Genomic DNA, 55,745 nt, shown 5'->3' with positions numbered 1-55,745 from the left:
GAAAGTAGCTACGGTAGCAAACGACAACGCCCCGGCTGCATCTGCAGCCGGGGCGTTGTCGTTTCAGCCTGTAAGCTTTCTAGGCCTGCGGATTGGTCAGCACCGGCGTGTCGAAGCCGGGGTTTTCCATCACGGCGGCTACGTGGGTGTCGTCGTCGTCGCGCACGCGCAGGGTGAGCAGACCAGCCAACACCATGCTGGCCCCGCCGAGCACCAGCGTGTTCAGGGTGTTGCCCTGGAAGATGTGCACCGTGAAGTAGCCCAGGATGGTGGCCGCCACAATCTGCGGAATCACGATGAAGAAGTTGAACACGCCCATGTAGTAGCCCATCTTGTTGGCGGGCAGGGAGCCGGCCAGGATGGCGTAGGGCATCGACAGGATGCTGGCCCAGGCAATGCCCACCAGGCCCATCGATACGATGATGAAGTCCGGATTGGAAATGAACTTCAGCGACACCAGCCCCAGACCACCGAGCAGCAGGCAGAGCATGTGGGTGCGGCGGCGGCTGGTGCGGGCCGCAATCAGCGGAATGATAAAGGCGAAGACGGCCGCTACGCCGTTGCGCACCGAGGAGCAGAGGCTCAGCCAGTCGGCGCCGTCGTTGTACTGCTGCTGCACGCGCTTGGTCGTGGCCTTTTCCGCGTCGCTCAGCTGGCCTTTGTCCACGGCGTAGTTAGCCATGTTCAGAGTGATGACCTTGTCGGCTTTATCGGCCTGAAACTGGTCGATTTCGGCCACGTCGCGCTGCAGGCCGTCCAACTCCTTAGCACCTGCGGCAGCAGCTGGGGCACCGGTAATCTGCGCCTTCAGCTTCTGGTACAGCGGCGCGTCCACGCGCATGTTGTAGATGTTGCTGGTCACGGCGTTGGTGGCGTAAATCCACATCGAAAACAACGCAAACCAGGTGAAGAACTGCACCACGGCCAGCTGGCGCATGGCCGGCGGCATGTGGAAGATACCGGCGAAAGACTCGCGCAGCCCGTCCCACATGCCCACTTTGGCGTTTTCGGCCCGAAATGCTTCCATGTCCTCGGGCGGCGTTTCGCTGCTGGTCAGCACCGTGTAGAGCACCGAGAGCAGGAAAGCCGCCGCGCCCACGTAGAAAGCCCACTTCACCGAGGGCGGAATCTCACCGGCCGGGGCGGTATTGCTCAGACCCAGCCAGTTGGTGAATATCCAGGGCAGCAGCGCCGCCACCACCGAGCCCACCCCGATAAAGAACGACTGCATGGCAAAGCCCGAGGTGCGCTGCTCCGAGGGCAGCTTGTCGCCCACGAAAGCGCGGAAGGGCTCCATCGACACGTTGATGCTGGCATCCATGATCCACAGCATGCCGCCGGCCATCCACAGGGCCGAAGAATTGGGCATCACCAGCAGCGCCAGCGACGCCAGAATGGCCCCGATCAGGAAAAATGGCCGCCGCCGGCCCAGCCGGGGGCTCCAGGTGCGGTCGGAGAGGTAGCCGATGATGGGCTGCACCAGCAGGCCCGTGACCGGCGCGGCAATCCACAGAATCGGAATGTCGTCCTTGTTGGCCCCCAGCGTCTCGAAGATGCGGCTGACGTTGGAGTTCTGCAGCTCGAAGCCGAACTGAATGCCCAGGAAGCCGAAGCTCATGTTCCAGATTTGCCAGAACGAGAGCCGCGGCTTGCGCGTGGTAGCGGAGGAGGTGACGGCGGCGCCGGAAGCCATAGGATACGGAGTGTGGGAATGCGTGGGGCTGGTCGGGGAGAGCAAAGCCGCTCCAGACCGTCATGTCGAGCGCCGCCGAGACATCTCGCGTGCTGATGCCCAATAGTAACTGTGTCGTGCAACGAGTAAGATTACTATCGGGCGAGATTCCTCGACTTCGCTCGGAACGACGTGCTGGAATGACTTGAAAACCACCGCTACTGCAGCGGCGTGATATCGAGGATGGCGGCCGAGTAGGGCGGCAGCGTGATGCGCGGGGTGTTGTTGACCGCGCGGCCGTTCAGCACGTCGGTGTAGGTAAACTGGGCGCGCAGCGGGTCCAGGCCCATCAGCTTCCAGGCCCCGTCCGGAATCTTGAGCGTGGGCACGTAGGTCTGCGTCGGGCTGAAGTTGGCCACAATGAGCATGCGCTGCTTGTCGGTGAAGCGCAGGTAGCTGTAGAGCTTCTTGTCGTCGTATTCCTTGCTGAGGTTGTTGGCGTCCTGCAGCTCGTAGAAGCGGCCTTTGCGCAGGGCTTCGTTGTTGGCGCAGAGCGTGAGCAGGCGCTGGTAGAAGTCGCGCAGCTGCTTCTGCTGCAGGCTGAGCTTGCCGCCGTCGAACTTGCCGCCGTTCATCCATTTCTGGTGCTCGGGCACGCCCCAGTAGTCGAAAATGGTGGTGCGGCCGTCTTCGGAGCTGAAGCCCTCGGCGCCGCGGCCCGGCTCGCCCACTTCCTGCCCGCAGTACACCATCACCGGGCCCGAGCCCAGGGTGGCCGTCACCGTCATGGCCGGAATGGCCGGCTTGGTGTCACCGGCAAAGTCCTTGGAGGCAATACGCTGCTCGTCGTGGTTTTCGAGGAAGCGCAGCATGCGCGAGGAGTAGCCGCGGCTTTCCCGGCTCCACACGTAGTTGATGTCGTCGGTTTTGCCGTTGCCCGTCATCAGGCGGCGCAGCCCGTCGTAGAGGCCCACCTTGTCGTAGAGGTAATCGAACTGGCCTTTTTCGAGGTAGGTGCGGTACTCCTTGGCGTTGTAGGCTTCGCCCATAAAGATGATGCCCGGCTTCACTTTTTTCACCTCCGGAATTACCCAGGCCCAGAACTCCACCGGCACCATTTCGGCCATGTCGCAGCGGAAGCCGTCCACGTCCTTCTGGGCCCAGAACACGAGGATGTCGCGCATCTTCAGCCAGGTGTCGGGCACGGGGTTCAGGTGCAGCTGGCGGCTGTTCTGGTAGTCCACGCCGTAGTTGAGCTTCACCGTTTCGTACCAGTCGTCAATCTTAGGCGTCTCCGAAAACACGTCGTTGCCGGTGGCTTTGGCGGGCGTTTCGAGGTACTTGCTGTCTTCCTTCGGGCCTTTGGCGGCGGGGCCCAGCGGGTCGGCGCCCTTGGGCACCACAAAGGCCTTACCGGGCAGGTAGTAGAAGTTGTTGCTGGGCGCGAAGGCCTTGGTCTTGTCGTCCTTTTCGCCCAGGTCCACCACGCCCGCGGGCTTGGCATCCGACTTATAGCTGCGCGCTACATGATTGGGAATGAAGTCGATGATGACTTTTAGCCCGCTGTCGTGGGTGCGCTTTACCAGGGCTTCAAACTCCTGCATGCGCTTGGGCACGTTCACGGCCAGGTCGGGGTCCACGTCGTAGTAGTCCTTCACGGCGTAGGGCGAGCCGGCGCGGCCCTTCACCACGTCGGCGTCGTCGAGGGCAATGCCGAACTTCGAGTAGTCCGTCATGGTGGCGTGCTCCAGCACACCGGTGTACCACACGTGCGAGGCGCCCAGCTTCTTGATTTCCTGCAGGGCCGTGGCGCTGATGTCGTTGAACTTGCCCACGCCGTTTTCGGCCAGCGTGCCGTAGGGCTTGTTCAGGGTTTTCTGGTTGCCGAACAGGCGCACCATCACCTGGTAGATGATGAGCTTGTGGTCCTGCACCGGCTCGTCGGTGGTGTTGGGGTCGCCGGGGGCGGGGTCGAGGTAGTGCGCCATAGGCGGGGCCGCCGCTGGGGGAGGGGTAAACGCCGCCAGGCCAAGAGAGAGGAGGGCAGCCGGCAGCAGGATTTGACGTCGCATAAGGACCGTAATTTAGGCATTCGGGGGCTTTAGCGCCGGAAGAGAACGGCGTTTTCTTGCGCATTTTTTTGCGGTTTCATTTGCCGCAGCCACTGCGCTGGTTAAGCCCCATGCTGAACTTTGGCCCCAAAGTGCTAAAAATCACCATTCCTGCGTCATGGGATGGAGCATTAGCTCATCCACCGCCACGTGGGCCGGCGCTTCCAGCACGTAGCGCACGGCCTGGGCTACGTCCAGCGGCTGCAGGTGGGTCTTCTCCTTTTCCGGCGCGCCGGGCTTGGATTCGTTGAAGTGCGTGTCCACCAGCCCGGGGTATATCACGCTGACTTTGATGCCGTGCGGCCGGGCTTCCCTGCGCAAGGCATCGAGCACGGCGTGCTGGGCGTATTTGCTGGCCCCGTAGGCCGTGCCGTGCACGAAGGTGCGCTTCGAGGCGTCGGAGGCTATGCCCACGATGTGCCCTCGCCGCTGCTCCTTCAGGTGTGGCAGGGCGGCTTTGCAGAGCAGAAAGGTGCCCTTCACGTTCACGTCGAACATCCGGTCCCACTCCTCGCTGCTGAAGTTTTCGAGCAGGTTAAACGAGCCCACGCCGGCGTTACACACCACGATGTCGAGGCGGCCGTAGCGGCTCAAGGTCCCGCCTACCACGAGCTGGGCGTCCTGCTCGTCGCTCACGTCGGCTACGATGGCCAGGCCGTTCACCTTGTGGGCTACTTCTACCAGCTCGTCCTCGGAGCGGGCCACGCACACTACCTGGGCGCCCTGCAGGGCCAGCAAGGTGGCAATGGCACGGCCGATGCCGCGCGAGGCACCGGTTACGATGGCAACTTGGTTGGTTAGGTCGGTCATAATGCGGTGAGAGTTGTGCTTGCAGAATATACGAAAGCGCCGCCGGAGGTTCTTCCGGCGGCGCTTTTCTACGGCGAGGCTTACTTTTTCAACTCCAGCACCCAGGCCGTCTGTGCCGGAATGTTGAAGGATTTCAGGTCCGCTACGGTAGCGCCCGTCACCACGTCGGTGCCGGAAGTGTAGCCGCTGGTGCGCTCCGCGAAGCGGGCCCCGTCCACCATCTTGGCATCCTTGGCCGTGTTCATCATCACCATCACCGTGTTGCCGGCCGCGTCGTAGCGGAAGTAGGTGTACACGCCGTCCTGCGGGATAAACTGCATCAGCTTGCCGGTTTGCAGCACCGGGTGCGCCTTGCGGTACAGGCCCAGCTTGCTCACGTAGTCGAAGGCCTCGTTTTCCTGGGGCGTACGGCCGGCGGCGGTAAACTTGTTGGTTTTGTCACCGGGAAACCCGCCGGGGAAGTCCTCGCGCACCTTGCCGTCGGGGTTGCTGAAGTTCTTCATCAGAATTTCCGTGCCGTAGTACAGCTGCGGGATGCCGCGCGTGGTCAGCAGCCAGGCGTAGCCCATCTTCATGCGGCCGAGGTCCTCGCCGATGACCGAATACACCCGGCTCATGTCGTGGTTGTCCATGAACACCACGTTGCGCGTCGCGTCCTCGTACATCCAGTCACCCTGCAAGGCGTCGTAGAGCTTCGTGGGGTTCGGACTGTCTTTCTTCAGCGCGTCCTGAATGGCGCCCTGCGACTGGAAATCGAGCACGCCCGGCAGGTTGGACTTGAAGCCGTTCACCGGCGCGAAGATGTTGCGGGCGAAGAAGGCCTGCTGGGCCGTGCTGCCCACCCAGGCTTCGCCAAACATGCCCAGCTTGGGGTACTCGTCGAGCAGGGCCTGGCCCCAGTCCATCAGAAACTTCGTGTCGGAGTACGGATAGGTATCGATGCGGTACGCGTCGAGGCCGGTGTACTCCACCCACCACAGGAAGTTCTGGATGATGTACTTGGCCACCAGCGGGTTCGACTGGTTCACGTCGGGCATGGTGGTGTCGAACCAGCCGTCGTTGTAGAGCTTGCTGTCGAGCTGGGCGCGGTACGGGTCGTTGAGCGCCTGCGAGTTGTAGTTGCTACGCGTAAACTTGGGCCACTGGTGTACCCAGTCCTTGGCGGGCGGGTCGAGCTGCAGCTGGCTGTAGCTGCCGATGTGGTTGAGCACCACGTCGTGCACCACCTTCAGCCCGTTTTGGTGGGCCTTCTGCACAAACTGCACATACTCCTCGTTCGAGCCGTAGCGCGGGTCCACGGTGTAGTAGTCGGTGAGGGCGTAGCCGTGGTAGCTGGCCTTGGGCATGTCGTTGAGGGTCACCGGGGTGGGCCAGATGGCCGTCACGCCCATGGACTTCAGGTAGTCGAAGTGGTTCTCGATGCCCTTCAGGTCGCCGCCGTGGCGCGAGTACATGGAGTCGCGGGCCACGGTATGCTCGCGCAGGCCCTTTACCACGTCGTTCTTCGGGTTACCGTTCGCGAAGCGGTCCGGCATCAGGAAGTAAATGAAGTCCGAGCTGTTGATGCCCTGCACCCGGCTCTTATCGGTGGTGTTGCGGGCGCGCAGCTCGTACTGATACTTCAGCTTTTTGGGGCCGCCCGTAAAGCTCAGCGGCAGCTTGCCAGCCGCGGCGGTGGGCTCCACACGCAGGTTCACCACCAGGTAGTTAGGGTTTTCCAGCTTCTGCTGCCCCGTGATGGTCACACCGGCATACGTGCCCTCGATGCTGGCCGTGCTCTGCCCGATGCCCGGGCCGTACACCAGCAGCTGCAGCTCCGGGTTTTTCATGCCCACCCACCAGAATGTGGGGTCGATGCGGGTGATGCCGGCTTTGGTGGCCGGAGCAGGCGTAGCGGCCTCCAGCTCAGTGGCGGCAGCGGCGAAAGAGGGGGCACCCAGCGGCAGGAGCAGCAGGGGCAGCCAGGCGGGAATGCGGGGCAGTCGGAGCATAAACAAACAACGCAAGAAATCGGCGCCGACCCGGCGCTGCTGCAAGGTAGATAGTTTGCCCTTCGGCATCAAAACCGGGCTTTCCTGGCGCTTGATTACAAGCCACAGACAAAGCATCAGAGCTTCAGCCGCAACGGCCTCACCCACCGGCTCAAACGCAGTGGTGCCACGACTTTGCAAGTCGTGGCACCACGCAGGAGCGGATTGTGCACCAACTCCATGAAATCCAGAAACTCGTCTGGCTCCGGGCCTTAGTTGGTCACTTTGGCCAGCCAAAGCGAGGCATTCAGGTGCAGGCGCGCGTGGCTGGGGTTTTCGTTCCAGCCGTCGTACACCGTGTTGCCGGGCGAGCCGGTGCCGTCGTCGGCCGGCGACGAATCCCCCACGAATACGATGCGGCCCGCGCCGTAGGTGGCTGAGGCGCACATCACGTTCGAGGCACCCTGCGTGGTGGAGAGGCGCCAGATCAGGCCTTTCACCGAAGCGTTGGCGGCGGTGCTGAGCGTGGCCGTGGCGCCGTTGTGGTACGAGAGCTGCGACACGGCGCCCTGCGGACCGCTCAGAATGGCATTGGTAGACGAGGCCAGCACGTTGGTGCTGTTTTCCACCACGTTATCCTTGTTGACGGTGATGCCGAAGGGGTTGCCGGCCATCAGGTCGTTCCAGATGTCGGGCGAGTCCCAGCCGTCGTTGTTGCGGTCCGAGATGGTGTGGTCCGAAATCATGAACAGGCCGCCGCCGTCCTGCACAAACTGCAGCAGAGCCGTTTTCTCGGCCGTGCTGAAGCGCACGTTCGGCTCGTCGATAATGACTACGTGGTAATTCTTCAGGTCCTGGGTGCCGGTGGTGCCGTAGGTGAACGTGCCGCTGGGCAACTGCTCCACCGAGTGGCCCAGCTTCACCAGGCTCACGCCCCAGGCGGAAATAGCGCCCGTCCAGTACGTCTCGGCGGTAGTGCTGCTGATGCCTGAGGCCGCCGGCGAAGGAAACTGCGAGGCCACGCCACTGTTCACGTCCAGCACCCAGTCGGCGTTGCCGGCCAGCTCGCCGTGCGCCCCGTCGATGAGGAATTTCTTCGGGCCCATGGTCGTGCCGCCCGTGGTGGTACCGGTAGTGCTGCCCGTCGTCGAGCCGGTGGTGCTACCGCTGTAGGCCTGCACGTCCACGTCGTCGAGGTTGATGCGGTTGGTACTGCCCGACACCTTGCGGATCTGGAAGCGCACCGCCCCGGCCTGGTTCACGGTGAAAGTGGCCGTTTGCAGCGCCGTGCTGCTCGTGGTGATGGTCGAGCCTACTTTGCTGTAGCTGGCGCCCCCGTCCACCGATTTCCACAGCTCCCAGGTGGAAGCCCCGTCGGTGCCGTACACGGCGTGGGCGATGCTCACGGTGCTGGCGCCGCTGCTCACGTCGAAGTTCATCGACAGCTTGCCCACATTACGGATGCGCACCGACTGCGCCCCCGTTTTGGGGTCGGCCGAGGTATTGCCCAGCAGCGCGTCGTCGAGCGTCCACGCGCCGGAGCCGAAGCTCACCGTACCCGCGGCGTAGGCCGTCTTGGTGCCGGTGTTAAAGCCCTCGGGGAAGCCAGCAGCCGAAGCATCGGCCGTGACCACGGCCGTGCCGGGCGTGATGCCGTTGCTCGGCGTCAGGTCGTTTTTGGAGCAGGCCAGCACGGCCAGCGCCAGCAGGGGCGCGGCCCACAAGCGGGAAAAAATGCGCATACGGTTGGGTATGGAGGGGATGGGGAGAACAGGGCGCCAGGCTAGCGGCGTCCAACTCCGCCGTTACGTGCGCGGCCTTACGTTTGGTTCACCAAATTATTTCGTTCTGAGTCGCTTATCCCGTCAGCACCCTCCCTGTAGCCAGGGCATTCCAGCGCAAAAAGCGGTTACGGCGCGTAGCGCAAGGGCTTTACGGTGGCAGGTTTCGGCACGCGCCCGCCGCCATATGGCCTGCGGCTGTTTATTTGCCTTTCGTACTTCCGGTCGCGACAGGCCCAAAGACGTTTTTGTTGCGTCATTTTTTTAGGTTTGCCGACTCGTTGGCTGGCCGCAGCCGGCCGACGTCGTTTCACCCCTCTCTCCACATGGCTTTTACTTACTCCTCCTACCAACCCGCCCCCGAGTTCAGCAAGTCGGCGGCGTATTTCTCGATGGAATTTGCCATCGACCAAGCTCTTAAGACCTACTCCGGCGGCCTGGGCTTTCTGGCCGGCTCGCACATGCGCTCGGCCTACGAGCTGAAGCAGAACCTGATCGGCATTAGCATCCTCTGGAGCTACGGCTACTACGACCAGGGCCGGCAGGCAGATCAGACCATGCGCGCCGACTTCACCGAGAAGCACTACAGCTTCCTGCAGGATACCGGCTTCGTGTTCGACATCACCATCCACTCGGCCCCGGTGAAGGTGAAGGCCTTTTACCTCGCTCCGGAGGTGTTCGGCACCTGCCCGATGTTCTTCCTGACCACGGACATCCCCGAAAACGACCACCTCTCGCGCACCATCTCCCACCACCTCTACGACGCCGACACGGCCGCCCGCGTGGCCCAGAGCATCCTGCTGGGCGTGGGCGGCGGCAAGCTGCTCGACCTGATCAACCGCACGCCGGAGGTGTACCACCTCAACGAAGGCCACGGCCTGCCGCTGGGCTTCTACCTCTATGAAAAGCACGGCCGCAGCCTCACGGAGGTGCAGAAGCGTTTGGTGTTCACCACGCACACCCCCGAGCTGGCCGGCAACGAGGAGCACCCCATGCAGCTGCTCGAAGACATGACCTTCTTCGCGGGCATCTCGGGCCAGGAAGTGCGTGAGCTGGGCATGGTGGAGCACGACAAGCTGAACTACACGCTCACCGCCCTGCGCCTAGCGCGCATTGCCAACGGCGTGTCGGAAGTGCACGGCCGCGTGGCCCGCGAGATGTGGAACCACTACGCGGGCGTGTGCCCCATCGTGCACATCACCAACTCGCAGAACGGCACCTACTGGCGCGACGCGCAGCTGCACAAGGCCCTGAACTCGGCCAGCAGCAGCGCGGTGAAGAACCTGAAGGCTCGCAAGCGCGAGCTGAAGCAGGAGCTGTTTCGTGAAGTGGCCAACCAGACCGGCAAGCTCCTCGATCCGGACGTGCTGACGGTGGTGTGGGCCCGCCGCTTCGCCGCCTACAAGCGCGCCAACCTGATTATGAACGACTTCGCCCGCTTCGAGGAGCTGGTGAATAATACTGACCGCCCGGTGCAGGTCATCTGGGCCGGTAAGCCTTACCCCAAGGACCAGGGCGCCATCAGCCTGTTCAACGAGCTGATTACCCGCACCAAGCACCTGAAAAACTGCGCTGTACTGGTGGGCTACGAGCTCGGCCTGTCGGCCCTGCTCAAGAAGGGCTCCGACATCTGGCTGAATACCCCGCGCTTCCCGCGCGAAGCCTCCGGCACCTCGGGCATGACGGCCGCCATGAACGGCTCCCTGAGCCTGAGCATCCCCGACGGCTGGATTCCGGAGTTCGTGCGCCACGGCGAAAACGGCTTCCTCATCCCGCTGGCCGACCTGGACGCGCCCGACGAGCAGAAGGACCGCGAAGAAGCGGCCGGCACGCTGGACGTGCTCCAGAACGAAATCCTGCCCCTGTACTACGGCAAAACCAACGACTACTGGAAAATCGTGCAGACCGCCATGCGCGAAGTCGAGCCGCAGTTCGAGTCGGGCCGCATGGCTACGGAGTACTACGAGCTGATGTACAACGCCTAAGGCAAGGGTGAAGTTGTGAATGACGTTCAACGTTGTTGTTCACGAATCAGCAACTGGGCCTCGTTGCGCCTGCGTCCGCTCAAGTTGACCTTTAACGTCGTTGTTCACGAATAGAAAAAGCCCCGGCTGCAAACGCAACTGGGGCTTTTTCTATTCGTCGGAGCGAGGGCGGTTGGGCGAGCCAGAACCTCACTTTACCATTTCACAAGTTCACCATCTCACCTTTGCAGCACCGGCTGCAGCACTGCCCACACGTTTTCGGCCACGATGCGGTAGCCAGCGGCATTGGGATGGGCGCGGTCGGGCAGGTTCAGCTCGGGGCGGCCGAGCACGCCCTGTAGCAAGAAGGGCACAAAATCAAGCTGGTTTTTCTCGGCCAAGGGCCGGAACTGCGCCTTGAAATCCTCGGCGTAGCGGCCGTATTGGTGTCCGCCGAAGGCGCTCAGATCGAAGGGAAACTCCATGCCCACCAGCACGATGCGGCAGTCGGGGTATTGGCGCTTCACCGCGTCGATGATGCGCTGCAGGTTCTGGGTGGTTTCGCGCACCGGGATGCCGCGCAGGCCATCGTTGGCGCCCAGCTCCAGCACGAACACGTCCGGCCGGCGCTTGCTGAGCACCGTAGGCAGGCGCTGCAGGCCGCCGGCGGTGGTTTCGCCGCTCACGCCCGCGTTGATGCATTGCCAGGCCAGCCCCAGCGAGTCGATTTTCTGCTGAATCAGCGAGGGAAATGATTGCGGGGCGGGCAGGCCGTAGCCCGCCGTGAGGGAGTTACCGAAGAAGACGATGTTGCGCATAACCGGGGGAGCAGGAGCTGCCTCCGCCGCCCCGCCGGTGGGCTTGTCCGGCGATGAGCAACTCAGACTCAGCAAAACCAGTATCAGCGGCAGCAGGAAGCGGAAGACCATGCTGCCTGTACGGCGGGGCCGGGGGCCACGGTTGTTAAGGCGCAGCTTTGCGCCGCCGCACCAGGGTCAGCGCAGGCAGAGCTTTCCTGCTTGCTGCGCCACGGCCCGCATTGATTCAACCATTGAGCGGCCGGTCAAACTTTTTTCTAGTCAAAACGCTTTAGGTTTGCGCTCAGATAAGAATCGTTCTTATCTACCACATTTCGCTTCAACCCACTTTCTCCCAATAATGGCCGTTACCAAAGCCACCGACGCCGATTTTCAGCAACTCCTGCAGCAGCACGACAAAGTCGTGGTGAAGTATTACGCCGACTGGTGCGGCAACTGCCGCCTGTTCTCGCCCAAGTTCAAGCGCCTCTCCGATGCCGAAGGCAACACCGACGTGGCCTTCCTCGACATCAACGCCGAAGTAAGCCCGGAGGCCCGCAAAGCTGCCAACGTGACCAACCTGCCCTTCTTTGCCGTGTTCAAGAACGGTGAGTTCGTGGACAGCGTGGCCGCCAGCAAGGAAGAAGCCGTAGCCGCTCTTATCGACAAAATCCGCTAGTCCGCGCCGAGCTATGAAAGTCCCAGCCATCAAGCGCCTGGTGGAAAGCCAGACCCTGCAAACCCTAGTAGAAGCCGAAGAGGCCCTGCTCGACGAGCGGCAGCCCTCCTTCGAGGTGGAAGGCAGCGACGAGGGCGAGCAGCTTACCCACGTTTTTGCCGCCATCTGGATCCTCAACCACATGAAGGACCACAACGTGGAGTTTACCGCCGCCCTGCGCGAGTACACCAAGAAAGTGCGCGTGTCGATCAGCTAAGCAGCTGTACCACGCGCCCAACGCCAAACGCCCTTCCGGAGCTCCGGAAGGGCGTTTGGCGTTGGGCGCGTAAGGATTCGGGCTAGGTGGGCGCTACATGCGGGAGAAGTGCGCGGCGGCGGCCTGAATGCCATCTTCGGTGCACAGGCCGCGGATGTAGTACAGGTACACGCTACGGAATACCTCGGCAATGTTGTAGCGGCTCGACGGAAAAATCTGCTCGTTGAGCATCATGTTGAGCTGCTCGATGATGATTTTGCTGACCAGGCCGATGTTGATGTCGCCGCGCATAAACTTCTGGCGCACCCCGTCGTTGAGCAGGCTCTGCAGCTGCGGGTGTGAGTACGTCATCAGGTGCTGCTGCCCGGCCTCCCAGGCCTCGGGGTAGTGCTGAATCAGGTCGGTGAAGTAGGTGGGGGCGGTGACTTGCTGCAGGTCGCGGATGCCCATTTCCAGCAGGCCCAGCAGCCGCCCGACGGGGTTGGGCACGCGCTCAAACAGCTCCGCGTGCTCCCGCTTCTGCCGCTCGATGTCGTGCTGCGTTACCTGCATCACCAGGTCGGCCTTGTCGTGAAACATCTCGCGAAAGGTGACCGGCGAGATGTCGAGGGCCGCGGTGATTTGCTCCAGCGACTGGCTCTCAATGCCGTTCCGCATAAATAGTTGACGCGCTTCTTCCAGAAGCGTGTCGCGCAGGGTCAGACTCATACTCAGGGGAAAGAGAAGGGGAACGGCAGCTGTTAAAGTTAGCCGATCAGCCAGCCCAATCCAAAAAAGAACAGGAGTTGCAGCATGTACACGAACGGCACCAGCGGGTTGCGGCCCGGCTGTACGTTGCTGCGGTTCAGGTACACCTGCAGAATGAGCGACACCGCGAACCACGCCTTAAAGTTCTGCATCGGTATCACGTCGGCAAACCAGGTCCACCAGCCGAAGTGCACGGCCACGGGCTCGATGCACACGTCCATGCCCACCATGAGCAAGGCCGCTACCAGGGCCCGCACGAAGCCCGGCAGGGGCAGGCGCTGGGCCAGTCCGCCGGTCACGTAGGTCAGAATCAGCCAGTTCAGCCCGATGATAATGGGCACGTCCAGCAGCTTGGGGCCCATGGTGGTGCCGTAGCTGTAGTGCCCGAAGATGACATTGGTCTGCACGCCGGCCACTTCCACGAAGAAGCCCACCAGCATCACCGTGAGGGCAAACCAGCCGAACATGGGTGCCGGGCTGTGGCGGTCGAAGCCGAGCAGCACGGCCGCGGTGAGCAGCAAGGTGAGCGGCATGAACTGCAGGTAGAAGCCGGGGTCATCCGAGAAGCCCAGACCGACAAAACCGGTAGCGTAGAAGAGCAGCAGCACGAACTGCGCCAGTAGCCGGCGGCGCGGCGCGGGGGCCGAAGCAGCCGGCGAAGCCACGGGCGTAGTCAGTTGATCTGGTTGGGGCATGGGATATCCTAAGGAAGAATGCGGAGGGAAGAATGCGGAGGCAGGAGTAGTCGTGTGGCTATTCCTCCTGACGTCTTCTTCATTCCTCATTAATTAAGTCAGCAACTATGCGGGCCGAGAGCAGGCAGAGCGGAATGCCGCCGCCGGGGTGCACCGAGCCGCCGCAAAAGTACAGGCCATTGAGTTGGCGCGAAAAATTGGGGTGACGCAGGAAGGCGGCCAGCATGGTGTTGCTGGAGCTGCCGTACAGCGCCCCGCCGAACGAGGACGTATCGGCGGCAATGCCCGGCGGCGTCCAAGCCCGCTCCGCCCGGATCAAAGGGGCAACGTCGAGGCCGAGGGCTTGGTTCAGGCGGCGCAGCACGGCGGCGCGCGTCTGCCGGCGCAGCGCTTCCCAGTCCTGGCCTTCGTCGTGGGGCACGTTCACCATCACAAACCAGTTTTCGTGGCCGGACGGCGCGTCGGCGGGCGTCTTCTTGGAGGTGATGTTCACGTACACGGTCACGTCGTCGGCCACAGTTTTGTCGCGGAAGATGGCCTCGAACTCGCGCTGGTAATCCTTGGAGAAGAAGATGTTGTGCACGCCCAGCTCCGGAAATTCGCGCGCGATACCCCAGTAAAAAATCAGGGCCGAGGAAGAGCGGGGCTGGGCCAGGGTACGCTCGGGCGCGGGCTGCCGGGGCAGCAGGCGGCGGTAGGTGGGCACCACGTCCATATTGCTGACCACCACGCCGAAATCGTAGATATCCTGCGCCGTGCGCACGCCCGTCACGTGGCCGCCGGCGGTCAGGATTTCCTCCACCGGCTCCTGGTAGCGGAATTGCACGCCCAGCTCCTCGGCCAGGCGCACCAAGCTGCTGGCAATGCTGTAGATGCCGCCCTCGGGGTAGTAGGCGCCGAGGCCGTGCTCCAGGTGCGGAATCAGCGAGAGGGTGGCCGGGGCCTGGTAGGGGTCGGAGCCGTTGTAGGTGGCAAAACGGTCGAAGAGCTGCACCAGGCGCGCATCCTGCGGAAAGGCACGCGCGTGGCGGGCGTGCATGGTGCTGAGCAGGCCCAGGCGCGGCATTTCGGCCACGGCCCGCAGCGTGTCGGGGCTCAGGTAGCTCTTGGCCCGGTGCAGCGACTTGTGCAGGAACGTAGGCGCGGTGGCTTCGTAGGCGCGCTGGGAGCTGCGCAGGAAACGCCGTACCTCGGCGGCCGGTACTTGCAGCTTCTGCTCGATTTCGGCCGCAAACTTTTCCTCCTCGGCCCAGGCCGTCAGGCGCGTGCCGTCGGCAAAGAAATACTGGGTGATAGGGTCGAGCCGCTCGTAGCGGAAGTAGTCCTGCGGGTCGCGCTGGGCCAGGCGAAACAGCTCGTCGACCAGCCCCGGCAAGGTGAAGAGCGACGGACCGGCGTCGAAGCGGTAGCCGCCGGGCAGCTCAAACTGGTGCATCTTGCCCCCGAAGGAGTCGCGACCCTCGAACACCGTCACGGCGTGGCCGGTGGCCGCCAGACGCACGGCCGCGGCAATGCCGCCGATGCCGGCGCCCACCACGGCAACGGGTTGCTTCAAAGACGAGGCTTGGCGCAGCTTGCGGCCGGCAGGCAAAACGGACATGGCAGGAGGCGGCGAGTAAGACGACTGGGGTAAACCGGCAACGGGGGTGGTTCGTTTGCGCCGCTAGTCGCGCCGTTCGATACGCTCGTAGCGCAGTTGGGTTGGCTTCGCCGGATCGACGTAAAAAGCGAAGGTGCGGGTTTCGGTGCCGATAACGAAGCGCACCTCCTGCGGCCGTTGCGGCTTGCGGAAGCGCTGCATTTGCTTAAATCGTATTTCACCGCCCTGCGTGGGGTTGTGCTTGTCGAGCACGTACAGGCCGCGCTCTTCATCGAGCAGGTAGTAAGAATGAGTCTGCCATACGTAGCGCCGCGGCACGGCGTGGGCAATGGCCCCCTGATAGCCCTCGTAGCGGAAAGCCCGGCGCACCTGGCCTCTGGTATTGATTACGAATGCGTTGGGGGAGTTACGCATGCTCTTTTTCTCCACCCATTGCGTCTCCGCGAAGCCGGCACTGGCGAGGTCGTCCAACGGTTCGTACTCCGTCGGGCTGCCGGTACTGGTTTCGACGGCTTTGTATGCCCCGTATCGGTACACAGTACACAAAGTGGTATCGGAAAGCATAAAGGCCGCAATCAGCTCAGACTCGCGCTTAACCAGGTGCGACATGCCGCCGGGCCAAATCAACTCCTGGCAGGTAAGCACGGTGCCATCGGGCAGTAGGCGCGGTGAGCAGTCAGCCGCCCCGAAGCTGGAGGCGTAGCTGATAGCCAGCCGCTTTACATTCCCGTCGAAGCCCAACAGCAGCACGCACTGCTCGCTTACGTCGCTGCCGGGCACGCCGATGTCGATGGTAAAAGCCAGCGTCTGGCTAGGACCGTGGGCGCCGATGAAGCGCGGCCGCTGCGGCTCGCTTACCGTCACCACGTCGCGGCCGGCTACGGCGAAGAAAGCTGACTTAGGCAACCGACGCCGGAATACCTGACGGCCAGCAGGATCGAGCAGGGTGATAAGCTGGGCGCCCTCGTAGCCACGCACCAGCTGCGTTTGCGCGAAAGTAGCGGTATCGGCGGCGAAGGCCTCACCGACTATGCCCTCTGATACGGCCGTCAGCGGCTTGGCCGAGTCAGTTTCGGCGCGTAGCAGCAGGCGGTAACGCTGCCCGTTGAGCGTAAACGAGGTGTCGCGCCCGCCGCCGAAGCTGAAGCTCGTCTGGCTGGCATCCACGGTATCGGGTGGAGCCGGAGCAGGTGCCCGCGCCGTGCTGTCCACTGCAGGTGCGGCAGCGGGCTTTTCGGCAGGACGACGCTGCTCGCCGCAAGCTACGAGGAGTGCAGCGAGCAGCGGCAGGTAAGGCAGGCGAATGGCTGACTGAAATACGGACATAACTTGGCGGCAAAACGCGCTTGAGGGCAGTCGACAGCAGCGCGGGCCGCGCCGGTACGCACCACTCTGCAGCGTCCGGCAAGGTACTCATGCGTCTCCAAAGCCGGGTCGCCCGTGTCGCCCGGCTTCCTGCTCGGCATTGTGCGGCACACTTCGGATATTGGCTCATCCATTCGCCGCCCTGTTTTTTCTGCCCGAGGTCATGCCCCCGCTTATTCGTCCCGTTCACTGGCGGCTGCTCGGCTGGCTGCTGTTCTACGCCGGGGCCGTACCCCTGCTGCTGCCGCGTTGCCTCGATTTGCTCAACCGGCCCTCCAACTGGGCGGTAGCCGCCGGCCTGCTGGGGCTCGGCGCGCTGCTGTTTGGCGTGGCCGCGTCGTTCTACCAGGCCGGGCGGGCCCTGCTGCGCCGGTTGCCCCCGCGCTAAGCCTTTCTTCCTGATTCTTTTCCTTGTGCGTATGAACCAAGATTACTCTCCCGCCAGCCGCCGCTGGCTGCGTCCTCTGATTTTCGTGGGCCTCGTGTTTGTCGCCTTCATTGCGGCGTGCAGCCTGGTGAAGGTGGAGCGCATCGACGCCGGCAACGTGGGCATCAAAGTGAACCTGACCGGCTCAGGCCGCGGCGTCGATGATATTACCTACACCACCGGCTGGGTATTTTACTCGCCCCTGAGCACGGCCGTGTACGAGTTTCCGGTGTACACCCAGCACAAGGAGTACGAGGAGTTTGAGGTGCAGAGCAAGGACGGCTCGGGCTTCGGCGTGGCGCCCAGCCTGAACTACTTCATCCAGCAGGACAAGGTGGACGACATCTTCCGCCAGTACCGCCGCCCGCTGCCCGACATCGAAAACGGCTTCCTGAAAACGGCCGTGTACGAGGCTTACCGCGTGGCCACCAACCGCTACACCGCCGACAGCCTCATCAGCAACCGCGGCAGCTACGAGGCGCAGGTCAAAGCCGCCTTGATCAACCAGCTGCAAGGCGTGGGCATCACCGTGCAGCAAATCACCACCAAGCTGGAGCCGCCCGCCAGCCTCAAGGCCGCCATCGACGCCAAAAACACGGCCGTGCAAACCGGCCTGCAGACCGAAAACCGCATCCGCCAGGCCGAAGCCCAGGCCCGCATCAACATCGCCGAGGCCGAGGGCCGCGCCAAAGCCATCCGCATCGCCGCCGACGCGCAGGCTTACGCCAACGAAAAGCAGCAGCAGTCGCTCACGCCGCTGCTGGTGCAGATGCGCTGGATCGAGGCCTGGGAAAAGGGCGGCAGCCAGGTGCCCACGTACACCGGCGGCGCGGGCGGCAGCCAGTTCTTGATGCAGATGCCGCAGCCGGGCAAGCAGTAAGGAGCTAGTTACGACCTCTAGCCGTAACATGTCTATCATCCTTGATCTGGCGTCCGCACCAGGCCCTTCTCACCGCAGAACGATAATCGTAACAACGACTCGTTCACACGTGGGAAGGTCCTTCGCGTTGCAGACGCTGGATCAAGGATGACAGGGTAAACAACGTCACCAGTTCTCTTAATCTACCGCCAGCACCAGGCCCTTCAGGTACTCACCCTCAGGGTGGAACAGGCTCACGGGGTGGTCGGCGGGCTGGGTGAGGCGGTGCAGGATGCGTGCCGGGCGGCCGGCTTCGATGGCGGCGGCCATGATGGCGCCCTCAAACAGCTCCATGCTCACCACCTGCGAGCAGCTGAACGTGAAGAGCAGCCCGCCGGGCGCAATCTGCTTGATGCCGGCCACGTTCAGGCGCTTGTAGCCCATCAGCGCGTTGTGGCGGGCCGAGAGGTGCTTGGCAAAGGCCGGCGGGTCGAGCACGATGAGGTCGTACTGGTTGTGGCGGTCCTTGAGGAAGCTGAATACGTCCTGGGCGTAGGCCTCGTGCTTGTCCGCGAGGCCGGTCAGCTCGGCGTTGCGGTTGGTCAGTTCGATGGCCTTTTTGCTCGAATCGACGGAGTGCACCAGCTCGGCGCCGGCCTGCAGGGCGTATACCGAGAAGCCGCCGGTGTAGCAGAACGTATTCAGCACGCGCCGGCCGGGGGCGTAGCGGGCCAGCAGGGCGCGGTTGTCGCGCTGGTCGATGAAAAAGCCGGTTTTCTGGCCCGTTTCCCAATCCACGGCGAAGCGGTGGCCGTTTTCCTCCACCACGTGCTCCGTGCCGGTGCTCTGGCCAAAGAGGTAATCGTTTTGGGCGCCGGGCGCGGCCTTAGCGGGCACGGTTTCGCTGCTCTTGTCGTAGATGGCGCGCAGGCCGGGCACGGCCTGCTGCAAGGCCGCAGCAATGGCTTCGCGGGCCTGGTACATGCCGGCGCTGTGGGCCTGCACCACGGCCACGTCGCCGTACACGTCGATGATGAGGCCAGGCAGCCCGTCGCCCTCAGCGTGGGCGAGGCGGTACACGTTGGTCTTGCCCTGGCCCGTCAGGCCCAGGCTGTGGCGCAGCTGGTAGGCGTTGCGCAGCTTTTCCACCCAGAAGGCTTCGTCGACGGGCGCGGCGGCGGCTTCGCCGAAGGCCAGCATGCGCACCGCAATGGAGCCGGGCGCGTAGTGCCCCGCTCCCAGCAGCTCGCCGTTGTGGGCGTGTACCGCTACCACGTTGCCTTCCAGCACTTCGCCCTGCATGCGGGCAATGGCGCCCGAAAATACCCAGGGGTGCAGGCGACGCAGGGATTGATCTTTACCGGGCTTGAGGGTGACGGAGGCAGCGGGTTGAGGCATAGACGGGGCAACGCAAGTAGCAAACCACAAAGTTCGTTAACCGCCGCGTGACGGCCGCTACCCTGGCCGCCTTGCCCGGTGAAGCAGGCCCAAAATCAGGAGTCAGACTTAGCAAATCGGGGGCGAACCTCCGATTTCGAACCACTTTGGCCCGCTCCCGAGCCAGCTTAGCTTCGATTCGAGCCATTTTAGCTCCTTTCTGAACCAGATTGGATGCATTACGGTCCACTTTAAGTCGATTCCGAGCCAGGTTAGCCCGATTTCGAGGGTCCGACCCTCTATTTCGGGCCTACCCGGCCCGATTCCGGCCCGTGGCCGCCCGGGAGCGGGCCGTTTTGCGTATGCTACGCCATGGAAAACCCCATTGATGTCCTCGTTCAACTCATCAAGGGCAAGCACAAAGCCGATATCCTGATGTACCTGAACCCCGCCCCGCGCCGCTTTAGCGACGTGCGCCGCCACCTGGGCGAAGCCGTCAGCGAGCGGATTCTGACCAAGCAGCTGCGCGAGCTGGAAGCCGCTGGCCTGGTGCAGCGGCAGGTGTTTGCGGAGGTGCCGCCGCGGGTGGAGTACAGCCTCACGGCCTACGGCTACACCCTGTGCCCGGTGCTGAAGCAGATGTGGTACTGGGGCCACGCGTACCGCAAGCAAAAAAAACAGGCGCTGACCGGGGTCTACCAAAGCCCCACCGGGCAAATGGAGCCAAAACTTACCTCGGTGTAAGTAGCCCGCAGCGCGTGTACGTTCTTGCCCGGCGTGCATTTACGGGCGTCCTTCGCCGCCTCATTACGCTTTTCGCCCCATGCACACGCCCGTTGCCTCCGTCGATATTCTGCCCTACCAGCCCGAACACCGCGCCGCCTTCCGCGACCTGAACGTGGAGTGGATTACGCGCTACTTCGCCCTTGAAGACCTGGACCGCCGCATGCTCGACGACCCCGAGGGCTACATTCTCGCGCCCGGCGGCTACATCTTCATGGCCCGGCACCAAGGCGAGCTGGTGGGCACCTGCGCCCTCATCAAGGAGCACGAGGGCGTGTACGAGCTGGCCAAGATGGCAGTGACGCCGGCCGCCCAGGGCCTTGGCATCGGCTGGCTACTGGGGCAAGCGGCCATTCAAAAAGCCCGTGAAATCGGCGCCCACGAAATCGAGCTGCTTTCCAACCGCAAGCTGGCCCCGGCCCTGAGTCTGTACCGCAAGCTGGGCTTCGTGGAGGCGCCGCTGCCCGCCTCGGAGTACCAGCGGGCCGATATACGCATGGTGCTGCCGCTGCACTAGCCCCGCGGCTGGCCGAAGTAGCGGCGGTAAATAGGCCGCCGCCAGGCAAACTGCGCCCACATCAAGGGGTAGGCCAGCCAATCGAGCAGGCGCAGCGGGGTACGGTACTCCAGGTCTTCCACGATGACGCAGCCGCCGTCGGGGGCCGCCTCCAGCAGGTGGCGGTGCCGCCAGAAGCGTAGCGGGCCGGGCAGCTGCTGGCCCTCGTCCACAAAGTAACGCCCGTCGCCGGGCAGCTCCCCGTGTTCGGTAATCAGCGAAGTCCAGTGGCCCAGGCTCAGCGGGCCCAGGTGCAGCTCGATTTCGACCACGTCGCCGCGCCGGCAGCCGTCGAAGCGGTGCAGCCGCATCTGGGGCAGGGGCGGGGCCAGGTCGAGGAAAAGCTGGCGGGTGAAGCCGGCCCAGACCTGGGCGGGCGGTTGGACAACGGTGGTGCGCAGGAGCAAGTGCATACAGCTGGCTAACTACGCGGGGCGGCACTTGGTTGGCGCAGCTGGCCGAAAGCTTGTAAGTTGAAGCTGCTCTTTGCGCGGCTTATTCCTCGTCTTCCATGCTGCACGCTGATTCCCTGCCTAGCCGCACCCTCCTCGCCCCGGATGGCCGCGAGTATCTGTACTGCAGCGGTACTAGCTACCTGGGCATGGCCCGCAACCCGGAGTTTGCCGCCCTGCTGGCCGAGGGCCTGAGCCGCTACGGCACCAACTACGGCAGCTCCCGGCACGGCTCCTTGCGGTTGCGCGTGTACGAGGAAGCCGAAGCCTTCCTAGCCACCTGGGTGGGCCTGCCCGCGGCTCTCACGGTATCCTCGGGCTACCTGGCCGGGCAGATGGCGGTGAAGGCCCTGGCCCGCGCCGGCCGCTTTGAATACGCCCCCGGCACCCACCCCGCCGCGTGGCTGACGGAGCACGCCGCGCCGGCTGCTACTACCCGCACCTTCGACGACTGGGCCCAGCACCTGCTGCGCCGCCTGCGCCACGAAACGCCCCAGCCGGTGGTCATCGTGGCTAATTCGCTGGACCCGCTGCGCGTGCAGCGCTACGACTTCGGCTGGGCCCAGGAGCTGCCTACCGACCGCCCCCTCACCCTCCTCATTGATGATTCGCACGGCCTGGGCGTCATTGGCCCCGATGGCACGGGTATCTGCGGCGAAATTCAGGTGCCGCCGAGCGTGCAGTTGGTCATCGTCAGCTCCCTGGGCAAAGCCTGCGGTATTCCCGGCGGCGTGGTGCTGGCCGACGAGCGGTTTATCGAAGAGCTACGGCGTAGCGCTTTTTTCGGTGCTTCCTCGCCCGTGGTACCGGCGTACCTCTACGCATTCGTGCGGGCCAAAGAGCTGTACCAGCAGGCGCGGGCGCAGCTGCAGACTAATACTGGGCAGTTTCGGGCGGCTACGACGAAGCTGGGGCTGTTCCAATCAGCGCCCGACTTTCCCGTGTTCTACACGCCACAGGTGCAGCTGGGCGAGTTTATGGAAATGCGGGGCGTGCTGATTTCTAGCTTGCACTATCCTACGCCCACCGACCCGCCCATTACGCGGGTGGTATTATCGGCCCTGCACACGCGAGCCGACGTGACGCGCATAGCGGCTCTAGCTACGGAGTTTGCAGCGACGATACTAACTTGAGCGTCTTCCCAATCCCGGCACCGGGCTTACTTGCTCACTGAGACTAACGCCCACAAGCCATCAATCACTAACTCATTATCCTAAGCCATGCTGACGCTACCTATTACCATTGCTACCTGCACCGCCTTTTTCAGCACCTTGGTACCTCTAGCAAATAACCCGGACACGGATATTGCCTTTATTCGCCAGCAATATGCCGCCACCCGACAGGCCTTGCCTACTATGCGTAGGCGCAGGATTGACTTGTTAGATTGGTCCACGGAGGGCGCTGCCGCTACGGGCTACTTTCAGCGGCAGGAGCTGCGGCTGGTTGAGGCTGACGTTTACGGCGAGATGGGCCAGATGCACACCGGCTACTACTTTGCGCAGGGTCAGCTGATTTTCGTACTCGAACGGGCGCAAAACTATGCCGTACACCTGCAGCAGCGTCCTTCCCTAGCCGGCTCTACGCGTAGTACCCGCCGCTATTACTTCAGCGAAGGCTGCCTAGTTCGCTGGCTCCAAGACCAAAATCAAGCGGTTCCAACCTCTGTCTCTGCCTATCCCCAAAAACAGCAGCAGCTCCTGGCCGAAGCGCAGGAGCTGCAACAATTGTTAGCGAAACCGCCGGCTCGTTAGCCCAGCAACTCCTCGATATCCTCCTTGGTGAGACTCTTGATGATGGCCTCGTCGGTGGTAATCAAGTCGGACACCAGCTGAATCTTGCGGTTCTGCAGGGCCAGGATTTTCTCCTCCACCGTGCCCTTAGTGATGAACTTGTAGGTGAACACCGTGCGCTCCTGCCCGATGCGGTGGGCGCGGTCCACGGCCTGGGCTTCCACGGCGGGGTTCCACCACGGGTCGAGAATGAACACGTAGTCGGCGGCGGTCAGGTTCAGGCCCACGCCGCCGGCTTTCAGGCTGATCAGGAACACACGTAGGTCCTCCGTTTCCTGGAAGCGCGCCACTTCTTTTTGCCGGTCGCGGGTGTTGCCGTCGAGGTAGGCGTACTCGATTTGCTTTTCGTCCAGGGCGTGCCGCACGATTTCCAGGTGCTTCACGAACTGGCTAAATACCAGCACCTTGTGCCCCTCGGCCACCACGCCCTTGATCATGCGCACCACCTCGCGCAGCTTGCCCGACTCGTGCTCGTACTGCTCGTCGGCCATCTTGGGGTGGTTGGCAATCTGGCGCAGCTTGGTGAGGCCCTGCAGCAGCATAAACTGCGTGCTGGCCGTGCCGTGCTCCTCGATGCTCTGCAGAATCTTGTTGCGGTAGTAGCTTTTGGTTTCCTCGTAGCAGCTTTCCTGCTCCTCAGTCATCCGGCAGTAGCTCAGGTTCTCAATCTTCTCCGGCAGTTCCGTGGCCACCTGGGCCTTGTGCCGGCGCAGGATGAAGGGCTTGATGAGCGCGTGCAGGCGACGCGTCTTCACCTCGTCCTTGTCTTTCTCGATGGGCTTGAGGAACTCCTTGCGGAAAAACGTCTGCGAGCCGAGCAGGCCGGGGTTGATGAACGACATCTGCGACCAGAGGTCCATGGTGCTGTTCTCCACCGGCGTACCCGTCAGGATAAGGCGGTGGCGGGAGTGCAGGTGCCGCACGGCCTGCGAGGTCGTGGAGCCGGGGTTCTTGATGGCCTGCGACTCGTCCAGGATAACGTAGTCGAACTTGTAAGTCTTGAGCAGTTCCGCATCCAGGCGCACGATGCCGTACGAGGTCAGAATGAGGTCATAGTCGGCAAACTGCTCCACGTTTTTGTCGCGGTAGGTGCCAGTGTAGGTGAGCACGCGCAGGCCCGGGGTAAACTTCTGCGCCTCGTTCAGCCAGTTGTACACCAGCGACGTGGGCATCACCAGCAGCGAAGCGGCACCGCCGGCCGCACCGCTTTCCTTGCGCTGCAGCAGCATGGCCAAGGTCTGCACCGTCTTGCCCAGGCCCATGTCGTCGGCCAGGCAGCCACCAAAGTGATAGTCCTGCACGAAGTGCAGCCAGTTGTAGCCCGCCTGCTGGTAGGGGCGCAAGGTGCCCTGGAAGCCCGCCGGCAACGGCCGGTCTTCCACCACTTCGAAGCCCCGCAGGCGCTCCAGCTTGCGGCTCATGGTCACGGTGGCCAGGTTGCCATTCTCCAGGTCCGATACCAGCGCTACGTGGTGCTTCTTGAGCGTGAGCGAGTGGTGGTGCTCCTCCGAAAAGGCAAACAGCTCCAGGTACTGCGCAAACCACTCCTCCGGAATGATGGCAATCTGCCCGTTCGGGAGCTTGAACTCGTGGCGCTTCTGCAGGATGTAGGGCCGCAGCTTCACGAAGGGAATTTCGAACTCCCCGAAGCGCACCGTGCCGTGGATGTCGAACCAGTCGTTGTTTTCGGTGATGCCCACCTTGACGGTGACCGTGCCGATAAAGTAGTCCTTGCCCGAGTTGGAGCCCTGCTGCACGGTGAAGCCCAGCCGGGCCAGTTCCTCGGCGTGCGAGTGCAGCCACTTGAAAGCGGTGGCTTTTTCGAGCACGGCGCGGCCGTTGCGCACTTCCAGCGCCCGGTCCTGCAGCTCCCGGATAAACACCTGCTCGTTTTCCAGGTCGCGGATGAGACGGTGGAATACGTACGAGTCGGAGGTTTTTTCCAGCTGCACGCTCACGCGCTTGTCGTGGTTGCGCACGATGTGGTTGCCGTACTGAAACGCCACATCGAAATGAATCTGCTCCGAGCCGGCGTCGGCCGTGGTGGTGCTGCGGCGGTTGTCTTCGGTTTCGTACACCGTGGTGCCGCCGCTGCTGGGCACATCGGAGAAGATCAGGTGGGGCTTCGCCTGGTAGCGCTCCGAGCGGATATCGAAGCCGCGGGCGTGCACGTCGAACGACTCTACCAGAGGTGCCACGAAGCGCTGGTAGTAGCTGTCTTCTACCTGCCGCGGAATGATGATGAACTTCTTTGTCAGGAAGGGCTGCAGCTTCTTGCCGTCCACATCGTTGCGGAAGTTGTGGAGCATGCCGTCGAGCAGCATCCAGGCCGGCTGGCAGCACACCATCACCGCGTCGCGCTGCTGGAAGTCCAGCTTCTGCCCGCGGTACTGAATGGTGGGAAAGTAGTGGGTATTCTCGGGGTTGCGGCGGAAGTGGAAGAGCACCGAAGCCGGCTCGGGCGCCACCTGGATTTCCTTCCAGGTCGGCTCGCCGTCCTTGCCCATGATGAATACCTGCTTGCCCTTCAAGCGCTGCAGGATCTGGCCCATGCGCTGCTGCACGTACTGGCTGATGCGCTCCTGCAAGGCCTTGTCGCCCTTCTCGGCGTCGTACTGCTTGAGGAAGAAATCGGCTGGCGTGGTCTTCTTCGACCAGAACTCCTTGATGACCGCGTCCTGCTGAATCTGGTCGGTCAGAGCAATCAGTTCAAAGTCCCTTTCATCAAGCCCGTCGGCAAACTCGGCGGCGTTCATCGCCGACACGTTTTGGTGCTGCAGCGTCAGCTGGCCTTTGGGGCTGAGCTGAACTACGTAAGACTCAAACAGGTAGCCTAAGTACTCGTGCGCGAGCAGCGAGTAAACAATTTGAAAAGGCTGTGCGGTAGAAACCTTCATAGCAGCAGCAGCAAAAGCAACGTCGAAAGTAGGAACAAATGCTAACTTCTTTATTTTTTTGGAAAAATTAAAATAAAATCTGATAATATTTATATAAGCCTACTAAGCTGCTGATTTCCATGACCTAAAGACAAGTAGTCCCGGCCAAATACAGCGAAAAAGCTGTTTGGGTTGCGTCCTCAATCAACGAATTGTGGCGGCCTACAGGTTCTCCCGCAGGTCAATCTGGGGGGCGTTCAGCGCCGGGCGGATGGATACCGCAATGGTAATCAACACGATGGCAATGCCGACCCATATCACGTCGGCCACCTGCATTTTTACCGGGTAAGCGTTGACTACGCTGGTCGCCATGCCCATCGAGACGAGCCCGAAGCGCTGCTGCAGCCAGCAAATGCTAACGCCCAGGCCCAGGCCTACCACAGCCCCAACCTGCGCCACGATGGCGCCTTCCATCAGGAACACCCGCCGAATGATGTTGGGCGTGGCGCCCATAGCCATCAGGATGGCCACGTCCTTGCGCTTGTCGATGACCAGCATCGAGAGCGAGAAGAAGATGTTGAGCGAGGCAATGAGCAGGATAAAAGCGAAGGTGATGAAGACGAACATCTTCTCCACCTTGATGGCCTTGAGCAGCGACACGTGCTGCTCGTCGGAATCGAGCACGGCAAAGCCGGGGCCGAGCACCTGCTTTAGCTCGGCCTTGGTGTCTTCGAGGGCGCGCTGCGGGCTGGCCTTTACTTCCAGCGCGGTGCGGCGGTTGTCGTAGCGCAGCAGGCGCTGGGCAAACGGTAGCGGTACGAAGATGTAGCTGTCGTCGACGTGCTGCTCGATGGCAAAGACGCCGCCGGCCAGAATGGGCTCCTGATTGAAGGCGTTTTCGGGGTTGATGCTTAGGGTGCGCTTGCCCGGCGTATTGCGCGGGTAGAGCAGCTGCAAGGGCGAAAAGCGGTTTTCCAGCGCGATGCTCAGCTCGTGCTGTACGCCGGCGCCGATGAGGGCAAAGTCCTCCCCGTTGCGGCGAAGCTCGTGGGTGCCGTCCACAATGGCCGAGTCGATTTCACTCTGCTGGTAATAATTTTCGGATACCCCCTTGAGCTTCACCACCATCTGCCGCTCGTGGTAGCGCAGCAGGGCGTTGTCCTCGATTACTTCGGTCACCAGCTGCACCCCGGGCACGGCCCGCACCCGGCCCAGCAGAAAGGCATCCACCGGAAAGGACTTGCCCTGCATAGCGGTGATTTTCAGGTCGGGGTCGGACTTGCTATAGAGCGAGCGGACGAGGTCTTCAAGCCCGTTGAACACCGACAGCACAATGATCAGCGCCATCGTGCCCACAGCCACCCCAATCATCGAGATGTTGGAGATGATGCTGATGATGTTGCGCTTTTTCTTCGAGCGGAAGTAGCGCCAGGCTATCAGGTAGGGGACGTTCATGCGGCGGAGGCGGGCTCAAACAATGAGCATCGAACTAAAAGTGTCCGGCCGGTAGCTTACGAGTAACTACCGGCCGGGTTCTTATTTCCATGCTTTCACGATCAGGCCCGTGCCCGAATCGTGGCGCGACGTGCTGTCGAGCCAGTTCAGCAGCAGGCAGAGCGGGAAAGTAACGAGGTAGTAGAACGGCAACAGGATGAAAAACACTTTCGAAATGCCCAGCATCAGGATGGGCCACTTCATGCTCAGGCGCCAGGAAATCTGACCGGGCAGCCCGTACGAATACTTGGCCTCGATGCGGTCGAAGCCGGCGGTGCGCAGCTTCTGCTGAATCTCGTCGATGTTGTAGCCGTCGCGCACGTGCTCCTCAATAAAGGAGGCATCTTCGGCGCCGTGCACATCGGAACCGCCCTGGTCGGAAGGGGTGCTGATGATGAGCATGCCGCCATCCTTGAGCGAGGCGTGTAGGTTGGTCATCACTTCCACGTCTTCCAGGATGTGCTCCATCACGTCGATGCTCAGGGCCAGGTCGAAGGAGTTCGGCTGCTGGTAGAGCACGAGGTCCTGCACGGCAAACTGCACGTTGCGGCGCCCGATCTGGCGGAAGAAGTTGTTGCTGTCGGCTACTTGCTCGTCCTTCACATCCACGGCCAGAATCTGCCACTTGGGGCTCATGCCCGACAGCCAGTAGGTGTACTGGCCGTAGCCGGCGCCGGCGTCGAGGATATTCAGCGCCTGGTCATGGCGGCCCTTGGCCCACTGGCGCAGCTCGCGGTGCACGTGCCAGGTGCGCAGCAGCAGCAGGTCGAGCATATTGTAAAACAGCCGGCGCAGCCAGGGCGTGCGGTTGAATACGTTGCCCAGGGAGCGTTTAATCGGGTCGTAGTGCAAGGAGGTAAAGGTGAATTTGTGAACTTGTGAAATTGTGAAGTGGAGCGTGCGGGCCGCCTATCGGCCTTCACAACTTCACCTTTCACAATTTCACCTTTGGCTTATTCTTCGTCGTTGAAGAGGCGGGGGCGCTGGGGCTGGTCGTCTTCTTCGGGCGGGGCGGGCGGGATGTTCAGGTCCGAAATGACCTTATCCATGTGCGTGGCGTAGGCCGCCGAGTTGTCGAGGAAGAAGCGCAGGTCCGGCACCACGCGCATCTGGTTGCGCACGCGCTTGGCCAGGGCAAAGCGGATTTCCTTGGTGTTGTCCTGAATCAGCTGCACCTGTTGCTGCGGGTTCTGGCTCAGCAGCACGCTCAGGTACACGCTGGCCACGCCCAGGTCGGGGCTGACGCGCAAGGCGGTAATGCTCGGCGGCAGCGTGCCGGCAAACAGGTGCGGCATGTCGCGCCGAAACACCTCGTCCAGTTCTTTAGTAAGCAGGCTGGCGAATTTCTGCTGTCGTTTGCTATCCATAGAATGCGCAAAGGTAAAGGAGGTTGAGAGTTATTGAGTTTAGGAGTTATCGAGTTTAGGGGTTTGTGGGTTTAAGAGTTAAGGAAACCGGCCCACGAGCCCCGTCGTGCAATGCGCCGTACAGCGGCTGGGCGGCGCTACCTTTGAGCACCGATTGGTGAGTAAAATCAGTAGAGTAGTCTACCTGACTAACTCTTAAACTCACAAACTCCTACACTCACAAACTCCTTAACTCACCGACTGCATTGCTGGAGTTTTTCCGAAGTACGCTGCCCTCCCGTCTAGTGCTCCTGGTATTGCTGGCCTTGGGCCTGCGCCTGCCGCTGCTGTGGCTGGGCGAGGTGCCGCTGAGCCTGGCCGAGCTGCGCGGCTGGCTGGTGGGCGAGCGGCTGCACGCCGGCGCCCTGCTCTACCGCGACGTATACGACCACACCGCCCCGCTGGCCGCCGCCGTGTACGGGTTGCTCGATCTGGCCCTGCCGCGCTCCTGGCTTTTGTACCGGCTGCTGGCCCTGGCGCTGGTCCTGACGCAGGCCGTGCGCCTGAGCGTGGTGCTGAATCGCTACAACGTGCACCCCGAGCGCGGCTACCTGGCGGCGCTCATGTACGTGCTGCTGGCCAGCGTCACGGCGGAGCTGGACACACTTTCGCCCCTGCTGCTGGGGCAGACGTTCGTGGTGTTTGCCCTGAGTGCCCTGCTACCCACCTCCCGCGAGGGCTACGACAGCAGCCGCTTGTTTCGGGCGGGCTTTCTGCTGGGCGTGGCGGCTTTGTGCTACCTGCCGTTGGCCTGGCTGCTGCTGCTGGGCTTGTTTGCCGTTATCAGCTTCGCCGCCAACAGTTTCCGCAGCTTCCTGCTGTTGCTCTGCGGCTTTGCCTTCCCCTACGCGGCCGTGGCCACGTTCTTTCTCTACACCGACACGCTGCCCCTGTTCCGGCAGCTGCACCTGGAGCCCATGCTGAACTGGGCCGCCGGGGCCGATGCCCTGCCCCGCTCCCTGCAGCTCGGCCTGCTGGTACTGCCCGGCTTAGTGGTGGTAGCCAGCCTGCTGCGCATGTTCACCTCCTCGCTGGGATTGGTATTTCAGGTGAAGTTTCAGCAGCTGATGCTGGTGTGGCTGGCGGTGGCACTGGTAGTGGGGGCGGCGCTGCGCGCCTCGGCGCCGGGTCTGTTGCTCGTGATGCTGCCGCCGGCCGCGTATTTCGGCTTGTTTCTGTGGCAGCGCACCCGCCGCGTCTGGATAGCCGAGGTACTACTGCTGGTAGTGGTGGCGGCCGTGGTGGGGGTGCGCTACCGGCAAGTGCTGGGCCTGACCACGGCGCTGCACTTGCCCTCGGAAGCCAACTATGCGGCCCGGCCAGAGCCGCGCTACGCCGCCCTGAAGGGCCAACAGGTGCTGGTGCTCGGGGCCGGCCGCGGGGCCTACGTCGAGAACTACACCGCCACGCCCTACATCGACTGGGAACTGGCCAAGCGGGATTTTGGACACCTGAACGAGTACGCGGCCATATTCCGCCTCGCCCATAACATTCCGCAGCCCCCGCCTTACCTCATCGATGAGGCCGGCCTGCTGCCCGAGCTGCGCTACAAGCTGCCCGGCACCTTCGGGCGCTACGAGCGCACCAGCACGCGGCGGGTATACCGGCTGAGTGGTGAGGTGGTGAAATAGTGAACTGGTGAGTTGACGTTCAAAACCGTCAACGCGCAACGGCCCCGGCAACCAATGTTGCCGGGGCCGTTTGGCTAAGAGGGCCGATGGCCAATGAGGTGCCGCCTGAACGTCAACTCACCAGTTTACCACTTAACAAGCGTCAATCTTGCCGACGCGGGTCTGGTGGCGGCCGCCCTCAAAGGCGGTGGTCAAAAACTGCGTGGCAATCTGCTTGGCCTCGTCTTCGCTCACGTAGCGGGCGGGCAGGCAGAGCACGTTGGCGTTGTTGTGCTGACGGGCCAGGGCGGCCAGCTCGGGCAACCAGGCAATGGCGGCGCGCACCCCTTGGTGCTTGTTGGCGGTGATGCACACGCCGTTGGCCGAGCCGCAGATCAGGATGCCCTGCGCAAACTCGCCGGCGGCCACCGCCGCGGCCAGGGGGTGAGCAAAGTCGGGGTAATCGGCCGACTCGGCGGAGTGCGTGCCGAAGTCCTTCACATCGTAGCCTTGCTCGCTCAGCCAGGGTTTCAGCAGTTCCTTGTAAGCAAAGCCGGCGTGGTCGGAGCCGATGGCGAGAGGTTTCATTCTGTCAATGTGTGCTAATGTGATGAAATGAGCGGAGGTGCTAATGAGGGAATGGCCGTATGCGAAAATGTGCTGACGTGCCAATGAGGTCAGGTTCCATCAGCACGTCAGCACATTCTATCCCATTGGCACACTACCCCTCGACAACGCCCTGATTATCGGCCAGCTGCTGATTCAAGCGCTCCACGTTCTTGCGGCGCACCACGCGGGCAATGTGGATGCTCAGCTCGTACAGCGCCAGGATGGGCAGCGTCACGATGATCTGCGACGATACATCGGGCGGCGTAATCACGGCCGCCACAATGAGGATGACCACAATAGCGTGCTTGCGGTACATGCGCATGATTTCGTGCGTAATCAGCCCGGCCTTGGCCAGGAAGAACACAATCATGGGCAGCTCGAACACGAAGGCACACGACAGGGACATCGTGGTGAGCGTGGACAGGTAGCTCTGCAGGTCAATCTGGTTTTCGATGGTGGGGTCCACCGTGTACGAAGCCAGAAAGTTGATGCTCAGCGGCGCGGCAATGTAGTAGCCGAACAGCAGGCCAAAAGCGAAGAGCAGCGACACAAAGAACACCGCCCCGCGCGAGTTGGCCCGCTCGTGCGGGTACAGGCCGGGCTTCACGAAGCGCCAGACTTCCCAGAACAAGTACGGAAAGCCCAGCACCAGCCCCACGATAAACGAGGTGCTGATGTGCATGGTCAGCTGCCCGCTCATCTCGCGGTTCTGAATGATGAAGCCCACCTTGTCCATGCACAGGTCGGCGTTGTTAAGTGCCTGCCCGAGCTTGCAGAACATGCGGTACGTCCAGAAGTCAGCGCGTGAGGGCCCCAGAATCAGGTCGTGAAACAGGAAATCCTTGGCCAGAAAGGCCGTGGTAGCAAACACCACCACGGCAATGGCGGCCCGGATGATGTGCCAGCGCAGCGCCTCCAGGTGGTCGATAAACGACATTTCGGCCCCTTCGGCCGCAGCGCGGTTCTGCTGAAATTTTTGGGTAGGAGACTCCAAAAGAGTTTATGAGTTAATGAGTTGAGGAGTTTAAGAGTTGTCAGGGGTGAGGGTAAGAGCTGTTGGCCCTATTGCTCAGCCGAATAAATACGCGGCCGCCTCCGGAACAGATGGTGACGGCGCGCACTTAACTCACAAACTCTTTAACTCCTTAACTCTTAAACTGTAAAAAGCGGCCGCTCGCTCATCAGGGCATTGACCTGCCGGCGTACGTCCGCAATGCGCGAGTCGTTGTCGTGGTTCATCAGCGTCTGATCAATCAGGTCCACCACGGTGTCCATGTCCGATTCCTTCAGGCCGCGCGTCGTGACGGCGGCCGAGCCGATGCGCATGCCCGAGGTGACAAACGGCGACTTGTCGTCGAAGGGCACCATGTTTTTGTTGATGGTGATGTCAGCCTTGATGAGCGTGTTTTCGGCCAGCTTGCCGGTCAGGCCTTTGCTGCGCAGGTCAATGAGCATCAGGTGGTTGTCGGTGCCGCCCGAAATGATCTGGTAGCCGCGGCTCACGAAGCCCGCAGCCAGCGCCTGGGCATTCTTGATGATCTGGCGGGTGTACTCGGCGTAGCTATCCGTTAGGGCTTCGCCGAAAGCCACGGCCTTGGCGCCGATGACGTGCTCCAGCGGGCCGCCCTGGGTGCCAGGGAATACGGCGCCGTCGAGCACCGACGACATCATCCGAATTTCGCCCTTGGGCGTCTTCAGGCCCAGCGGGTTCTCGAAGTCGCGGCCCAGCATAATGAGGCCCCCACGCGGGCCGCGCAGGGTTTTGTGCGTGGTCGTCGTCACGATGTGGCAGTGCTCAAAGGGGTTGTTGAGCAGGCCTTTGGCAATCAGGCCAGCCGGGTGCGAAATGTCAGCCAGCAGCAGGGCGCCTACTTCATCGGCGGCTTCGCGCAGGGCCTGGTAATTCCAGTCGCGCGAGTAGGCCGAGGCGCCGCAGATGATGAGCTTGGGCTGCTCGCGGCGGGCGGTTTCCTTCACCTTATCCCAGTCGATGAGGCCGGTTTCAGCCTCCACGCCGTAGAACGAGGGCACGTAGAGCTTGCCGGAGAAGTTTACCGGCGAGCCGTGCGTGAGGTGGCCGCCGTGCGAGAGGTCGAAACCCAGGATTTTGTCGCCGGGCTTAATCACGCCCAGCATCACCGCGGCGTTGGCCTGGGCGCCGGAGTGCGGCTGCACGTTGGCCCACTCCACGCCGAAGAGCTCCTTCACGCGGTCGATGGCCAGCTGCTCGATCTGGTCGACGATTTCACAGCCGCCGTAGTAGCGCTTGCCGGGCAGGCCCTCGGCATACTTGTTGGTCAGGATGGAGCCCTGCGCCTGCATCACCTGCTCCGACACAAAGTTTTCCGAAGCAATGAGTTCCAGGCCGTGCGTCTGACGTTCCTTCTCCTGGCGGATCAGGTCAAACACAACGGTATCGGGGGCGAGGGTACGGGTCGTGGTTTCCATGCTTCAAAGGTAGGCAGGGAATCTATGAAGAATGAGGGGTGAGGAACGATAGAATAAGGAATGCGCCGCGAACGGTGGAACCCGGGCCTCCGGCCCCATTGCCCGCGGTCAGAAACATGGCCTCCGGGTGGTCTGGCGGGGACTTCCGCCTTTGTCCGTACCTTATCCACCAACCGAAACCCCGGCTCCGCCGTTATGACGCCGGCACCGCGCCCATGCGCCGGGCCGCTGCTACCGATTAGACGGGAATGGCCGGTCGCCATTCCTCCTTCGTCATTCCTCATTCTATTCCTGCCCCGCCCCACCGTGAGCCCCTTTCTGTCGGAACAACTGGCCCGCCTGCGCACCGGCACCCTTACGCCGCTCACCGACTTCTACGCCCAGCAGCGCGACGTCTTTGCCCGCTGGGCGCGGCGGCAGTTTGGCACGCCCGCCGATCAGGCCTACGACGTGCTGCGCCACCAGCTGCTTGATTTTTACGACGAAGCCACGGACGGGCGCCTTAGCCGCTGGCCCGCCGACCTGAAAGCCTACCTGTACGGCGCGGCCCGCCAGCAGCTCACCGCCGTCAACACCAATACGCTGCTGCCCGAACAGCAGCCCCTGCCCGAATCGGAGGCCGCGCGGCGCCAGTTGGTGCTGCGCACGCTGGTGCAGTTGCCCACCGACAGCCAGCTGGTGCTCCACCAGTTCTACTTCCGCGGCTCCAACTTCGAAACGCTGGCCGGCAAGCTGGGCTACGCCAACGCCTCCGTGGCCCGGCGCCAGAAATCCGACGCACTGCGCAAGCTCTACGAAGCCCTGAACCGCGCCGGGGCCGGCGGCACGGCCGAGCTGCTGGCCCATCTCACCGAAGTGGAGCGCGCCGCCGATGCGCGCATGAGCGAGTCGGAGCAGGAAGAGTTCGACGCGCAGCTGCTCGTGGACGGCGAGCTGCGCCAAGCCTGCCTGGCCTACGAGCAGTACTCGGCCGACCTGCGCTGGGCGGCGGGCCGCGAAAACCTGCGCCTGCGGCTGGAGTCGCTTGACCGGCGCGTGGCCCAGCGCACGGCTGCGCAGCTGCGCATCCGGCGCCGCCAGCAGCGCCAGCGCCTGCGCATCGGCTTGCTGGCCGCGGCCGTGCTGGCCCTGCTGATTGCGGCCGCCGTGCTGCTCTTGCCGCGTCGGAGCGCCTCCGACCGGGCCTGGCGTTCCTTCGACGTGGCTGACCCGGGCCTATCGGCCGCGCTGACGGATGGCCGCCCCCTGCTGACCCAAAGCATGGAGCAGTACCGCCAGGGCAGCTACCCGGCCGCCCTGCACACGCTGCGCCGCCTGCCCTCCCAGGCGCTGGGCCAGGACACCTTTCTGTACTACAACGGGCTGATGCTGCTGCGCCAGGAGCAGCCCGAGCAGGCCGAAAGCTACTTTGAGCGCGTCAGCCGCATGCCCAGCTCCGCGCTGGCCGGGCCGGCCCAGTTCTACCTCGGGCTGGTGTACTGGCAGCAGCAAAAGCTCCCGGAGGCCCGGCAGGCACTGCAGCGCGCGGCTCGGCAGGCCACCGATCCGCACCGCACCAAAGCGCGCGAGGCCCTGCAGAACCTCCGATAAAAGCATAAACCCGTCCGGAGCGGCAGATGCCCCGGACGGGTTCCCCTTCAACCAACCTGGATAGTAGCTGCGAATTGACAGGGGGTAACAGCCCCGCTGCCAACTCGCAACTTCCCTTACTTCCGCACCAGACGCTGCTGGTAGTGCTGCCCATCCACGGAAGCGGTGAGCAGGTAGTTGCCGGCGGGGCAGTGCGGAGCCACGCGCAGGTGCGCCGGGCCGGCCATTACTTCCTGCTGCTGCGTCCATACCACGCGGCCGAGGGCGTCAGTCAAAGTCAGCACGGCATTGCCGGTGCCGGGCGCCACAAATTCCACTTCGAAGCTCTGGTCAAACGCCGTGGGGTAAGCAGCCAGGGCCGGGCGGTTGTCGAAAGCCACAGTGCGGGCCCCGTAGTAGGTGGTTTTGCCGTCGAGGTCGTCCTGGCGCAAGCGATAGTAGCGCAGGCCGTGTTTGCCCGGTTCCGTATCGACGTAACGGTAGTTGCGGGCGTTGGTGCTGTTGGGCGTCGGGCTGGCCACGAAGTTCAGCTGGCGGAAGGTGCGCCCGTCGGTGGATACTTCCACGCCAAAGCCGCGGCTGCTGTGCTCGGTGGCGGTGGTCCACGTCAGCACGGCGGCTTGCTGCTGCCGCTGGGCCCGAAAGGCGGTGAGGCCCACGGGCAGCGGAGCCGACTGCTCGCCCAGCGTCCAGCGCGAAAAGCCATCGACGCCGCTGAGGGTGGCGAAGCCGCGCCCACTGCTGCTGAGGCCCTTGGGCTGCCAGGTCAGGCCGTTGTCCGTCGATTTGAAGAAGGCCAGGTCGTTGGCGGCCAGCCCGTTCAGCTCGGTGGTGAGGTAATCCACGCGCAGCTCCACGTTCAGGCCGGTGTTGGTGGCAGCCGATATATCGAAGTAGCGCTTAATGCCCGGCGTGCCGTTGATGGTGGCTGCCGTGCCCGTGGTGCGGGCCACGGTGGTAACGCCCGGCAGCAGGGAGCCGGCGGCCGGCGTCATGGTTAGGCCCAGGTTGCCGAAAATCTCGGCGCTGCCGGCGCGGGGCGTACGGCGGGCCATTACGCGGCCGAGCACGTAGCTGGTGGCCGTTTCGGTGAGCAGGGCGTCGGCGTTCAGCTGAATCTTGTTCATTGGGCCGGTATCCAGCACACCGCCGTTCATCACTAGGTTGTTGGCCAGCGTCAGGTCATCGGTCAGGGTCTTGACGCCCGCACCACGCACTTCCAGGTTGTAGTACAGCCCGCCGCTCACGGTTTGGGGGCCGTTGCCGGTCAGCAGCACGCCGCCCGTGGTGCAGCTGAACACGCCGTTATTGATCATGTTGCCCTGCACTTCCAGGTTGCCCAGCGTCTGGGCGAAGGCGCCGGCATTGGTGAAGTCGCCATTCACCACGATGTCGCCGCCGGTGTGGTTCAGCGTGCCCTGGATGGTGAGGTTGCCGGTTACCCGCGTCTGCCCGCTCTGAATGGACATCACCTGCCCCGGCGCTACCGTGAAGCTGTTGAGCACCGTCTGCGCCTGCGACACGAGCGAGTTCACGCCGTCGGTGCCGTTGTTGGTTACCGCGGCCACGGTATTAGCCGTCAGCTCGCTGCGGCCGCCGGCCAGGAGCATGGCCTGGAAGGCCTGGGTGCTGGGCTGCGAAAGGCTGATGTTGCGCACCACGTTGTTCTCCAACACATTAGCTGCCGCACCCGTAGCCGTGCCGCAGCTCACCACTATACCCCGGAAGTCCTGCGTACCAGCGTTAACCCAGGCCGCTCCGGCGGCCTGCGGGGCCGTGCCGCCGATGTAGTTGCCGCTTACGGAGTTGTTGTCGGAGGCAGCGCCGGGCTGAAAGCTGATGGCCGTCTGGGCCGAGGTGGGCGCCGTGCCCAGGGAGTAGTAGAAGCTGTTGTCGCGGATAATCCATCCGTCGCCGTTGCCGCTTTCCACTTTCACCCCGCACAGGGCGTAGTTGGTCAATTCGTTGCTGAGCAGGGCCACCCGGTCGTTGGCCGACGCACCAGTGCTGAGCGCCGCGTACACGAGGTGAGCCGGCAGCTGTCCGCTGGCAGCATTACCGATGTAATTACTCACCAATGTGTTGTCATCATTGCCGGTGCTGCTCCCGCCATCCATTTCCACCACCCCCCCCGCGAGCGAGGCGTTGCTGCCCAGCAGGCGCGCGTCGCGAATGGTTACGTGCTGCACGTCGCCAGTGAGGGCTACCGTGGGCAGCCCCGTGCTCAGCTGCTTCAGCGTGAGCTGCCGCGAGCTGCTGCCGTTGTGGCCGCTGAGCGTTACGTAGCGCGTGCCGCCCCCGAAGGTGACGGTGCCGGTAATGACGATGCCCGTAGCACCCGCTTCTGGCTTGATGGTTAGGGTATTGCTTGCGCTGCCGGCCCGCGCAATCAGGACGTTTTCTTCAAACGTGCTGCCGCTGGTCAGCTGCAGCTCATAAGGGGCGTTGAGCGTGGCAGGCACTGCCGCCAGGGCTTGCGTCAGAGTCGGGTAGGTGCCGCCAGTGCCCACGCGGTATACCACCGGCGCTTGGGCTTGCGCACGCTGCACCAGCAGCAGCACGAGGGCCGAGAGCAGCAGCAGCCACATAGTTAAGGACGCTTGCTGGCGCGTAACCAGGGTGGCACGCTCAGAAGTTGAAGAGGAAGGTAAAGTTTGTTTCATGGCTCAGAAAGGGCATCGGAAGCGGGAGCAGTAGGGCAAAGCAGTGACGGTCAGCAGCTTGAAAGCCGCTGAAACCAGCTAGTCAGCGCCTTGAAGGCAGTGACCGGACCAGTGAAAGAGAGCAGGAAGAGAGGGGGAAGTAGTTAAGCTACCATAGGCTTGCAGTGAAATAGTGACATTTCATTACCCACATAACCATATGGAGTAAATTGTCACAAACCAAATATAGCGCCGCGCCTAATCAATCCTAATACAGCTTAGATTAATTTTCTAATAATAGGACAACACCTTGTTTTACGCGCAGACAACTAACACCAATTAACTACTAGTTATCAACACTATACCCCCGATATTTATTCTGCATGCAGAATAATGATTTTGCATTAACCTTGCAGTACCCAATTAGTGTAGCAACAACAGTTTTATATAAACAAACCAACACAAACTAGTCAGCATATTGCAGCAGCGGTATCGAATTAACTACAAACGGCGCAAGTAAAAACGTTACAATCCTACTTTTAGGGTTTGCCCAGGAGACTTTAGCGCGTGCCGATAGGGTAAGGGGGCTCGATGTTTTCCTGCAGCGTTAACTCCCACGTATCCAGATTAAGAGCCGCGAGGTGGCACAGTTCGGGGTTGTGGCGGTACACGCAGCCGGTATCCAGGTCGATGGCACCGCTACGCTGCTTGACTTGCCGCCGCAGATAGTCAGTAGGCTTCGGATTGTGGCCGTGGACCAGCCGCTTGCCCTGCAAGCGCGAAGCATCGAAGGTAAAGTCCTTGATGTTGAGCATGGAACGCCGATCATGACGCATTTGCTCGGGCGGCAGGCGGAAGTTGAACCCGGCGTGCACAAGCACGAAGTCGGGCAGCTCCAGCGACAACGGCAGTGCCTCTATCCAGCGCAAGTAGGGTTCCGGAATATCCTCGGTGCGCTCCACCCCGAAGCTGCGCAGGGTCATGTCGTAATCGGCGACGGAGGTCCAGTTGGCCATGGGCCGCTTGCCGCGGGCCGCTTCCAGCAACTCCAGGTCGTGGTTGCCGAGCAGGCAGTGCACTTGGTACCCATCGGCCTGCAGCTGCATCAGGTAGTCGAGTACGCCGCGCGTATCCGGCCCTTTGTTGACGTAGTCACCAAGCACGTAGAGCGCATCCTCACGCGTGAGGCGCAGGCGCTGCTCCACCAAGTGACGAAAAGTGTGCAGGCATCCGTGGAGGTCGGTAGTGGCGTAGCGCATAGCTTGTGGTAGGTAAGGATGAATGGCTACGCTCCTTTTACTAGGTGGGGTTACCGAAACGTGTTATTCCTGATTCTTCATTACCCCCGGAAAAGCAAAAGCCCCGACCAATCAGGCCGGGGCTTTTGCTTTTTCAGAGGACCCTAATGGCCGCCGCCGTAGCTCGGCTTGTCGAGTTCGGGCTTTTCAAGGTTGCGGTTGGGGTGGCGCTGGGGCGCATCAATGGCTTCCTGCTCCAGCCGGTTTTCGGTTTGCTCGTCGCGGTCGTTCACCGGCAGTTGGCCGGCGGCTTTGGGTTGCTCGGCAGCGGCAGGGCCACCTTTGTTTTCCTTCGACTGCTGGTTGGTGTTATTGCTCTTGTAAGGCATGACAATGAGGCGTTTGGGGTGGTACGAAAGGGAAAGCGCGGCAACTAGGGTGGGGTCAGCGCCTAGAAGCCCTTGGCAATGCCGGATTCCTGCGCGTCGGGGTCGGTAAGGTCGGCGTTGGTGTCGGGGCGGGCGTCGCTGGCTTTGGAGTTGTAGTTGATGGCGGCTCCGGTGCTGCGGCCCGCGGCCGAGTCATCGTCGGAGTCACCGTCTTCGTCCTCGCCGGCGTCGTTGCGGCTATCCACGTCGGCAAAGTCGTCTTCGTCGGTGAGGTCCTCGTCGGCGTTGCGGGCGCGGGCCGTGTCGCCGTCGATTTCGTCGATGGGCGCGGGCAGGCGGCGCGGGTCTATCACGTCCGGGGTGGGCATGTCCTCGTTGGGTACCACCGGGCGGCCTTCGTCGTCGGAGCGCATGTTGTCGGCGGGGTGGCCGGGCTTGTCGGCGTCTTCGTTTACCGATACGGCCGAAATGCCGTCCGACGAATCGGTGCCGAAGCCCTGCTTACCGTCGCGGTTGCCGAAGCCCCCGCGGGCGTCCTCGTTCTTGGGCGGATCGGCGCCGGGAATGATGTGGCCCGCGGCCAGTTCTTCGTTGGTGGTATCGTTGGGAATTTCCCGCACGGGGCGGTTCTTCGGGTCGATAGACATAGTCAGAGAGGTGCGGTTGTGTGGGGAAAGAGGTCTTTGGTCAAGTGTACTCTGAGCGGCGGCTTTGGGTTGCCGAATGGTCGCCCCTGCGTATGTTGGGGCGGCCATTCGCATTAGTGCCGCGTTCGTATGCCTGATTCCGCCCTGTCAGCTCCGATAACCGACCTAGATACCCTGTTGCAGCGCCTCGTTACGGGTTATCAGGCCAAGTACTTGTTTTTCTGGGGCCACACCCCGGCCGGCAAGGCCACGGGCGTGGGCAAGGAGTGCCTGAGCCAGTGGTACCCCGCACCCTTCGAGCTGGACGGCCGCCGCTATGCCACCACCGAGCACTACATGATGGCCGAGAAAGCCCGGCTGTTCGGCGACGAAGCCACGCGCGACGCCATCATTGCCGCCGCGCACCCCGATCAAGCCAAGCGGCTGGGCCGGCAGGTAGGGCATTTTGATGCGGACCGCTGGGAAGCCGAACGCTTCGGCATCGTGGTGCGCGGCAACGAAGCCAAGTTCAGCCAGCACCCGTCGTTGCGAGAGTTTCTGTTGGCCTCGGGCGAGCGTATTCTCGTCGAGGCCAGCCCCGTGGATGCCATCTGGGGCATTGGGCTGGCCCAGAATGACGCGCGGGCGCTAAACCCAGCCGCCTGGCGCGGGTTAAACCTGTTGGGCTTCGCCCTGATGGAAGTGCGCGCCCGTTTACAAGCTGCTTAACCCCTTTTCCGCTATGTGGACCGAAACCGACAACTCTCTGCGCCGCACCTTCCGCTTCAAGGATTTTCAGGTCGCCTTCTGCTTCATGACCGACGTGGCCGAGGAAGCCGAACATCAGGACCACCACCCGTGGTGGGCCAACGAGTACAACACGGTGGAATTTCGACTGCGCACCCACGATGCGGGCAACACCGTAACCAAACGCGACCAGCGGCTGGCCGAGGCCATTGACAAGCTGGCCGCGGAGTACGGCGGCGAAGTCATCAGCTAAGCGGTGCTATTGCGAAAGCAGCGCCACGGCTTTTTCCAGCACCTCGTCGCGTTTGGCCCGCACGCCCTCGACGCTGGGCGCGACTTTCACCGTCGGGATGATGCCCACGCGCTGGGTTTCGCGCCCGTCGGGGTAGAACACGGCCAAGCCGCTGAAGCGGGTGGTCAGGTCGCCGGGCAGCACGATGGGGGACACGTTGCCATCGGCGCCGGCCGTGGTGCTGCCGAGCACGGTGGCGCGCGGATTGAGCTGCAGCGCCATAGTGGTGTATTCGCCTAGGCTGCGCGTGTCCTCGTTTACTAGCACCGCCACCTTGCCGGTGTAGAACTGGCTGGGGTTGGGCGTCACGCTTACCACGGCGGACTGTACAAAGCGGCCGGGAAACGATAAGTCCGGTTCGGTAAACTTGGCAAACGGCGCGGCTTGCTGCAGGAAGTACCCCGGCAGCAGGCGGAAGGTGTTGAAGTTCGGGTAGGCCCGCAAATCAATCACGATGCCTTTGGTGTCTTTCAGCGCCTGCATGGTGCGCGCCACCTGCGAGGGCAGCAGCCGGCCCATGTGGATGTAGCCGATGTTGGCCGGCAGAATGCGGTAGCTGCTGTCGGTGGAAGCCACGGCCAGCGGAGCCGCCGCAATGGCATCCGGCAGGTAGCGCGTAACGCTGAGCTGCAAGGGGTTGCCGGCGCGCAGCACGTCTATCTGGGCCTGGGCGGTGTTGCCGCGCAGCAGGTTCTGGCAGATCAGGGTCATCAGCGCCATGTCGTTGGAAGCCGAAAACAGGGGCCGCCAGCGCTTGATGATGCTAGCCACGGGCACGCCGTCGACGCGCGTCACCACGTCGCCCTTCTGCAGGGGCGTCTGCACACCAAACGTGGTCAGGCTGATTTTGGCCACCACGGGCTGCTCCTGCACCCAGCACACCAGCACCGGGCTCACGTAGTCGCCCCAGATGCGCCTGATGCCCGCATCTTTCTCCGACACCACGCCGTGCGTATCGTGAATGCGCGCCACCAACTCCAGCACGGCCAGACGGTATTGCTCGGCCGTGGCGGCCTGCGCGAAGCGGGGTACAAATTCGGGCAGCACCTTATTCCAGTCTTCGCCGATGAGGTATTTGTCGGGGAAGAAGTACTGGACCATGTTCCAGTACCGGAACAGGGCCAGCAGGCGGTAGCCCGCGTCGGGGCTGGTCATGTGCCCGTAGCCGGCTTCGTGGGTGAAGTCCGGGTTGCCCGCCCCGCCTTGCTTGATGTAATAGCCGGCCCCTTGGTGGCGGTTGTCGCGCAGGTGCACCAGCTGCTGGCTTAGCGCCGCGCCCAGCAGTTTTTTGTCCGTCAGCCAGGCCAGATCGGGCTGCTGGTGCACCGGCTGCGCACTGGCCTTGGCACAATCGGCGCAGGCCGGCACGGCCCCCAGCGACGTCAGCCAGGCGCTGAGCACGGCGTTGCGCGCCTTCGTGCCGGGGGCGGCCAGCACCTGGGGCATCACCCGAAACAGCTCGGCGTCCCAATTGTACTTGCCGGCAGCCACGGCGGGATGGTAGTACTTGGCGAAGCCCCACACCTTGCCCAGCAAGGCCAGGCTTTCCGTCTGCCGGGCGTTGAGCTTGGGCAATGGCACGCGGGAGCCGCGCTGAAACGCGGTATCGGATGCAGCCGGGGTTTGGGCTTGCACCGAAATAGTGGTCAGGCCAGCTACCAGCAGGGGCAAAGCCCAGCGGGCCGCCTGCGCAGCCAGCGGCCGCACGGGTACACGTAAATGCATGTCGAGATAGAAATAGAGGGTATGGACGGGGTTACAGCAACGACAAACACCGTTTCCGGCCCTTAGCTGCAACCAAACCCGAAACGCAGCCATAATAACTCTGCTATTCAGCCTCTGCGGCCCGGTTCCCGGGCGGCCACGCATCTGTGGTAGTCATTCGCGCGTCCGTCCGCCTCGGCAGTCTACCTTTGCCCTCATGCAGCCTACCGATCAGCCCGCCACCGCCCTGTACCTTGTGCCCACGCCCATCGGCAACCTGGAGGACATCACCCTGCGGGCCATCCGCGTGCTGAGCGAAGTGGACGTGGTGCTGGCCGAAGACACGCGCACCAGCGGCCGGCTCCTGCAACACCTGAACATCAAGAAGCCCATGCTCAGCTACCACCTGCACAACGAGCACCAGACGGTGCAGCGCGTGCTCGATAGGCTGGAAAAGGGCGAGCGGATGGCCTTGGTATCGGATGCCGGCACGCCGGGAATTTCGGACCCGGGCTTTCTGTTGGTGCGGGAGTGCCTGGCCAAGGGCCTGAAAGTGGAGTGCCTGCCCGGGGCTACAGCCTTCGTGCCGGCGCTGCTCAAGTCAGGCTTCGGAGCCGAGCGGTTCACCTTCGAGGGTTTTTTGCCGGTGAAGAAGGGCCGGCAGACGCGCCTGCGGGAGCTGGCCCAGGAAACCCGCACCATGATTTTCTACGAGTCGCCGCACCGCATCGTGAAAACCCTGGAGCAGCTGGCCGAAGTGCTGGGCCCCGAGCGGCCGGCTTCGGTGAGCCGGGAGCTAACCAAATTATTCGAAGAAACGGTAACCGATACGCTGGCCGCCCTGGCGCAGAATTTCGGGAGCCGTTCGGCCATTAAAGGAGAAATTGTCATTGTCGTTCAAGGACTTCGCGAATAAGCCCTGGGTACTCACGGTACTCGGGCCGCTACTGCTGTGGGCGGGCTGGCCGGTGCACCCGGCGCCGGCCCCGTTGCTCTTACTGGTGGGGCTAGTGCCCTTGCTACGCCTAGCCCAGGTGCTGCGCGCCCAAGGCGCCTCTGGGGGCCGCTTCTGGCGCTGGACCTACCTCTACCTGCTGCTCTGGAACGTGCTGACTACCTACTGGGTGGCCTACAGCACGGTGGGCGGCGGCATTGCGGCCAACGTGCTGAATGCGGCCCTGCAGAGCCTGCCGCTGCTGGCGTTCTGGCACACGCGCCGCCTGGCGGGCCGCGCCGTCGGCTACTTGTCCTTCGTGGTGTACTGGCTGGCTTTCGAGCAGCTGCACCTCACCTGGGATTTGTCGTGGCCCTGGCTGACGCTGGGCAACGCCTTTGCCATGGTACCCGGCTGGGTGCAGTGGTACGAGTACACCGGGCAGCTCGGCGGCTCCTTGTGGGTGCTGCTGACCAACCTGGCCCTGTTCCGCACTTTGTTCGGTTCGGCCTCAGTCGCCCCTGACCAAGTATCGGCCCCGAAAAGCCAGTCACCGGCTACCCGGTGGCTGCTGCCGGCCGCGGCCGTAGCCGTACCGCTGCTCGTTTCCTACCTCATCGGCAGCCGCTGGCAGGAGAAAGGCCCGGCCGCCGAAGTGGTGGTGGTGCAGCCCAACATCGACCCGTTCGAGGAGAAGTTTGAGGGCGGCGCGCGCTATATCACTCCCCTGCAGCAGCGCGAGCGGATGATTCAGCTGACGGAGCAGACCGTGACGCCGCAAACCAAGCTGGTGCTCTGGCCGGAAACCTCGCTGGAGGAAGTACACTTCGAAAACAACCTGCCCCTCAACCCCGACGTGCAGCGCATCCGGCAGCTGCTGCTTCAGCACCCGGGGCTGCGGCTGATGTCGGGCATGACGTCGGTGGCGGAATACCCCTCCAAGGAAGCCGCCTCGCCCACTGCCCGCTTCCGCGACGACCTCGGCTACTACGACGTGTTCAACGCCGCCCTGCACGTGGACGGCGCCAGTGGCCCCCTGCAGGTGTACCACAAGTCCAAGCTGGTGCCGGGCGTGGAGAAGGTGCCGGGCTGGCTGAACTCGGCCCTGGGCACCATCAACCTCGGCGGCGTGGTGGGCTCCTACGGCAGCCAGGAGTACCGGGCAGTGTTCCGCTCGGCCTCGGCGGCCACGGATAGCTCCCTGCGCGTGGCCCCGGTTATCTGCTACGAATCGGTGTACTCCGACTACGTGAGCGAGTACGTGCGCCGCGGGGCCACGCTCATCGGCATCATCACCAACGACGGCTGGTGGTCCGACTCGCCTGGCTACAAGCAGCACCTGACCTACGGCCGCCTGCGCGCCATCGAGACGCGTCGCGACATTGCCCGCGCCGCCAACACCGGCGTGTCGGCCTTCGTGAACCAGCGCGGCGACATTGTGCAGCAGCTGGGCTGGTGGGTGCCGGGCGCCAGCCGCTACACCGTACACCTCAACGACGAGCTGACTTTCTTCACCCGCTACGGCGAGCTGCTGGGCCATGCGGCTCAGATTCTGGCCGTCCTGCTGCTGGGGCTCCTGGTGGTGCGGCGCTTCGCGAAGTAACCCCTGGCTCAGTAGTCCGTTATGCTTCGGCTACGCCTCGGCATGACGGACTTACGTATTCGTTCAACGCCTCCGGCCGCTTCCCTCATCCGAGGAAAAGTCTCCGTCCAATTCCTTCTTCCAACCCCATGGATTTCATCCAACTCAGTCTCGAAGTAGCCGAACTCGCCCGCCGGGCCGGTCAGTTTATCCGGCAGGAAGCCGCCAACTTCGACCGCGGCCGCGTCGAGAACAAGGGCCTGCACGACATGGTGTCGTACGTTGACCAGGAATCGGAGAAGCTGGTGGTGGCGGGGCTGCGCGAGCTGCTGCCCGGTGCCGGCTTCATCACCGAAGAAGGCACGGCCGGCGCGCCTGACCGCAGCGAGAAATTCACCTGGATTATCGACCCGCTCGACGGCACCACCAACTTCATCCACGGTCTGCCCTGCTACTCCGTCAGCATTGCCCTGATGCAGGGCGCGGAGCTGGTCATCGGGGTGGTGTACGAGGTAAATCAGGACGAATGCTTCCGGGCCGTGCGCGGCGGCGGGGCCTTCTGCAACGAAAAGCGCATTCACGTCTCGGCGGCGGCCGACCTGAACCACTCGCTCATTGCCACGGGCTTCCCCTACAGCAATTTCGCCAAAATCGACACCTACCTGCCGATTCTGAAGGAATTTATGCGCGCCACCAACGGCGTGCGCCGCGTGGGCTCGGCCGCCGTGGACCTGGCTTGGGTAGCCGCCGGCCGCTTTGAGGGCTACTTCGAGTTCAACATCAACTCCTACGACGTGGCCGCGGGCGTACTGCTGGTGCGCGAAGCCGGCGGCCGCGTCACGCAGTTCCTCATCGATGGGGACCCGGTGTTCGGCCGCGAAATCGTGGCCAGCAACGGCGCCGTGCACGCCGAAATGCAGGGCGTGATTGGGCAGTTCTGGCAGTAAGGGGCTCATGGCCAGGCAGCACGAAGATTCTGCTGCTTAACGCCGACGCTGGCCCCTCGCTGTCATTGCGAGGAAGGATGACGAAGCAATCGGTCCTGTACAATGTGCTGACAGTGAAATGAGCACCGCCCGAGACTAGCGTTTGCAGTTTCGGGCGGTGCTGTTTTTGGGTAACAGGGAATCCAGCGGCGGTGCTACTGCAGGAAAGATTGCCGCGCTTCGCTCGCAATGACAGCCGGCGCCGGCAACTTTTTCTCCATCTCGCTAGTTTTGCCAGCGTTATGATCGTTCAGCAGCTCATCATTCTGGTTCTGTTCCTCGGCGCGGCGTTCTACGTCGGGCGCCGCTTGTGGCAGAGCTTTTTTGCCAAATCCGAAGGCGCCTGCCCCAAAGGCTGCGGCGGCGCGTGCGGCACCATCAACGTGGATGCCTTGCAGCGAACCATCGAAAAAGCCCAACAGCAGAACCAACAGCCGGCCTAACCGAGCATTTTGGTTCGACCATATAACCCGCCCCGCCCGTGGCTGCGTATAGCCCGGGCGGGGCGGCGCGTTTTCGGGCTGCCCGGTTTCCTTCTCTCAATCCCATCTACTCCAAAGCACCCCTCCGTCATGCAAGACAAAGAAGAAGAACGCGCCCTCGTCAACGTGGAACGCAAGCTTACGGCCGACGGCTTTACCAAGGACTTTACCGTTACCGACGGCCGCCTGCACACCATGGACACCGACTCGAACCGCAGCTACGGCCCGGAGGAAGTAACCATCGTGGACTTCTACCGCTTCGAGGGCGAATCGAACCCCGACGACATGTCCATCCTCTACGCCATCGAGGCCAACGACGGCACGCGCGGCACCATTTCCAACGCCTTCGGTACCTACGCCGACGAGGGCGTGGACGCTTTCCTGCGCAAGGTTGAGGACCTGGGCAAGAACCTCGACAAAGCCCACAAGTAGCCCCACACCGCTACTGCCCGTTTAGTCCGCGCCGCCACCGGAACCTTCCCTTGGGGAAGCAGCCCGCTGGCGGCGCGGTTTTGTGTTCTGTTGCCGCTATTCCCTCGTACGCTATGACTCCCAAACTACCCCATCACCCGTTGCAATCCGCCGCCGACCTCGACCCGCTGCTGGCCCAGATCGGCGACGCCCGCGTGGTGCTGCTGGGCGAAGCCTCGCACGGCACCCATGAGTACTACACCTGGCGCGCGGCCCTCACCAAGCGCCTCATACAGGAAAAAGGCTTTCGGTTCGTGGCCGTGGAAGGCGACTGGCCCGACTGCTTCGAGGTAAACCTGGCCGTGAAGCAGCAGCCCGACGGCAAGCCCGCCGCCCAGCTGCTGAAGACCTTTAACCGCTGGCCGACCTGGATGTGGGGCAACTGGGAAATTGCCGCCCTCGTCGACTGGCTGCGCCAGCACAACGCCGCGCTGCCCTCGGAGCAAAAGGTGGGCTTCTACGGGCTGGATGTGTACTCGCTCTGGGAGTCGCTGGAGCAGATTGTGCAGTACGCGGGGCAGAAGGGCGAAGCCGCCGCCCAGGCCGCTCAGCGGGCCTACCACTGCTTCGAGCCCTACAGCGCCGATCCGCAGGAGTATGCCCAGGCCGTGGCCTTCGTGAGCGAGGACTGCGAAGATGAGGTGCTGAACATGCTGCGCGCGCTGCAGCGCCGCACCCCCACGCCCGGCCCCGACGGCCTGGAAAAGGAAATCGACTTCGCCACCGAGCAAAATGCCTTGGTGGCCGTGAATGCCGAGCGGTACTACAAGGCCATGCTGCGCGGCGGCGGCTCGTCGTGGAACGTGCGCGACCATCACATGATGGAAACCCTGCAGCGCCTGCTCGATCTGCACGGGCCCGACAGCAAGGCCATTGTGTGGGAGCACAACACCCACGTGGGCGACGCCCGCTATACCGACATGGTGGCCGACGGCATGGTGAACGTGGGCCAGCTCGCCCGCCAGCAGTTCGGCCGCGAGCAGGTGTACATCGTGGGCTTCGGCTCGTACCAAGGCTCCGTCATTGCGGGCAAAAGCTGGGGCGCGCCGCTGGAGGTGATGCCCGTGCCCGAAGCCCGCAACAACTCCTGGGAAGCTCTGCTGCACACCGATATTGGGCGCGACGCCCTGCTGCTTTCCAGCGAGCTGCGCACGGTGCCGGCCTTGCAGGACCACCTCAACCACCGGGCCATCGGGGTGGTGTACCGGCCGGAGCGCGAGAAGTACGGCAACTACGTGCCCACCGTAATACCGGAGCGCTACGACGCCTTTCTGTACCTCGACCAGACCCGGGCCCTGCACCCGCTGCCCACGCCCACCGACGAGCACGTGCCGCCGGATATGTATCCGTGGGGCGTATAGTACGCCGCGCATTTTACACGCACCACGCCCAAGGCCCCGCCGACCTTGGGCGTGGTGCTTTCGTGGGAGGTCTGTAGCTACCGATGCGCAGACGGCAGTTCTGACACTAATTCCAGACAAAAGCTAACCATCTACTTAACAATACGTTAACTACCATCCATTTATTCCACCGCCACGCCGCATGAATAAGCACCACACCTCCGCCGAATCAGGCCCGCGCATCTACACCCAGCCCGAGCTGCGCCAGCAGCTCAAGCAGGAAATCCTGGTCGGCGACCAGGGCGGCGCCCCCGGCGAGTGGAGCGCCCGCAAAGCTCAGCTTCTCGCTCACGAGTACAAGCAGGCCGGCGGGGGCTACACCTTCGCTAAGCGCAGCCCCGCTCAGCAGCACCTCGACGACTGGACGCAGCAGGACTGGCAAACCGCCGACGGCCAGCCCGCCGAGCGCGCCGGCGGCACCACGCGCTACCTGCCCAAGCAGGCCTGGACCGAGCTTAGCCCCGCGCAGCGCAAGGCTACCAACGCCCAAAAGCAAGCCGGTTCCCGCGCTGGGCACCAGCACGTGCCCAACACGGAAGCCGCCCGGCAGGCGCGCCAGCACGCCACCGACGAAGAATAGCGTTACTACCCCAAAATGGCTTCGGCCACCTGACGCCCCGTAGCCATAGCCGCGTTCAGCGACGGGTACGAAACCCAGTCGCCGCAGCGGTACAGGCCTTCGCCTAGCTGCAAGGGCAGCTGGACTGGTTGCCCGGCCGCGTACACCGGCAGGGCGTGCTCGATGTGGTAGGTGCCGAGGCGGCGCCACGCATTAGCCTGCGCGCCAAACCACGTAGCCAGCTCCTGCCGCAGCCGCAGGGCCAGCTCCTCATCCGAGAGGCCGTGCGCGCCGTGGGTGCTCACCGATACCAGCGTCTGGCCAACCGGGGCGTACTCGGGGGCCACGTCGCTGGGGAAGGCTACGTTGTGCACCAGCGCGCCGGGGGCCGCATTCAGGCGCAGCAGCTTGTCGCCGCGGCCGGGCGAGCGGCCATCGGCGGCGAAATAGGTGCAGGTGGTGCGCCGGGCCGCGGTGGGCTCGTCGGCGCTGAGCTGGGGCAGCAGCTGCCGCAGGGCCGGCCCATCGGTGGCCAGTACCACGGCGCTGCCTTCCAGCGTGCGCCCGTCGGCCAGGCGCACCGTGTGGCCCTCGATGGCGGCTACGCGGGCGTGGAGCTCCACCGCGCCGGCAGGCAGGCGGGCGGCCAGCTGCCGGGGGATTTCCTGGATGCCGCGGGCAGGCAGGGCTGCGTCGCCCTCCACGAACTGCTTGAATACGAATTCGAAGAAGTTGCTGGCCGTGCTCAGTTCCCGGTCGAGGTAAATGCCGCCGAAGAAGGGCCGGAAGAACGTGTCGATGATTTGCTCGCTCCAGCCGTAGCGGCGCAGAAAGCTGAGCGTGTCGGTGGCTGGGCGCGCCAGCAGCTCCTCGTGGCTGTGCTGGCTCACGTGCTGGGCCAGGCTCACCAGCCGCAGCTTATCGGCCAGCGTGCCGATGGGAGAGGTGGCCGCCTTCAGCCCCAGCAGCGGCTGCCGCAGCGGGTTGCGCAGGGTCGTTTCGCGGCTCGAAGACAGCCGGATGACAGCGCCGGAGGTGAATTTCTGCAGCTGCAGGGCGCCGTAGTCCATCAGCCTTTGCACCTCCGGGTAGCGCGTAAGCAGAATCTGAAAGCCATGGTCGAGGCGGAAACCGTCGGGCGTCACGTCGGTGCGCACCCGACCGCCCACGGCGTCGGCGGCTTCGAGCACGCGCACGGCGCGGCCGGCCCGGTGCAGGTAGCAGGCGCAGGTGAGGCCGGCCATGCCGGCGCCAATGATGAGGACGGGAGCTTGCAAGGAGGTATCGGCAGCATTCATACCCTGCCCAAACTGCAAAATGGCGGCGAAGGTTAAGCTAGCTGCTGGGCTTAATACAGCGTCACGCCGTAGCGGCGCTTGAAAGCCTGAATTTCTTCGTAGCTCATATCCGGATCGAGCAGGAAGGTGCGCTGGTGCTGGTATAGCTCCTGCACCGGCACGCGGCGCTCATACCACGTCTGTAGCAGTCGGATAAGTCGCTCCTGCTCGTGCAGCAGGCGGAGCCACACGCCGAGCATCGGCCAGCTCCCCACCCGGATGCGGTTGGCCAGCTGCCATTCGGGTTCATAACTGGTCCGGTGGTACGGGTAGTGCGTGGGGCCATGAAGCTCCACCCGTACGCCTGCGCTGGCCGACAGCTCCTGCCGTTCCCACCGGCCGGCCGCTTCCCGATAGGCAGCATCCGGGCTCAACACCAGCGCACCCGTGATAAGCAGCTGATCAGGGTGAGACCAGGTGTAGTTTGGCAAAGTACTGGACAAGTCGGCTGCTGGCTCGACTACCACAGGGAGGCAAAGCAAAGTATCGTCGGGGTGCACAAACTCGCCGCGGCGCAGGGCCGGACCAGTGCGGGCCAGCAGCTCAGGAGACAAATCCGGCATGTGCAGTTAACGGGTAAGCGCAGAATTAAGCTTGTACCACAGCCGCGACGATAAGGCAGAACGTCCTGTTTCCATGGCTAAGGGCAGATTGGCCTGTATAATGAGTAACTACGGCGTTTAGCAGCCCATTCACATTACCACAACCGGCGCCGCTTCGGAATCTTGCGCGTCTTCTGGGTGTAGAACTCGGCCACGCCTTTGCGCGTCATCGGCACCGTCCAGCGGCCAATGAGCTGGCCGGGCTGGTAGCCGGTGAGCGGCTTGCCGGGATAGGTAGTAGCCAGCAGCTTGGCGTCTTCAGGCTTGACGTCGGTGCCGACCTGACCGTGGCAGCGCAGGCACATGGCATCAGTGGGCAGCAGCACCAGCGGCTCCTGCACCAGAAACTGGTCCTGGTTCGGGCGCGTGGTCCGGACGGAGTCGTCCTCGGCGATGAAGCGCGGTGGGCTGATCAGCTCCCGGGCGGGCCTGGCTTCCAGCTCGCGGGCCAGCTTTACCACGGCGGGCAGCTTTTCGGGCTGGCAGTAGGGGTGCGCCGCGGCCACGCCCCCGGCGGCCAGCCGCTCGTTCAGCTGGGCCCGCCAGCCGCGGTCGGCGGTATGCAGGAGCGAATCGGCGCCCCAGCGGGCGGCCTGCAGCAGCTGCGCCGGCTTGATGAGCTTGGGCTGCCAGTTTTCGGCTTCGCGGGCCAGTTCCTTGGTATTATCGAGGTGTTCGACCTGGTCGGGGCGGCAGGCGGCCAGCAGCAGGGGCAGGGCCAGCCAGAATAAGCGTCGGCGCATATAGTAGACAGACTACGTACGCGGAACCTCCCATGGCCCCGCCGGGTTTTGTACCTTTGCAAAAGTACCGCCCAATTCCGGACCCCAACGACCGATGCTTGACAAATTAGAGGCTATCAACCAGCGCTTCAACGACGTGGGCCAGCAACTGCTGGACCCGGACGTGATGAGCGACATGAAGCGCTACAAGGCCCTGAACAAAGAATACAAAGACCTCAACAAGATTGTGGTCGAGTACAAGGCGTACCAGAGCGTCCTGTCCAACATCGAAGGGGCGCGCGAAGTCATTGCAACCGAGAAGGACGAGGACTTCCGGCAGATGGCCAAGGACGAGCTGGAAACGCTGCTGCCCGAGCAGGAGCGCCTGGAAGGCATCATCAAAGACCTGCTGATTCCGAAAGACCCGAACGATTCGAAGGACATTATCCTCGAAATCCGGGCCGGGGCCGGCGGCGACGAAGCCGCGCTGTTTGCCGGCGACCTGCAGCGCATGTACATGCGCTTCGCCGAAAAGCAGGGCTGGAAGATGGAACTAGTCGACGCCATGGAAGGCACCGCGGGCGGCTACAAGGAAATTATCCTGGCCATGCGCGGCGAAGACGTGTACGGCAAGATGAAGTTCGAATCGGGCGTGCACCGCGTGCAGCGCGTGCCGGCTACCGAAACCCAGGGCCGCATTCACACCTCCGTAGCCTCAGTGGTGGTGATGCCCGAAGCCGAGGAATTCGACATTGAGCTGGATATGAACGACATCCGCAAGGACCTGTTCATGTCGTCGGGCCCGGGCGGGCAGTCGGTAAACACGACCTACTCGGCCGTGCGCCTGACGCACATCCCGACGGGCATCGTGGCCCAGTGCCAGGACCAGAAGTCGCAGTTGAAGAACTTCGACAAGGCGCTGCAGGTGCTTCGTTCGCGCATTTTCGAAATCGAGCTGGCCAAAAAGAACGAGGCCGAAGGCGCTGCCCGCAAGAGCATGATTGGCGGCGGCGACCGGTCGGACAAAATCCGCACCTACAATTACCCGCAGGGCCGCGTGACCGACCACCGCATCGGCTACACGGTGTACAACCTGAGCGCGGTGATGGACGGCGGCATTGAAGACTTCATCGAACAGCTGCGCATCGCCGAAAACGCCGAGCGCCTGAAGGAAGGCACCACGGCCTAAGCCAGGCGGCAGTTATTGCATTTAGAACGTCATTCCGAGCGAAGCCGAGGAATCTTGCGTGCTGACGATAGATAGTAACTTTACTATCCCAACGTCAGCGGTAGAGATGCTTCGGCTTCGCTCGGAATGACGTTCTTTTTTATTCTGGTTCTTCCCGCTGCACTCGCCCATGGACTGCACCCGCCCGATTACGCTTGAAAACAGCCGCGTGCGCCTGCGCCCGCTCGAAGCGTCGGATTTTGAAGCGCTAAAGCAGATTGCCTTCGACGCCGATATTTGGCGCTACACCCTTACGCCCGCACCGCAGGACAACGTAGGGCTGGCCGCGTACCTAAGCCAGGCCTTGCAGGAGCGCGAGGCCGGACGGCGCTACCCCTTCGCCATCATCGACCTGCAGACGGGCCGCGTGGTAGGCAGCACCAGCTACGGCTCCTTCGCCATGCCCGACCGGCGCCTGGAAATCGGCTGGACGTGGCTGGGCAAGGACTTTCAGCGCACCGGCCTGAACCGGGCGGCCAAGCACCTGCTGCTCAAGTACGCCTTCGGGGAGCTGAACTGCGAGCGGGTGGAGCTCAAGACCGATGCCCGCAACCACCAGTCGCAGGAGGCCATGCGGCGCATGGGCGCGGTGGAGGAGGGCACCCTGCGCAGCCACTGCTACACCCAGGGCGGTCGGCGCCGCGACACGGTGTACTTCAGCATTCTGCGCCCCGAGTGGGACAAGCTGCGTCAGTCCGTTTTCCGCGAATTCGACAGCCGTGGCTAAGCTTCCGCCTCGCCAGCGTAAGCGCTGGCGCCACGAGGTAGCCTCCTTCGGCTATGCCCTGCAAGGCATTCGGGAGGCGCTGCTCTCCGAGCCGCACCTGCGCTTTCACGCCTTGGCCACGGCCGCCGCGGTGGCGCTGGGTGCCTGGCTCGGCATCAGCCGCTACGACTGGGCCCTGGTGGCCCTGTCCATCGGGGCGGTGTGGACGGCCGAGCTGATGAACACGGCCGTGGAAACGATTATCGACCTGGTTTCGCCCGACTTTCACCCGCTGGCAGGCCGCGCCAAGGACGTAGCCGCCGGCGCCGTGCTGATGACGGCGCTGGCGGCGGTGGTAGTGGGCCTGCTGGTATTCGGGCCGCCGCTGTGGGCGCTGCTGGCCCGCTAGGCTACCAGTATGCCGGTTTGGGCTACTGCGGCAGCTCGATAAACTGGGGCGGCACCGCGTCGGTGAGCCACACGCCGTTGTCGGACCGATAAAACTGGTGGCCCTGCCGGTGCATCTCGCCGGCCCGCACCGTAAACACTACCGGCCGGCCGTGCCGCTCGCCTACTTTATGGGCGGTTTCCACGTCGGGGGAGAGGTGCACGTGATGGCGCTGCTGCTTCACCAGGCCCTCGGCCTGAATAGCGGCTACGTTGCGCTCAGCGGTGCCGTGGTAGAGCAGCTCGGGCGGGGTCTGGGGTGCGTAGCCCAGCTCCACTTCCACCGAATGGCCCTGGTTGGCCCGGATGCGCTGCCCGTCGGGGCTGAAGGCGAAGCGCTGCTTGTCGCTGCCAGCTACCACGGCCTCCAGCAAGGAGCGGTCGACGGCGTGGCCGTGCTGGTGGAGGCGCGTGAGCAGCTCGTCCACGTCGGTCCAGCCGGCGCCATCGAGGGTAAGACCGATGGCCTGCGGCTCGTGGCGCAGCACCAGGGACAGAAACTTGCTGAGCTTGCGGTGCGGATCGGGGGTAGCCATAACTAAGGCAGTTGCGTATGGAAAATGCCGTAAGGTAACGGGCAGCGCGGCATCGGGCCGCCCGTTGTACATTTGCCGCCCTTCTTCGCAGTACGCCTATGCGCTGTTTTGCCGCTTTTGCCTTCGCCGCATTGCTCTTGTCCGGGGCCTGCGCCCGTCGCGTCGACCTGACCACGCCTACCGACACCTCGGAGCCCCGGGCCACGGCCAACCCCTCAACGCCAGCACCGACGACCACGCCCACCAACATTCCCGTGCCCGACAGCAAGCAGGTGGCCTTCGATCAGCGCAACCGCCCCACCTGGCTGGACGAGAAAATCCAGAAGCATATGCAGGCCGAGGCGCAAAACCCGCGCATCCGCATCCTGAGCTACCAGTACCGCGGCCAGACGGTGTACTACGAAACGGCCGGCTGCTGCGACCAGTTTACGACCCTCTACGACGCGAAGGGCAACGTACTCTGCGCCCCCGATGGTGGCCTGACCGGCCGTGGTGACGGCAAATGCCCCGATTTCGACAAAAACCGAACCGCCGAAAAGCTGGTTTGGGAGGACCAACGCTGATTTTTCCAGACATGAGCAGGGAGGCATAGGAAGTGAAACGCCGTCCGCCGGACGGCTTACTTCTCATGGCTCGATTCTCACTTCTTCAACTCCATGATTAACACGACCGAAAAGCTCGGCGCCTACAACGTGTGGGCCAACACCAAGCTGCTTGCTCACCTCGACGGCCTCGTGGCCGGCGGCAACGAACTTCCGGCCCGGGCGCTGCGCCTGTTCAGCCACGTACTCAATGCTCAAGCCATTTGGCTGGCCCGCCTCACCGGCACCCAAAGCCCGGTGAAAGTGTGGCAGGAGCACGACCTGCAGGGCCTGCACAAGCTGCACCAGCAAACCTCGCCCGCCCTGCACCAGTACATCCGCGATGCCGACGACACGGAGCTGCACCGCATGATCAGCTACTCCAACTCGCAGGGCAACGCCTACGACAGCCAGGTGTCGGACATTCTGACCCACGCCTGCATCCACGCCAACTACCACCGCGCCCAGGTGGCCACCACCCTGCGCGAAAACGGCCTGGAGCCCATCAATACAGACTTCATCACGTATTGCCGCGAGCTAGCCGGACAGAACTACTAGCTAATCCTTTAGCCGCTTTTTGCGTTTTCAAAACCCTTCCGCCCCCGGAAGGGTTTTTTATTGACTTTTTCCCGGACCCGTTCCGCCCCTGCTATGTCTGAAACCACTGCCGCTTCCGTCCTGACGCCTGAGCGCCTGGCCGGCGCCTACACCTATACCAGCTACCGCCAGATGATCGACGAGCTGCTGGCCCAGGGCCGCACCACTGGCCAAAACCAATCCGAAGCGCTGCTGCACTACGCCAAGCTCAAC

General features: G+C 63.1%; 55 protein-coding genes (2 of these 55 cut by a window edge). 27 read left to right on the top strand and 28 right to left on the bottom strand.

Features of this window, described 5'->3' with window-relative positions; translation table 11 throughout:
• On the top strand, window positions 1-2 hold a 2-nt sliver of the coding sequence (locus tag B0919_RS03280) for a hypothetical protein (protein WP_078010749.1). 415 nt of this gene lie to the left of the window's left edge; only 2 of the gene's 417 nt are visible here; its start codon lies beyond the left edge, outside the window; its stop codon straddles the left edge of the window (only 2 of its three bases are visible, at window positions 1-2).
• 77 nt (window positions 3-79) lie between these two features.
• On the opposite strand, the gene B0919_RS25585 is transcribed toward B0919_RS03280, so the two are convergent.
• The 5 genes from B0919_RS25585 to B0919_RS03255 form a co-directional block, all read right to left on the bottom strand.
• Window positions 80-1,693 (bottom strand): MFS transporter, encoded by a 1,614-nt coding sequence (locus tag B0919_RS25585; protein ID WP_078010748.1) that lies wholly within the window; start codon window positions 1,691-1,693, stop codon window positions 80-82.
• Between the two features lie 197 nt (window positions 1,694-1,890).
• A complete protein-coding gene (locus B0919_RS03270; RefSeq protein WP_254846464.1) occupies window positions 1,891-3,744 on the bottom strand; it encodes an alpha-amylase family glycosyl hydrolase in 1,854 nt (617 codons plus the stop codon).
• Between the two features lie 141 nt (window positions 3,745-3,885).
• Window positions 3,886-4,593, bottom strand: coding sequence for an SDR family oxidoreductase (locus tag B0919_RS03265; RefSeq protein WP_078010746.1), 708 nt, complete (start codon window positions 4,591-4,593; stop codon window positions 3,886-3,888).
• Window positions 4,594-4,673: 80 nt separating this feature from the next.
• The gene (locus B0919_RS03260) at window positions 4,674-6,584 is read right to left on the bottom strand and encodes a glycoside hydrolase family 13 protein (RefSeq protein ID WP_078010745.1); all 1,911 of its coding nucleotides are present in this window, start codon (window positions 6,582-6,584) and stop codon (window positions 4,674-4,676) included.
• Between the two features lie 251 nt (window positions 6,585-6,835).
• The gene (locus B0919_RS03255; RefSeq protein ID WP_078010744.1) at window positions 6,836-8,305 is read right to left on the bottom strand and encodes a DUF4350 domain-containing protein; all 1,470 of its coding nucleotides are present in this window, start codon (window positions 8,303-8,305) and stop codon (window positions 6,836-6,838) included.
• Between the two features lie 365 nt (window positions 8,306-8,670).
• Here B0919_RS03255 and glgP point away from each other — a divergent pair, with 365 nt between their 5' ends.
• Complete coding sequence (glgP, locus tag B0919_RS03250; protein WP_078010743.1) at window positions 8,671-10,329, top strand: alpha-glucan family phosphorylase; 1,659 nt, start codon at window positions 8,671-8,673, stop codon at window positions 10,327-10,329.
• A 218-nt stretch (window positions 10,330-10,547) separates the two neighbouring features.
• Here glgP and B0919_RS03245 read toward each other — a convergent pair whose 3' ends face one another.
• Window positions 10,548-11,126: an arylesterase gene (locus B0919_RS03245; protein WP_078010742.1), complete on the bottom strand. Its 579-nt coding sequence runs from the start codon at window positions 11,124-11,126 to the stop codon at window positions 10,548-10,550.
• Window positions 11,127-11,466: 340 nt separating this feature from the next.
• Between B0919_RS03245 and B0919_RS03240 the strand changes: the two genes are divergently transcribed.
• A complete protein-coding gene (locus B0919_RS03240) occupies window positions 11,467-11,784 on the top strand; it encodes a thioredoxin family protein (RefSeq protein ID WP_078010741.1) in 318 nt (105 codons plus the stop codon).
• 13 nt (window positions 11,785-11,797) lie between these two features.
• Window positions 11,798-12,040: a DUF6952 family protein gene (locus tag B0919_RS03235; protein WP_078010740.1), complete on the top strand. Its 243-nt coding sequence runs from the start codon at window positions 11,798-11,800 to the stop codon at window positions 12,038-12,040.
• Window positions 12,041-12,133: 93 nt separating this feature from the next.
• Here the strand turns inward: B0919_RS03235 and B0919_RS03230 are convergent, their stop codons facing one another.
• The 4 genes from B0919_RS03230 to B0919_RS03215 form a co-directional block, all read right to left on the bottom strand.
• Entirely contained in the window at window positions 12,134-12,748 is a 615-nt protein-coding gene (locus tag B0919_RS03230) for a TetR/AcrR family transcriptional regulator (protein ID WP_078010739.1), read from the bottom strand.
• Between the two features lie 38 nt (window positions 12,749-12,786).
• Window positions 12,787-13,482, bottom strand: a complete 696-nt coding sequence (locus B0919_RS03225; protein WP_176132828.1) for a carotenoid biosynthesis protein — start codon at window positions 13,480-13,482, stop codon at window positions 12,787-12,789.
• 79 nt (window positions 13,483-13,561) lie between these two features.
• Complete coding sequence (gene crtD / locus B0919_RS03220; RefSeq protein WP_078010737.1) at window positions 13,562-15,082, bottom strand: 1-hydroxycarotenoid 3,4-desaturase CrtD; 1,521 nt, start codon at window positions 15,080-15,082, stop codon at window positions 13,562-13,564.
• A gap of 63 nt (window positions 15,083-15,145) precedes the next feature.
• A complete protein-coding gene (locus B0919_RS03215) occupies window positions 15,146-16,408 on the bottom strand; it encodes a hypothetical protein (protein WP_078010736.1) in 1,263 nt (420 codons plus the stop codon).
• Between the two features lie 202 nt (window positions 16,409-16,610).
• Here B0919_RS03215 and B0919_RS03210 point away from each other — a divergent pair, with 202 nt between their 5' ends.
• Together B0919_RS03210 and B0919_RS03205 are read left to right on the top strand one after the other, a co-directional pair.
• The gene (locus B0919_RS03210) at window positions 16,611-16,835 is read left to right on the top strand and encodes a hypothetical protein (protein ID WP_078010735.1); all 225 of its coding nucleotides are present in this window, start codon (window positions 16,611-16,613) and stop codon (window positions 16,833-16,835) included.
• Window positions 16,836-16,866: 31 nt separating this feature from the next.
• A complete protein-coding gene (locus tag B0919_RS03205) occupies window positions 16,867-17,754 on the top strand; it encodes a prohibitin family protein (protein WP_078010734.1) in 888 nt (295 codons plus the stop codon).
• A gap of 177 nt (window positions 17,755-17,931) precedes the next feature.
• On the opposite strand, the gene B0919_RS03200 is transcribed toward B0919_RS03205, so the two are convergent.
• Window positions 17,932-19,131: a class I SAM-dependent rRNA methyltransferase gene (locus B0919_RS03200; RefSeq protein WP_078010733.1), complete on the bottom strand. Its 1,200-nt coding sequence runs from the start codon at window positions 19,129-19,131 to the stop codon at window positions 17,932-17,934.
• A gap of 351 nt (window positions 19,132-19,482) precedes the next feature.
• On the opposite strand from B0919_RS03200, the gene B0919_RS03195 reads away from it, so the two are divergent.
• Entirely contained in the window at window positions 19,483-19,854 is a 372-nt protein-coding gene (locus tag B0919_RS03195) for a winged helix-turn-helix transcriptional regulator (RefSeq protein ID WP_078010732.1), read from the top strand.
• A gap of 79 nt (window positions 19,855-19,933) precedes the next feature.
• On the top strand, window positions 19,934-20,410 hold the full coding sequence (locus B0919_RS03190) for a GNAT family N-acetyltransferase (protein ID WP_078010731.1): 477 nt from the start codon (window positions 19,934-19,936) through the stop codon (window positions 20,408-20,410).
• Here B0919_RS03190 and B0919_RS03185 read toward each other — a convergent pair.
• Entirely contained in the window at window positions 20,407-20,862 is a 456-nt protein-coding gene (locus B0919_RS03185) for an SRPBCC family protein (RefSeq protein WP_078010730.1), read from the bottom strand. The genes B0919_RS03190 and B0919_RS03185 overlap by 4 nt on opposite strands.
• 98 nt (window positions 20,863-20,960) lie before the next feature.
• Here B0919_RS03185 and B0919_RS03180 point away from each other — a divergent pair, with 98 nt between their 5' ends.
• A complete protein-coding gene (locus tag B0919_RS03180) occupies window positions 20,961-22,034 on the top strand; it encodes an aminotransferase class I/II-fold pyridoxal phosphate-dependent enzyme (RefSeq protein WP_078010729.1) in 1,074 nt (357 codons plus the stop codon).
• A gap of 87 nt (window positions 22,035-22,121) precedes the next feature.
• Entirely contained in the window at window positions 22,122-22,652 is a 531-nt protein-coding gene (locus B0919_RS03175; protein WP_078010728.1) for a hypothetical protein, read from the top strand.
• Here the strand turns inward: B0919_RS03175 and B0919_RS03170 are convergent.
• The 4 genes from B0919_RS03170 to B0919_RS03155 all read right to left on the bottom strand — a co-directional run bounded on the left by B0919_RS03170 (window position 22,649) and on the right by B0919_RS03155 (window position 28,428).
• On the bottom strand, window positions 22,649-25,588 hold the full coding sequence (locus B0919_RS03170; RefSeq protein ID WP_078010727.1) for a DEAD/DEAH box helicase: 2,940 nt from the start codon (window positions 25,586-25,588) through the stop codon (window positions 22,649-22,651). The two genes, B0919_RS03175 and B0919_RS03170, sit on opposite strands and share 4 nt — an antisense overlap.
• Window positions 25,589-25,789: 201 nt before the next feature.
• Window positions 25,790-27,022, bottom strand: coding sequence for an ABC transporter permease (locus B0919_RS03165; RefSeq protein ID WP_078010726.1), 1,233 nt, complete (start codon window positions 27,020-27,022; stop codon window positions 25,790-25,792).
• A gap of 81 nt (window positions 27,023-27,103) precedes the next feature.
• On the bottom strand, window positions 27,104-27,913 hold the full coding sequence (locus B0919_RS03160) for a class I SAM-dependent methyltransferase (protein WP_078010725.1): 810 nt from the start codon (window positions 27,911-27,913) through the stop codon (window positions 27,104-27,106).
• A gap of 101 nt (window positions 27,914-28,014) precedes the next feature.
• Window positions 28,015-28,428 (bottom strand): ribosome-binding factor A, encoded by a 414-nt coding sequence (locus B0919_RS03155; protein WP_078010724.1) that lies wholly within the window; start codon window positions 28,426-28,428, stop codon window positions 28,015-28,017.
• A 284-nt stretch (window positions 28,429-28,712) separates the two neighbouring features.
• On the opposite strand from B0919_RS03155, the gene B0919_RS03150 reads away from it, so the two are divergent.
• Complete coding sequence (locus B0919_RS03150) at window positions 28,713-30,098, top strand: hypothetical protein (RefSeq protein WP_078010723.1); 1,386 nt, start codon at window positions 28,713-28,715, stop codon at window positions 30,096-30,098.
• Between the two features lie 132 nt (window positions 30,099-30,230).
• Here the strand turns inward: B0919_RS03150 and rpiB are convergent, their stop codons facing one another.
• The 3 genes from rpiB to glyA all read right to left on the bottom strand — a co-directional run bounded on the left by rpiB (window position 30,231) and on the right by glyA (window position 33,134).
• A complete protein-coding gene (gene rpiB / locus B0919_RS03145; protein ID WP_078010722.1) occupies window positions 30,231-30,665 on the bottom strand; it encodes a ribose 5-phosphate isomerase B in 435 nt (144 codons plus the stop codon).
• A gap of 133 nt (window positions 30,666-30,798) precedes the next feature.
• A complete protein-coding gene (gene tatC / locus B0919_RS03140) occupies window positions 30,799-31,680 on the bottom strand; it encodes a twin-arginine translocase subunit TatC (RefSeq protein ID WP_317043880.1) in 882 nt (293 codons plus the stop codon).
• 158 nt (window positions 31,681-31,838) lie between these two features.
• Window positions 31,839-33,134 (bottom strand): serine hydroxymethyltransferase, encoded by a 1,296-nt coding sequence (glyA, locus tag B0919_RS03135; protein WP_078010721.1) that lies wholly within the window; start codon window positions 33,132-33,134, stop codon window positions 31,839-31,841.
• Window positions 33,135-33,440: 306 nt separating this feature from the next.
• Between glyA and B0919_RS03130 the strand changes: the two genes are divergently transcribed.
• A complete protein-coding gene (locus B0919_RS03130) occupies window positions 33,441-34,724 on the top strand; it encodes a tetratricopeptide repeat protein (protein ID WP_078010720.1) in 1,284 nt (427 codons plus the stop codon).
• A 116-nt stretch (window positions 34,725-34,840) separates the two neighbouring features.
• Here B0919_RS03130 and B0919_RS03125 read toward each other — a convergent pair whose 3' ends face one another.
• The 4 genes from B0919_RS03125 to B0919_RS03110 all read right to left on the bottom strand — a co-directional run bounded on the left by B0919_RS03125 (window position 34,841) and on the right by B0919_RS03110 (window position 39,640).
• Window positions 34,841-37,387, bottom strand: coding sequence for a hypothetical protein (locus B0919_RS03125; protein ID WP_139361867.1), 2,547 nt, complete (start codon window positions 37,385-37,387; stop codon window positions 34,841-34,843).
• Between the two features lie 539 nt (window positions 37,388-37,926).
• A complete protein-coding gene (locus tag B0919_RS03120; protein ID WP_078010718.1) occupies window positions 37,927-38,625 on the bottom strand; it encodes a metallophosphoesterase family protein in 699 nt (232 codons plus the stop codon).
• A 143-nt stretch (window positions 38,626-38,768) separates the two neighbouring features.
• Window positions 38,769-38,993, bottom strand: a complete 225-nt coding sequence (locus B0919_RS03115) for a hypothetical protein (RefSeq protein ID WP_078010717.1) — start codon at window positions 38,991-38,993, stop codon at window positions 38,769-38,771.
• Between the two features lie 62 nt (window positions 38,994-39,055).
• Complete coding sequence (locus B0919_RS03110) at window positions 39,056-39,640, bottom strand: hypothetical protein (protein WP_078010716.1); 585 nt, start codon at window positions 39,638-39,640, stop codon at window positions 39,056-39,058.
• Between the two features lie 129 nt (window positions 39,641-39,769).
• On the opposite strand from B0919_RS03110, the gene B0919_RS03105 reads away from it, so the two are divergent.
• The gene (locus tag B0919_RS03105) at window positions 39,770-40,348 is read left to right on the top strand and encodes an NADAR family protein (protein WP_078010715.1); all 579 of its coding nucleotides are present in this window, start codon (window positions 39,770-39,772) and stop codon (window positions 40,346-40,348) included.
• 13 nt (window positions 40,349-40,361) lie between these two features.
• Window positions 40,362-40,619, top strand: coding sequence for a 4a-hydroxytetrahydrobiopterin dehydratase (locus B0919_RS03100; protein ID WP_078010714.1), 258 nt, complete (start codon window positions 40,362-40,364; stop codon window positions 40,617-40,619).
• Window positions 40,620-40,625: 6 nt separating this feature from the next.
• On the opposite strand, the gene B0919_RS03095 is transcribed toward B0919_RS03100, so the two are convergent.
• Window positions 40,626-42,383: a S41 family peptidase gene (locus B0919_RS03095; RefSeq protein ID WP_176132827.1), complete on the bottom strand. Its 1,758-nt coding sequence runs from the start codon at window positions 42,381-42,383 to the stop codon at window positions 40,626-40,628.
• Window positions 42,384-42,579: 196 nt separating this feature from the next.
• On the opposite strand from B0919_RS03095, the gene rsmI reads away from it, so the two are divergent.
• The 7 genes from rsmI (at window position 42,580) to B0919_RS03060 (ending at window position 48,797) form a co-directional block, all read left to right on the top strand.
• On the top strand, window positions 42,580-43,278 hold the full coding sequence (rsmI, locus tag B0919_RS03090) for a 16S rRNA (cytidine(1402)-2'-O)-methyltransferase (protein ID WP_078010712.1): 699 nt from the start codon (window positions 42,580-42,582) through the stop codon (window positions 43,276-43,278).
• Window positions 43,253-44,899 (top strand): apolipoprotein N-acyltransferase, encoded by a 1,647-nt coding sequence (gene lnt, locus B0919_RS03085; RefSeq protein WP_254846463.1) that lies wholly within the window; start codon window positions 43,253-43,255, stop codon window positions 44,897-44,899. Before rsmI ends, lnt begins: the two co-directional genes overlap by 26 nt.
• 128 nt (window positions 44,900-45,027) lie before the next feature.
• On the top strand, window positions 45,028-45,825 hold the full coding sequence (locus B0919_RS03080) for an inositol monophosphatase family protein (protein WP_078010710.1): 798 nt from the start codon (window positions 45,028-45,030) through the stop codon (window positions 45,823-45,825).
• Between the two features lie 281 nt (window positions 45,826-46,106).
• A complete protein-coding gene (locus tag B0919_RS03075) occupies window positions 46,107-46,307 on the top strand; it encodes a FeoB-associated Cys-rich membrane protein (RefSeq protein ID WP_078010709.1) in 201 nt (66 codons plus the stop codon).
• Between the two features lie 129 nt (window positions 46,308-46,436).
• Window positions 46,437-46,778: a hypothetical protein gene (locus tag B0919_RS03070; protein ID WP_078010708.1), complete on the top strand. Its 342-nt coding sequence runs from the start codon at window positions 46,437-46,439 to the stop codon at window positions 46,776-46,778.
• 113 nt (window positions 46,779-46,891) lie between these two features.
• Window positions 46,892-48,178, top strand: coding sequence for an erythromycin esterase family protein (locus B0919_RS03065; protein ID WP_078010707.1), 1,287 nt, complete (start codon window positions 46,892-46,894; stop codon window positions 48,176-48,178).
• A gap of 181 nt (window positions 48,179-48,359) precedes the next feature.
• Window positions 48,360-48,797 (top strand): hypothetical protein, encoded by a 438-nt coding sequence (locus tag B0919_RS03060; RefSeq protein WP_078010706.1) that lies wholly within the window; start codon window positions 48,360-48,362, stop codon window positions 48,795-48,797.
• A gap of 5 nt (window positions 48,798-48,802) precedes the next feature.
• Here B0919_RS03060 and B0919_RS03055 read toward each other — a convergent pair whose 3' ends face one another.
• The 3 genes from B0919_RS03055 to B0919_RS03045 form a co-directional block, all read right to left on the bottom strand.
• Complete coding sequence (locus B0919_RS03055; protein WP_139361866.1) at window positions 48,803-50,074, bottom strand: protoporphyrinogen/coproporphyrinogen oxidase; 1,272 nt, start codon at window positions 50,072-50,074, stop codon at window positions 48,803-48,805.
• 50 nt (window positions 50,075-50,124) lie between these two features.
• A complete protein-coding gene (locus B0919_RS03050) occupies window positions 50,125-50,676 on the bottom strand; it encodes a hypothetical protein (RefSeq protein ID WP_139361865.1) in 552 nt (183 codons plus the stop codon).
• A gap of 134 nt (window positions 50,677-50,810) precedes the next feature.
• A complete protein-coding gene (locus B0919_RS03045; RefSeq protein ID WP_078010704.1) occupies window positions 50,811-51,458 on the bottom strand; it encodes a DUF3365 domain-containing protein in 648 nt (215 codons plus the stop codon).
• Window positions 51,459-51,552: 94 nt separating this feature from the next.
• On the opposite strand from B0919_RS03045, the gene prfA reads away from it, so the two are divergent.
• The 3 genes from prfA (at window position 51,553) to B0919_RS03030 (ending at window position 53,780) form a co-directional block, all read left to right on the top strand.
• Entirely contained in the window at window positions 51,553-52,626 is a 1,074-nt protein-coding gene (gene prfA, locus B0919_RS03040) for a peptide chain release factor 1 (RefSeq protein WP_078010703.1), read from the top strand.
• Between the two features lie 169 nt (window positions 52,627-52,795).
• Window positions 52,796-53,392, top strand: coding sequence for a GNAT family N-acetyltransferase (locus B0919_RS03035; protein ID WP_078010702.1), 597 nt, complete (start codon window positions 52,796-52,798; stop codon window positions 53,390-53,392).
• The gene (locus B0919_RS03030; RefSeq protein ID WP_078010701.1) at window positions 53,385-53,780 is read left to right on the top strand and encodes a diacylglycerol kinase family protein; all 396 of its coding nucleotides are present in this window, start codon (window positions 53,385-53,387) and stop codon (window positions 53,778-53,780) included. Before B0919_RS03035 ends, B0919_RS03030 begins: the two co-directional genes overlap by 8 nt.
• A gap of 22 nt (window positions 53,781-53,802) precedes the next feature.
• On the opposite strand, the gene B0919_RS03025 is transcribed toward B0919_RS03030, so the two are convergent.
• A complete protein-coding gene (locus B0919_RS03025) occupies window positions 53,803-54,354 on the bottom strand; it encodes an RNA 2'-phosphotransferase (RefSeq protein ID WP_078010700.1) in 552 nt (183 codons plus the stop codon).
• A gap of 98 nt (window positions 54,355-54,452) precedes the next feature.
• On the opposite strand from B0919_RS03025, the gene B0919_RS25580 reads away from it, so the two are divergent.
• The 3 genes from B0919_RS25580 to B0919_RS03010 all read left to right on the top strand — a co-directional run.
• Window positions 54,453-54,917: a DUF6970 domain-containing protein gene (locus B0919_RS25580; RefSeq protein ID WP_254846462.1), complete on the top strand. Its 465-nt coding sequence runs from the start codon at window positions 54,453-54,455 to the stop codon at window positions 54,915-54,917.
• Between the two features lie 93 nt (window positions 54,918-55,010).
• Window positions 55,011-55,493 carry a DinB family protein gene (locus tag B0919_RS03015; protein ID WP_078010699.1) on the top strand — a complete coding sequence of 161 codons (483 nt, stop codon included), beginning with the start codon at window positions 55,011-55,013 and terminating at the stop codon, window positions 55,491-55,493.
• A 93-nt stretch (window positions 55,494-55,586) separates the two neighbouring features.
• Window positions 55,587-55,745, top strand: partial view of a thioredoxin family protein gene (locus B0919_RS03010; RefSeq protein ID WP_078010698.1) — the start only. The gene runs 462 nt beyond the window's last position; 159 of the gene's 621 nt are visible here — the first part of the coding sequence; the start codon lies at window positions 55,587-55,589; the stop codon falls past the right edge of the window.

Source organism: Hymenobacter sp. CRA2, from assembly GCF_002007105.1.
Lineage (GTDB): Bacteria > Bacteroidota > Bacteroidia > Cytophagales > Hymenobacteraceae > Solirubrum.
The sequence above is the reverse complement of the archived record's forward strand: the minus strand, read 5'-3'. Positions and strand labels throughout refer to the sequence as shown.

Coding starts and splice junctions, on each gene's coding strand:
- B0919_RS03260 (WP_078010745.1), bottom strand. CDS start 6,584: ATGCTCCGACTGCCCCGCATTCCCGCCTGGCTGCCCCTGCTGCTCCTG.
- B0919_RS03025 (WP_078010700.1), bottom strand. CDS start 54,354: ATGGCTACCCCCGATCCGCACCGCAAGCTCAGCAAGTTTCTGTCCCTG.
- glgP (WP_078010743.1), top strand. CDS start 8,671: ATGGCTTTTACTTACTCCTCCTACCAACCCGCCCCCGAGTTCAGCAAG.
- B0919_RS03095 (WP_176132827.1), bottom strand. CDS start 42,383: ATGCATTTACGTGTACCCGTGCGGCCGCTGGCTGCGCAGGCGGCCCGC.
- B0919_RS03045 (WP_078010704.1), bottom strand. CDS start 51,458: ATGCGCCGACGCTTATTCTGGCTGGCCCTGCCCCTGCTGCTGGCCGCC.
- glyA (WP_078010721.1), bottom strand. CDS start 33,134: ATGGAAACCACGACCCGTACCCTCGCCCCCGATACCGTTGTGTTTGAC.
- B0919_RS03115 (WP_078010717.1), bottom strand. CDS start 38,993: ATGCCTTACAAGAGCAATAACACCAACCAGCAGTCGAAGGAAAACAAA.
- B0919_RS03125 (WP_139361867.1), bottom strand. CDS start 37,387: ATGAAACAAACTTTACCTTCCTCTTCAACTTCTGAGCGTGCCACCCTG.
- B0919_RS03210 (WP_078010735.1), top strand. CDS start 16,611: ATGCCCCCGCTTATTCGTCCCGTTCACTGGCGGCTGCTCGGCTGGCTG.
- B0919_RS03205 (WP_078010734.1), top strand. CDS start 16,867: ATGAACCAAGATTACTCTCCCGCCAGCCGCCGCTGGCTGCGTCCTCTG.
- B0919_RS03185 (WP_078010730.1), bottom strand. CDS start 20,862: ATGCACTTGCTCCTGCGCACCACCGTTGTCCAACCGCCCGCCCAGGTC.
- B0919_RS03155 (WP_078010724.1), bottom strand. CDS start 28,428: ATGGATAGCAAACGACAGCAGAAATTCGCCAGCCTGCTTACTAAAGAA.
- B0919_RS03110 (WP_078010716.1), bottom strand. CDS start 39,640: ATGTCTATCGACCCGAAGAACCGCCCCGTGCGGGAAATTCCCAACGAT.
- B0919_RS03105 (WP_078010715.1), top strand. CDS start 39,770: ATGCCTGATTCCGCCCTGTCAGCTCCGATAACCGACCTAGATACCCTG.
- B0919_RS03200 (WP_078010733.1), bottom strand. CDS start 19,131: ATGCCTCAACCCGCTGCCTCCGTCACCCTCAAGCCCGGTAAAGATCAA.
- B0919_RS03190 (WP_078010731.1), top strand. CDS start 19,934: ATGCACACGCCCGTTGCCTCCGTCGATATTCTGCCCTACCAGCCCGAA.
- rpiB (WP_078010722.1), bottom strand. CDS start 30,665: ATGAAACCTCTCGCCATCGGCTCCGACCACGCCGGCTTTGCTTACAAG.
- prfA (WP_078010703.1), top strand. CDS start 51,553: ATGCTTGACAAATTAGAGGCTATCAACCAGCGCTTCAACGACGTGGGC.
- B0919_RS25580 (WP_254846462.1), top strand. CDS start 54,453: ATGCGCTGTTTTGCCGCTTTTGCCTTCGCCGCATTGCTCTTGTCCGGG.
- B0919_RS03230 (WP_078010739.1), bottom strand. CDS start 12,748: ATGAGTCTGACCCTGCGCGACACGCTTCTGGAAGAAGCGCGTCAACTA.
- B0919_RS03235 (WP_078010740.1), top strand. CDS start 11,798: ATGAAAGTCCCAGCCATCAAGCGCCTGGTGGAAAGCCAGACCCTGCAA.
- B0919_RS03015 (WP_078010699.1), top strand. CDS start 55,011: ATGATTAACACGACCGAAAAGCTCGGCGCCTACAACGTGTGGGCCAAC.
- B0919_RS03170 (WP_078010727.1), bottom strand. CDS start 25,588: ATGAAGGTTTCTACCGCACAGCCTTTTCAAATTGTTTACTCGCTGCTC.
- B0919_RS03050 (WP_139361865.1), bottom strand. CDS start 50,676: ATGCCGGATTTGTCTCCTGAGCTGCTGGCCCGCACTGGTCCGGCCCTG.
- B0919_RS03100 (WP_078010714.1), top strand. CDS start 40,362: ATGTGGACCGAAACCGACAACTCTCTGCGCCGCACCTTCCGCTTCAAG.
- B0919_RS03255 (WP_078010744.1), bottom strand. CDS start 8,305: ATGCGCATTTTTTCCCGCTTGTGGGCCGCGCCCCTGCTGGCGCTGGCC.
- B0919_RS03075 (WP_078010709.1), top strand. CDS start 46,107: ATGATCGTTCAGCAGCTCATCATTCTGGTTCTGTTCCTCGGCGCGGCG.
- B0919_RS03070 (WP_078010708.1), top strand. CDS start 46,437: ATGCAAGACAAAGAAGAAGAACGCGCCCTCGTCAACGTGGAACGCAAG.
- B0919_RS03055 (WP_139361866.1), bottom strand. CDS start 50,074: ATGAATGCTGCCGATACCTCCTTGCAAGCTCCCGTCCTCATCATTGGC.
- B0919_RS03270 (WP_254846464.1), bottom strand. CDS start 3,744: ATGCGACGTCAAATCCTGCTGCCGGCTGCCCTCCTCTCTCTTGGCCTG.
- B0919_RS03165 (WP_078010726.1), bottom strand. CDS start 27,022: ATGAACGTCCCCTACCTGATAGCCTGGCGCTACTTCCGCTCGAAGAAA.
- B0919_RS25585 (WP_078010748.1), bottom strand. CDS start 1,693: ATGGCTTCCGGCGCCGCCGTCACCTCCTCCGCTACCACGCGCAAGCCG.
- B0919_RS03195 (WP_078010732.1), top strand. CDS start 19,483: ATGGAAAACCCCATTGATGTCCTCGTTCAACTCATCAAGGGCAAGCAC.
- B0919_RS03225 (WP_176132828.1), bottom strand. CDS start 13,482: ATGCCCCAACCAGATCAACTGACTACGCCCGTGGCTTCGCCGGCTGCT.
- B0919_RS03215 (WP_078010736.1), bottom strand. CDS start 16,408: ATGTCCGTATTTCAGTCAGCCATTCGCCTGCCTTACCTGCCGCTGCTC.
- rsmI (WP_078010712.1), top strand. CDS start 42,580: ATGCAGCCTACCGATCAGCCCGCCACCGCCCTGTACCTTGTGCCCACG.
- B0919_RS03080 (WP_078010710.1), top strand. CDS start 45,028: ATGGATTTCATCCAACTCAGTCTCGAAGTAGCCGAACTCGCCCGCCGG.
- B0919_RS03180 (WP_078010729.1), top strand. CDS start 20,961: ATGCTGCACGCTGATTCCCTGCCTAGCCGCACCCTCCTCGCCCCGGAT.
- crtD (WP_078010737.1), bottom strand. CDS start 15,082: ATGTCCGTTTTGCCTGCCGGCCGCAAGCTGCGCCAAGCCTCGTCTTTG.
- B0919_RS03035 (WP_078010702.1), top strand. CDS start 52,796: ATGGACTGCACCCGCCCGATTACGCTTGAAAACAGCCGCGTGCGCCTG.
- B0919_RS03120 (WP_078010718.1), bottom strand. CDS start 38,625: ATGCGCTACGCCACTACCGACCTCCACGGATGCCTGCACACTTTTCGT.
- B0919_RS03265 (WP_078010746.1), bottom strand. CDS start 4,593: ATGACCGACCTAACCAACCAAGTTGCCATCGTAACCGGTGCCTCGCGC.
- B0919_RS03245 (WP_078010742.1), bottom strand. CDS start 11,126: ATGCGCAACATCGTCTTCTTCGGTAACTCCCTCACGGCGGGCTACGGC.
- B0919_RS03240 (WP_078010741.1), top strand. CDS start 11,467: ATGGCCGTTACCAAAGCCACCGACGCCGATTTTCAGCAACTCCTGCAG.
- B0919_RS03060 (WP_078010706.1), top strand. CDS start 48,360: ATGAATAAGCACCACACCTCCGCCGAATCAGGCCCGCGCATCTACACC.
- B0919_RS03065 (WP_078010707.1), top strand. CDS start 46,892: ATGACTCCCAAACTACCCCATCACCCGTTGCAATCCGCCGCCGACCTC.
- B0919_RS03175 (WP_078010728.1), top strand. CDS start 22,122: ATGCTGACGCTACCTATTACCATTGCTACCTGCACCGCCTTTTTCAGC.